Here is a 56849-nt window from a genome sequence, read left to right as displayed (position 1 = left end):
GCTGCCGATAGGAGGGAGATTTCCTTGATCCGTATGGGCTATGCGTGTATCAGTGTCAAGACGAAAAACAATCCAAACAAGAAAACAACCGTCGCCCAAGTAAATAAATTGGACCCACAAGCCCGGTTAAAAAAGCTGCGTCAAGTCATGCAAGCTAACTTCTTCAATTTAATGGATCTGCTCGCTTACAACGTTGAGAATCACATCTTTTTGTATCGTCTTCCGTCCGAATTTGTTCCGTTGGCTACTCATCCAGTGGCCGCTGAATGGGATTGGGGAAAAGAATTCGCTTGGGATTTCCAGAAAGCTGGTACCTTTATCCGCAACAATGGCATTCGCCTGACTGCACATCCTGGGCACTACAGCATTCTTAACAGTGACAAGCCTTCTGTGCTGGAAACGACGATCGCCGATTTTTCCTACCATGCGAAAGTATTTGATTTACTTGGACTCGACGATAATTCCGTGCTGGTGACTCATGTAGGAGGCGTATACGAGGACAAAGCTTCTTCGCTTGATCGATTTGCATCCAATTTCGAGCTGCTACCTGAGAACGTAAAAAGGCGATTAGTTGTAGAAAATGATGACATGTCTTTTACGATGCGGGAGGTATTGGAATTATGCGAGCGGATCGGTGTGCCCATGGTTCTTGATATTCATCACCATTCTTGTCATTCTGACGGTGAAGACTGGACGGAATACCTTCCACGCATTATTCAAACCTGGGGATATCGTACTCCGAAGATGCATATGTCCTCTCCTAAATCGGAAAAAGAGTTCCGCTCTCATGCAGACGATATTGATCCAGATGCTTTCCTTACATTTGTCAGTGCGCTTACCGACTACAATGTAGACATTGTATTGGAATGCAAAAATAAAGATGATGCCCTACTGACATTAAGACGCGAGCTGAAGAAAAAAGGAGTCGCTGTCGAAGCATTTACCAAGTGAGCATGGAGATAAGGACGCCGCTTAGTTAGCTGGCGTCCTCGCTCGTGCGCTTCAAAATGAACATCCGCAGTCACACCCGTGTCTATCTCTAGAACCCCGTCTATACCTATAATCGTACCCGCCGGAAGAGGAGCCTCTGCCACTTGAAGATGATGAAGAACCTCGCCCGAAGGAACTGCTTCCATCATTCCATAATTGGCAACGGTCATGATAATGCCGCATTCTTCGTTCATGATGCCTGTAGTGTCTGCGGTAATCCATGAATTTACGGCGATTTTCACGATGCTCTTCGCATTTGTGGCGGAAATATTGCATCCGGTCCATATGGAATTGGAATTTGAACAGGTACAGCTCCAGATCCTTTGCTATGTTATCATTTGGTCGCACATTCGGCATAATGTTTGGTCTGATATTTGGCCGTATATTTGGTCTTAAATTTGGCCTCATGTTTGGGCTCTCGTTCGGTCGTACATTTGGTCCGACATTCGGTCTCATGTTTGGTCTCATGTTTGGCGGCATGTTTGGACTTTCATTCGGCCTTACGTTCGGTCTGACATTTGGTCTCATATTTGGGCTCTCATTCGGTCTGACATTTGGTCTGACATTTGGTCGAACATTTGGTCTCAAGTTCGGGCTCTCATTTGGCCTGACATTAGGGAAAGGATTTGGCATCGGGTTCGCAGGCATCCGATTCGGGGGCATTGGATTAGGCGGCATTGGATTGGCTGGCATCCGATTGGGTGGCATCACATTTGGTACATTCGGATTCGCCAGATTGGGAGCTGGCATGATCGGTTTTTGTGGCATCGGGCGGGCAGGAATGGAATGATTGGGATTGAGTGGACTTTCCGAACTCGGTTTTTCAGTTGATGGCTTCATTGGTGAAGGCATCGATGGAGATGGCAATGGCATCGCTGAAGAAGGCGGTTTCGGCATTTCTTTAGGACGCCTTGGGAGTGCGGTAGGCATTGGCGGCATCTTACGTCGCTTTTCCACGGAATCTACACGTCCTTTCGGATGAACTAACACAGTACATGGTATGACATTTATCCCACTCGAGAGACGACTCTCGCCCAGTTCGAAAAAATGGACTAAGCCCGTTTTTTCTTCTCTAGGGAAGCCGCCGTGACAAGATCGCCTTGACTACACGTTCACATTTGATACAATAACAACAATAAATAAAATAATCAGACAGTTGCACATGGACGAAAGTGAGGAAGAACGTATGCCGCCAAAAAGCAGGCTTACAAGAAGTTCATCCAATCACATATACACTCTCGAGCGAGGGGTTAGGATATGATATCCTAACCCCTCGCTCTTTTCGTTCTCTGCTCTGCTAAAGGAGGAAATTACAGATGAATCAACAACAAGCAAACGTATTGAAAATGAATGGGGACCAGCTACAAATCAACGACGTTGTTTCCATCGCACGAAACGGCGTCCACATCCAATTAACCGAAGAAGCACTTGAAAATGTTCGTACGTCCCGTGCCATGGTCGAGAGAATGGTCTCCCAACAGCAGGTCGTATATGGAATCACAACCGGCTTTGGGAAATTCTCCGACGTCATGATCCACGATGAGGATGTAAGCAAGCTGCAAGAAAACTTGATTATGAGTCATGCTTGCGGTATGGGTGAGCCTTATGCTGTCGAAGTTGTCCGTGCCATGATGGCATTACGTATTAATGCTTTGGCAAAAGGCTTTTCCGGAATTCGTGAAGAAACCTTGCTTCATCTCGTAGAACTGTGCAACCGCGGTGTTCACCCGCTCATTCCACAACAAGGCTCTCTTGGGGCCAGCGGCGATCTAGCCCCTCTCGCTCATATGGTATTGGTCATGCTCGGCAAAGGTGAAGCACTCGTCAATGGAAAACGTCTATCTGGCAAAGAAGCGCTGCGTGAAGTGGGGCTCTCTCCTATTCGACTGGAGGCAAAAGAGGGTCTGGCTCTGATTAATGGCACACAGGCCATGACTGCACAGCTCTGCCTCGCCTTGTACGATTCGCGAATTCTGCTGGAAAGCGCTGAATTAATTGCTGCCATGACGATCGAGGCGCTTCGCGGCATTCCAAAAGCCTTTGATCCACAGCTACATCTCGTCAGACCGCATCCAGGACAGCAAGAATCAGCGAAACGCTTGCTTCAGCACTTGGCCGGCAGCAAACGAACGACCCAGCAGGGTGAGCTGCGCGTACAGGATCCGTACAGTCTGCGTTGCCTCCCGCAAGTGCACGGCGCAACTCGTGATACACTGGAGTATGTCTGGACCACAGTGACTCGTGAGTGCAATAGCGTCACGGATAATCCCATTCTTTTCACAGAAACAGGCGATGTCATTTCCGGCGGTAATTTTCACGGTCAGCCGATGGCGTTCGCGGCTGATTTCCTTGCAATCGCGATGGCTGAGCTGGCAAACATTTCAGAGCGCCGCACAGAACGTCTCGTCAATCCACAGCTAAGTGGTCTACCCGGGTTTTTAACGGAAAATGGCGGACTTCATTCCGGTTTTATGATTACGCAATATGTAGCCGCTTCCATCGTTTCGGAAAACAAGGTGCTATGTCATCCTGCATCGGTCGATTCGATCCCATCGTCTGCCAATCAGGAAGACCATGTCAGCATGGGAACAACATCGGCTCGCAAGCTTCGCACGATCGTATCGAATGTCACCAAGGTGCTTGCCATTGAGTATTTGGCAGCAGCACAAGCCATTGATTTTGGCTCCGGAGATCTGGGAGTAGGGACAGCGAGAGCCTATGAAGAATTGCGCCGTGCCATTCCTCGCCTCCACGAAGACCGCGAAATGCATCCTGATTTGGTAAAGACAGAAGAGCTGATCCAGCGAGGGACTCTGGCCTTCACTCCGAATTGATCGTTCGTGTATAGGAACCATCGTCATTCTCTGCTATGATGGAGCTAAGGATAAGCAAGTTTGGAGGGCTGTCTCGTGAATGCAAGCAGAGAACTAGATCATCCTGAATACTTGTTGCTGTTTGATGGGGTTTGTCATTTGTGCCATGGTGCTGTTCAATTTATTTTAAAGCGCGATCCGCATGGACATATCCATTTTGCTTCCTTGCAGTCACAAAAGGCACAGGAGCTTTTGGCTCATTACAAGTATGTAGGAAAAGACATGTCTTCCGTGGTCTTTATCGCCCATGGACAGCTATATACGAAGTCAGATGCAATCTTGCAGGTCGGGAGAAAGCTTCATGGCGGATGGCCGTTTCTCTCTACTCTGGCCCGGGTCATTCCTAGACCGATCCGCGATCGCATCTATGATTGGGTTGCAAAAAATCGCTATCGGTGGATGGGAAAAGCAGAGCAATGCATGCTGCCTACTCCCCAGATCAGATCCCGCTTCATTGATTAAACAAAGGAGAAGCCGCTGTCATCAAGCGGCTTCTCCTTTTTATTGGCTATGCGGACTCATTTCCTTTTAAATGACAACCCATTTTCCTCCAAAGCTGTCCGAAGCTTCGGCATTGATGCTGGCCCCATTCCGTGAAACTTCAAGATTTCTTTTTCGCTATAGTTCGAAAGCTGTTGCAATGAAGTGATTCCGTTGTGCTCCAAAGCTCTTCTTGCTGGTGCCGAGAGAAGTGACAGGAAACCTGAGTCCGGTTTGTGTTCCTGCTCACACTTCGGACATGTTGGACAATCGCTACTCTTCTCGTATTGATGTCCATGCTCGCATGTTCGTAGCGTCTTATTGGAAGATGTCATTTCTGAAGTATCCTTTTTATTTCGACGTCGCTTGTGGATGCTCGTTGCTCACATAATCAGCGGCTTTGGCATTTGCCTCTACTTGAGCTGGGCTCTTGCTGCCTGGAATCACTGTGGTGACAGCCGGATGCTTGAGGCACCATGCCAATGCCCACTGCGCCATATCCATTCCTTCAGGGACTTCATTTTTCTTGATTTCTTCTACTTGAACCAACAGCTTGTTGACATGCTCCTGATCGTGTCGATGCCGTACATCATTTCCTTCGAAGACAGAACCTGGTTTGTACTTCCCGCTTAAATAACCACTTGCCAACGGAACGCGGGCCAACACACCCAGGTCCTGCTGTTGGCATGAAGCAAATACACCCTCCTCCGGCTTTTGATCCAGACGATTGTACACGACTTGGATTGCCTTTGCATTTACCGAAGTAGCTGCCGCAGTTTGATGCATATTGTCATTTTTCGCAATCGAGAGGCCGAGATGAAGAATCGTCCCTGCCTGCACCTGCTTGTCGAGGTAGGTCCACAAGTCATCATTGTCAAAAGCCTCGTCCGGCCCAGAATGGAATTGGTACAAGTCAATGTAATCCGTTTGCAAGGCTTTCAGCGATTTTTCTAACTGCTGCTGAACTTCACTTGCTCCGTAATGATTGGTTCGAGAAAATTTGTCGTGAAAATGATGGCCGAATTTCGTCGCGACAATCCAGTCTTCTCGGCGATTTTTTTGCAAATATCCGCCGATAAGCTGTTCGGACAGATGATCTCCGTAGCATTCTGCCGTATCAATCAAGTTGATGCCGAGCTCTTTTGCTTTGTCGAGAATCTGGTCAACAGCTCCTTGGGAGAAATCCATTCCCCACTCCCCGCCAAACTGCCAGGTACCTACTCCGATCACAGATACGTTCAGATCGGTTTTTCCTAATCTCCGGTACTTCATTGCCCGATTCCTCCCCATCCTATATAAACGAGAATTCCCTGAACGAATGTTCGCTCAGGGTGAAGACTAAAAAAAATTATATGCTTTTCTCGATGTTCAATTGGCTCACAAAATCTTGCAGATTCCCTTTTCGTTCCTTGCGCATTTTCTTACGCTCATCCGCAGTTGCCATCAGTCTCTCTTCTTCCTCTGTTTCCGGGACAATCGCAGGCACATCCGTCGGATTCCCTTCCTCATCTAGCGCCACAAAGGTGAGAAACGATGTCGCAGTCAAAATGCGCTTACCCGTCTGGAGATTTTCCGAGATGACTTTCACGAATACCTCCATGGACGTTCTGCCTGTAGACGAAACAAACGCTTCCAGGCAGATCGAATGTCCCATTTTGACGGGCGCAAGAAAGTCGATGGAGTCAATCGACGCTGTCACGACAGGACGACGTGAATGTCGCATCGCAGCGATTGCAGCTACCTCATCTATATAAGCCATCATCGTACCACCAAAAATAGTCCCATGGTAATTCGTATCAGATGGCTGAACCAGTGATGCCTGAATTGTACGAGATTCTTGAGTTGTCTTGACGTTCATCGCTGTTGCTCCTTTATAAATCTACTTGATGCATACACCATCATAACACAAGGCATTCAACGTTCCAATTGGTAGCTGCTCGCAAGCATCCCTTCCACTCTTTCTGCATCCTCTTTTAAAAGATAGCGCAACAATGGGAGATTCCACTCATAAGCTGGCCGATAGCCTTCTAAAGCAAAAAGCTTCTCGTCGATATGCGTGGCAAGCTTTCTACGCACTGGACTGGCACAGTAAAACTGCTCCAAATAATCCGTGCCCCATCTGGAAAAGGCAGACGTCTCATTGGTAACCGCCGTTAACAGTATATCCTCCCCTGTATCAATCAAATCGATCGGATACAGCTGACAGCTAAATGGCTTCATAGGCTCAATTTCTCGACCGGCTTGCTCCGCATAGGCATGAATCGCACAGCCGTACCGCCCATTGTTTTCTTGATAAAAAAGACAATTGCCATGCCGCATGCGAATGGTACCAGGGCGTTCATTGCGGTCCCATACTCCATCCGCCAGCCAATGCTTGCGTTCAGACTCGTCCTTCAAACCAGCAGAGATAGAGGGGATTTCCCCCTCCATGATCGGTATTTGCCATTCTTCAACCGCGTAGGGTTGTCCACCTTCGCAACAAGTCTCTCGATGAACAGTCCTGCAATTCCAACAGTCCAAGTGAAACAAGGCATGGAGTGCAGTCACATCAACCAAATACCGTCCTGCCCTCACGAAGGAATGCTTGTTTTTCTTTATATATTTTTCGCAGTGGTACGCCTCTTTATCAGACATCGGATCGGGCGTACCTACATAACGAAAAGCTCGCTTCGTTTTCATTTTTGCAAAACGATCTCCGCTTCTGTTCCAAAAATACGCAGACTGTCTTCCTCAATGCTAGCCAAATCCACTTCATCACCCGGAATCTCCATCAGGATTTCCATTTCTTCGCCTTCTTCTGTCGTAAACACAAGCAGGAGATCTTTTTCTTCAAATTCATTGTCAGTCAGTTTGATTTCGAGGAGCTCGGCTTGAAACTGTGTTACCTCTTCCTCTTCTTCACTATCTGTATCCCATTGGGTAAAAGTCACGGAAGCCTTTTGATTTTTATACTCCGCCAACAGTTGAATCAATTGTTCGTGTTGCTGAATGTCCATCTTGTAATCCCTCCGAAATTGTTCATACATACAGCCCATCATAACAAAGTAGCTCTTAAAAAGCCAAAAAGAAATACCGCTTCGCCAAAGGAAGCGGCTATTTCTCTTCTGCCTGCTAGCTTACCTTGCTGATTGTCTGGGCTAACGCAAAATCTTTGCCGGTTAAACCTTTTGCCTCGCGGGTTGCTAGCGTAAACGTGACCGTTCCACCTGTCAGATGAATTTCGACATGCTGATTGTCATGCTCAAGCATCTCTGCCACACGGTTTACGAAACTGATTGCGGTCGAAAAGTCTCGACAGTGGTACGTGCGTGATAGTGCCATCCGGTCTTCTACCAGCTTCCAGCCAGGTACCTTGCTCAGATACAATTTGACCTGTTCCAAAGACAGCTTGCTCATTTTAGCAATGCCCCCTTTTTACCCGATGAACGGTTGTAAGACCATCATATTCACGAGACGTACAGGTTAGTCACGCTTATCCTCACCCTATTGCTTCACTGCGTAAAAAATCATTCGTGGTGATTCGTGCGCCACATATTCTTCAAATTGATAATTCCCAAATACTTGAATTTGTCCGAATCCCGCTTCTTTTAGCATCGCCATCATTTGCTCTACAGAAAATAACCGAACCTGCTCCATATACTCACGTGGCTCATTTGACGACTCGTCGGTAATCTGTATCCGCTTTTTGACAAATCCATCCTGTATCCAGCGCTCTTCCTGAATCAACATCCCACTGACTTCCTTCGTGGAATGCGGCACGAGATTTTCTATAACGAACGCTGCATTCAAAAAATCAATGATCACTTCACCTTTTGTTTTGAGCGCTTGCGCCATGTTACGGATAACCGTTGCATTTTCTTCATCTGTGGTGAAATAGCCAAAGCTGGTAAACAAATTTACAACGATATCAAACTCTTCGTGAAACGGAATGTCACGCATGTCACAGCGGGCAAAACTTAGCTGTGGAAAGGTGTTTTGTTCCTCTGCCAACTGCAAAAGAACAGGCGACAAATCCACACCAACTACTTCATACCCCCGGCGAGCCAGCGCACGCGAATGACGCCCGCTCCCGCAGCAAAGATCAAGAACCCGTCCTGTGTCTTTCACCGGCAATTGTTCCAACAGATTAGCGATCTCTCCATCTGCTGCCGAATCGTCCCTATGACGATACACAAGCACGTAATCTTCGCGAAAGCTGCGTTCAAACCATTCTTCTGCCATGTCTGAGCTCCTTTAATTCTAAGATGTTCTTATTATACCACAGTGGGGTTTATCCGTAGGCGATTTGCGTGCCGCAAAGTGTACGAAAGCATGTCGAAAAAAAATACGCGACAACCACTTCACATACATACTGTATGTATGTTAAATTTAACTCATCCATTCGTGAAGGAGAGATCGTTATGAAGGTAAACAGCTTTTATCCTGTCATTCTGACAGAACAAGTGGGGGCCAGCGCCAAGTTTTATCGTGAACACTTCGGATTTGAAGTTGTTTTCGAAGCAGACTGGTATGTGAGCCTGCAAAATCAGAGCAGCACGCAGACATTTGAGCTAGCCATCTTAGATCCTACGCACAACACGATTTCACAAGGCTTCCGCAAGCCTATTGCAGGTGGTCTTATCCTTAATTTCGAAGTCGATGATGTTGATGCTGAGTACGAGAGACTCATCGTGAAAGAAGGTCTCCCCCTCCATCTCGACATTCGAGACGAGGATTTCGGTCAGCGTCATTTCATTACATCCGATCCGAACGGCATTTTGCTCGATATAATCAAAGTGATTCCACCTTCCGAATCGTTTGCTGACAATTATGTAGATAATGCTTAAACTAGCGTGCAATCTCCTTTCATCTATGATAAAACGGGTTTATACGAAAGAGTCTGACGGGAGATAAGTGTAAGATGAAGATGTCCAAAGCAGAGCAAAAACAGCAGACGATTCAAAATCTGATGGAAGTTGCCAGAGAGATGTTCTCCACGCAAGGCTACGCGGATGCCGCCATGGAAGAGATCGTTAAACGGGCTGGCGTAACTCGTGGCGCACTATACCATCATTTTGGAAGCAAAGAGGGCTTGTTTCAGGCAGTATTGGCTTCTGTGCAAAAAGAAATCGGTGACCAGGTGGAAGCAGAAGCTGCGAAAAGCGATGACCCTTGGCAGCAATTGATCTTGGGTTGTCTTGCTTTCGTCTCTTCGGCCGTTGAACATCGCAACAGACGAATATTGCTTATCGATGGTCCATCTGTCATTGGGTGGGAGACTTGGCGACGAATGGACGAGGAAAACTCCATGCGACATCTTAGAGAACAGCTCCACATCATGCAGGAGCAAGGATATCTGCTTCCTGTTTCCATCGATGCACTGACGCATTTGCTGTCTGGTGCCATGAATGAAGCCGTACTCTGGATTTCAGAAACAACTGATCATAAGCAATCCCTAGCAGAAATTTCAACTGCGATCTCACTTCTATTGGAAGGATATCGCGCTAAATAAAGGCAAAGCACCCCTGCCATTCGCCACTTATGGGCAAATACAGGGGTGCTTTTTAAGTTGGACATATTTTTATGAAGAGAATCGCGTAGCTCGTCCAATGCGAATCTTTTCAGCAGCCCGCGCAATAATGCTCTCTACGGAAGATGGGTCCTCTACAACGTCGTATTCGTTAATATTGACCCGCAAAATCGGACAAGAAGTAAAGGAAGAAATCCAGCTGTCATAGCGTCCAAACAGATCCTGCCAGTAATCCACAGGAGTCTGTTGCTCCATCGGACGCCCGCGCTCTTTCACGCGGCCGATAATATCATCGAAGCTTCCTTCCAAATAGATCAAAATATCCGGGTGCGGGAAGTAAGGCGTCATGACCATCGCTTCAAAAAGTTCTGTATAAGTGCGGTAATCTTCTTCTGTCATGTTGCCTTGCTCGTACAGCATGCGGGCAAAAATCCCGGTATCCTCATAGATGGAACGATCTTGGACAAAACCGCCGCCATAATCGAACATCCGTTTTTGCTCCTTAAAGCGCTCTGCCAAAAAGAATATTTGCAAATGAAAGCCCCAACGCGATAAATCATTATAGTAACGGCCCAAATACGGGTTATTGTCCACTTTCTCAACGGAAACACGAAATCCGAGCTGATCTGCCAGCGCATGTGTAAAGGTGGATTTTCCTACCCCTACCGTTCCTCCGATCGTAATCACTGCGTTGCTTGGTATTCCGTATTTCTCACGAAGCTGGCTGTTTTGAAACCTAGACATGTACGCAACTCCTTATCCCCATGCTTACTTTTCCTTCGTTCCCTATACCTCTTGCGCCATCAACTCTTGAATCCGTGGCGTAATTCGATCCAGTACAACCTTTAAATCCTCTGGTCTATGTACGAAATCCAAATGGTCACAATCGAGTTTGATGACTGGTGTATCTGGATGATGCTTTTCAAACGCTTCCATAAAATCATTGTAATCAGCAATCAGGTTCTCCATATAGGTGATATCCATACTGCGCTCCATTTCGCGATCTCGCATTGCAATCCGTTTCATAACGGTCTCAATCGAAGCCGTCATGTAGATCACCAAATGTGCCTGTGGCAAATCCTCTGTCAGGATATCATAAATTTTGAGGTACTTCGGCAGGTTATCTCCTGTTAACGTTCGTTTGGCAAAAATCGTATTTTTGAAAATATTGTAATCAGAAACGACGGAAACACCCTGATTCAGAAACTTGGAATGAATATCCTGCAGCTGCTTGTAACGATTGCAGAGGAAAAACATCTCAAGCTGAAAGCTCCATTCTGCAATATTTTCATAAAATTTTCCTAAGAATGGGTTTTCGTAGACGATTTCTTCCAGCAGCTGCAAATTACAAGCACGGCTTAGTTCCCGTGATAAAGAGGTTTTCCCAATACCAATAGGTCCCTCAACGGTAATCAATATGGACTTCATGTATGCTTCGATTCCTTTCAAGAAAATGAGAGCACTCCATATTGTAGCATGTGTGTAAGCGTTTGTCGAAAATATTCGCAATGTGTCGTTTGGTAGATGATGGAATGATTTGCTCACTAAAAAACTGCCCTTCGTAAAGAGCAGTAGCATTCTTACGTAAAATATTCAACTCGTGCATGCGGGAACAATCGGCCAATTTCCCTTTCCAAATGAGCCTGCAACGCTTTTGCTTGGAGGTCAGGATAGACGTACTTCCCTTTCCCGTACTTCCCCCACTTGTACTTGCGCTCTTCTTCTTTCATCTCCAGCTTCGTTTTCGGGTAGCGTTGCAAAATAAGGCTTTTGGCGATCTTGGTGAAACGATGCTGAATCAGCTCGAAGGTCAAATCCTCCATCGCTTCGGGAACCAATTGCGCACGCAGTCTTTCCAGCAAATCGGTATACCCCTCTTCCCAGCCGTCAAACCAATACAAAGGAGCCAAAATAAAGCCGAGCGGATAACCGGCTTTCGCTACCTTCCCAGCTGCCTCCAGTCGCTGGTGAAAGCTGGAGGTGCCTGGCTCAAAGTTTTTGATGACATAGTCAGCATTCATGCTGAATCGAAATCGCGTATGCTTATTGTGCTTGGCATCCAGCAAGGAATCTACGTGGTGAAATTTGGTCACGAAACGCAACCGTCCAAACTCCTGCTGGCCCATAAACTCAATCGCTCGCTTCAGATTGCCCGTAATATGCTCGATGCTGACAGGATCGGATGTACAGGCTGCCTCAAATCGCGTAATTTCTCCCGGGCGTTCCTGAATGTACTTCTCGGCCTGTGCGAGAATCTCATCCGTATTGACATACACCCGAACATAAGGCTTCGTACCGATATTGGTGTTCAAATAACAATAATGACAGTGGGCAGCGCATCCCGTAGCGAGTGGAATGGCGTATTCTGCGGAAGGCTTGGAGGGCTCGAACTTCAGCGTTTTGCGTACACCGATGACCAGCGTTCGCTTTGCATTTCGGTATTTCTCCACTTCTGTGTCTCCGGGGATACCGCGTACCTGATTATGGCTGGTCGTCATCTGCATCGGAATTCCTTCCTTTTGAAAACGACGATACAGCTCTTGACCGAGTGGATAGTTCAGTGCGTTTGGCTCGACGAAAATGTAATCTGGAACAAATAGCTTGCTGCCTTTCTGCTCCTTCTTCTCAGGTCTTTCCAATAGTGTAGTCCCCATGTCCATCGCCCCCTCAAGCTAGTATGCCCGTGCAAATCCACTAGCGAAAAGGAGAAGTATGGCTGGACAAGTTCGTTAAATAAGGGTGTTTTTAAAATCCCGCAACAACGCCTTTGCTTGCTCCTCTTGATCTAGAGGCACTTGCAGTGTATAGACATGCCCTGCTTTTTTCGTTTGCCTGGACAAAAGCCTGACACGAATCCCTTTCATCTCTAAATAACGCCGGCATTCCTGCGCAATCCGCGGGAGGCCATACGATTCATGAATCGTAACCCATTTGATCCACATGCACCTGCACCCCACCCTTACACACTTCTTTCTTTTACAGTAAGCAGTGGACAGGCGATTGGTTCAACAAAAAAGAGAGCTGCTGACATTTTATGAAAACCGTTTTAGCATCTGCGCCGTCTAATAATGTAGGAGGGGGGAAAAGTGAATCTGGAACAGCTAGTCTCACGCGCAAAAGCTGGGGATGATGAAGCCTTTTTTCAGCTCGTCAGCCTTCATAAAGAACAACTGTATAAAGTAGCCTACGCCTTTCTCCGCAATGAGACGGATGCATTAGAGGCCATTCAGGAAGCGACGTGCCGTTCTTATCTCAAGCTGGCACGGTTGAAACAGCCTGCGTATTTTCGTACATGGCTGACACGTATCCTCATTCATGTTTGTCTCGATGAACAAAAACGTCGAAAACGGATCATTTTGGACCCAATGGACGAAGACTCCCTTGAACGTACAACGACTCCTATGGACGAACAAAATGTCGAGCGCATCCAAATTGAAGAAGCTCTCGCTCGACTAAGCCCGGAATATCGCCACATCATTATTTTGAAATATTTCGAAGATCGGACCATACGCGAAATAGCAAAGGCACTCGGTCATCCGGAAGGTACGATCAAAACTTGGTTACACAAGGCTTTAGGTGCACTTCGTAAAGATCTCGGGAAAGGCTGGTGAGTCTCATGTGTGAAAATGATAATGCGAGTCCATCCATGGCTCCTCCTGAGATCGATTCATACATTCGAAAAGGGATGGAGCAAGCAAAAGAACTGAGACAAAAACGGAACCGTAATCGATGGATACGCATTAGTTCGAGTCTGGTTGCCTGTTCGTTGGTTCTTGTTTTGATTTTTTCCATTCGTCATTCTCCCGCGATTGCGGCTTATGTCAGCACGATTCCCGGGATGGAAAAGATTGTGGAGTTCCTTCGTGATGACAAAGGCTTGCAATTGGCCGCTGAAAACAATCTCGTCCAACATATTGGTGCCAGTGGTTCACTAGAGGGTGTGACTTTTACCATCGATCAAGTTCTTGCAGATGAAAAACGGATGCTCCTCTTCTATACACTGAAGAATACACTCAACGATAAAGAAGTAGCACTGCACAAGATCGAGTTGTTTGATCAGACAGGAAAAGAATGGGAGCATGGCGCTTCCTGGTCTAGTTTGGGAAGTGAAGATTCCGTCATTCAAGATCGTATTGATATCCTGATCGACGAAGAAACTGAAATCCCAGACGCGATGACAGCAAAAATCACACTGGAAATTGATAACATCAAACAAGACACTCCACTGATGGTTGACTTTGCTGTCGACAAAAACAAGTACAAGACACTTGAGAAAAAAGTGTATCCGGTAATGAAGGAAGTCACAGTTGACGGACAGCGTTTTACGATTGAGCAAATTACGGTATTTCCCACACAAACAGAAGTAAGTATCCGCTTTGATCCTGCTAACAAAAAACATGTGTTTGATTTTGATAAGCTACGAGTCGTGAATGAAAAAGGGCAAACATTCGCTTTCTGGGGGAATGGGGTTCCTGTTCGAGACAACGGAGAGAATGGGAAGGTATACCATTTGGAGAGCATTTACTTTGTGGAGTCCGAAAAGCTGTACCTCAAAGCGAATGGCATTCGTGCCTTGGACAAAGATCAATTGCAAGTCGTTATCGACGCGAAGAATGGCACACTGACAAAAGTACCGAATGATCGCCTGCAATTAAAGGCGTTGCGTCAAGTCGATGATGTTGTTGGCATGGATTTCTCTTTGAAGGTGCCGTCTCAAGATTACCATTCTCACATCTCGCTTGGAAATGGCCTGATTGACGACCTGGGCAATGAGTATGATTACGTGCAAGGCACCTCTTCTTCTGCATCTGATGATGAATCGATTCAGAACTATTCGCTTCTGTACAAGCGGAAGACAAACAAGGGCACGCCAAGTCACTACTCTTTTATTTTGTCCAGCTATCCCGAACGACTTCAAGGTACTTTCTCTGTTGAAATCAAATAATCAATGCCCCGCAGCGATTGCACGTATTTGCATCACTGTGGGGCATTTGTATGTTGTATAGCTTAGTCGACAACTGCCCAGTGGTTGGTCGGTCCGTGCCCGCCACCTAATTGCGGTGCTGTCTTAATTGCTTCGAAGATAAACCGATTCGCTTTTTCAACAGCAGTGATTAGCGGTGTATTTTTGGCCAGCTCTGCTGTAAGAGCCGCTGAAAATGTGCAGCCTGTGCCGTGCGTATGACGTGTATGAATACGCTCATGGGCAATCTCATGAAAAGCAGTGCCGTCGAACAAAATATCCACGACTACATCCCCATGCATATGTCCACCCTTCATCAAGACATTGCGAGCGCCTAACGCATGAATCGCTTTTGCCCCTTCACGCATCTCTTCTGTCGTCTCGATTCTCATACCGGTCAAGCATTCTGCTTCCGGTAAATTAGGTGTGACGACCTCAGCCAATGGCAACAACTCTTTTTTCAATGCAACGATCGCCTCATCCAGAAGTAGTTTTGACCCTCCCTTGGCAATCATCACCGGGTCTACCACCAGCTTTTTCAGGCCAAATGCTTTTACCTCTACCGCAACAGCACGAATGATATCAGCGTTAAACAGCATTCCCGTCTTCGCTGCGTCAGCGCCAAGATCACGCAGCACCTCATGCATTTGCTGTGCAACCGCTTCTGTCGGCAACGGATAAACGCCTGCTACGCCCAATGTATTTTGCGCCGTGATCGCCGTGATCGCACTCATTCCATACACACCGAGCTGGTGAAAGGTTTTCAGATCTGCCTGAATCCCTGCTCCCCCACCGCTATCTGAACCTGCTATTGTCAATGCTTTCGCAATCGTGCTCATGTTATTCCCTCCTGCTTTCCACCTTTTCTCATCTGAGTATACCATCCGCTTGTCCCATTCGGTATACTTAAGGAATGTTTGTAATAAAGGGGACTACTCCATGTCATATCGTATCTTTTATTGGTTGACCTTTCTCATCCCGACGATCATCATCGGGGGCTTCGAGTTCATCCGTCACGACTTTTTGCTTCCCTATATGTCTATGGAAGCTGGAAATGTGTACATTACGCTATTGACGCTATTTCTCTCTTTTTTATTCGCTACCTGGATGTTTCACACCCTAAAACAAATGAACGAACGAATTATCGAGGAACAAGCTCGCCGCGCTGTTTATGAAGAACGGGAACGTCTTGCCCGCGAATTGCACGACGGGATTGCCCAATCGTTGTTCTTCCTTAACGTGAAGCTGAAGCAGGGGCACCTTGACGATGCACGCGTCGCTGTTTCTGCTATCGACAATCATGTGCGGCAAGCGATCTTTAATTTGCGATCCTTGCCTGAGGAAGGCAGTCTGGATCAACGACTTGAGAAGTGGCTGACTCAATGGAGTGCTTTGTCGGGAATCGACGTTGTCTGTGAGCTGCATGTCAAAGACAGCTTCTTTACTCCCACAGCGGAAGTCCAGCTGTTCGGGATTATCCAGGAAGCATTTGCAAACATTCGCAAGCATTCGCAGGCCAAGCATACATGGATTCGCCTCGCGACAGATGAAGAATCTGGCTGGGTACTCTCCATTGAGGATGATGGTGTTGGGATTTCCAACCCTTCTCCTGATACGAAAAAATACGGTTTGTCGATGATGCGCGAGCGGGCACGTCAGCTGAACGCTTCCATTGACATTCAATTACGCCCTGAAGGCGGTACGATCATCCGCTTATCTTCTCATGCAGGAGGAACAACTCTATGAACGCTTACCGTGTATTGATCGCGGACGACCACCCCATGGCACGTATGGCGATTCGCAGTCTGCTTGATCCCGATCCCTCTTTTGAAGTCATCGGAGAAGCACAAAATGGCGAGGAAGCCTTTCTTCTATGCGGGCAAATCCAACCGGACCTTGTACTCATGGACATCAACATGCCGAAATGGAGCGGACTCGAAGCAACCCGCGAGGTAAAAAAAGCGTACCCGCATATCAAGGTTGTCATTCTCAGTGTCTCTGATGACGTTGCTGACCTGATCACGGCCATTCAGTTTGGCGCTCAAGGGTATTTGCTGAAAAACCTGGAGCCTGACGACTGGATCAACTACTTGCATGCCCTGCTCGGGGAGGACAGTGAGCTGACTCGCGAAATGGCAAATCGGCTGATGTACCGCTTCCGTCAAGAAGAAGTAACGGATGATATGGTTCCAGATGTTCTGACCCCGCGCGAACGGGAAATTGTCATGTATGTCGGTGCTGGAAAAACGAATCGGGAAATAAGCGAAGCGCTGATCATCGCAGAAAACACGGTGAAAAACCACCTAAAAAACATACTCGAAAAGCTACAGTTGGCCAATCGTGTCCAGCTCGCTGCTTATGCTGTTCGCCATCATTTGGTCATAAAATAATACGAAAAACATTGCTTTCCTCTCGATCAACTGTCATCCTAAGAAAGATACGTTTTCCACAGACATAAGAAATGCAGGTGATCCGCATGATTGAAGTCAAGACCTCCAAGCTAAGCAATGGAGAATTAAATAGAGGTGTGTTTGCCACGCAGGATATCCGAAAAGGCGACCTGATTCATGAAGCTCCCGTGCTTCCCTACCTGAACGAAGAGCATGAGCATATTGAGAAAACATTGCTCGCAGATTATGCTTTTGAGTACGGTGCCAATCATACAGCCTTCTTATTAGGATATGGCATGCTTTTTAATCACTCCTACACGCCAAATGCCACGTATGAGATTAATTTCGATAACCACACGTTTGATTTTTATGCGTATACGGACATTCAAGCGGGTGAAGAAATTTTAATCAACTACAATGGTGATGAGGACTGCGATGATCCGCTCTGGTTTTATGAGGACCAAGAGAAAGACGAGTCCAAATAGGTTACTTCACTTCACCAATAGCAAAAAACCCGGAGGCAGGCACTTGAAAAAGTGACCGTCATCCGGTTTTTTTGTGTAGATTGATAGGTCATAAACGCGGTACCACGCCTAAAAAATTTCGCTAATCAAATGGCCTTCTCGAAAAAAGATAGCCACAGACCAGGCTTTACTTCTTTTTTGCTTATCAACGTATAGCCATGTCTTTCATACAGACGAACAGCCGGTTCATTCAACGAACCAGTTGCTACAACGATTTTGCTGCAAGCGTGCTCGTGGACGGATGCAAGTAATTGACTCGCGATTCCCTTGCGAAAATGAGCGGGATCGACAATCATCCGATGAATATCCAACGTATCCCCCTCTATCAAGAAAGAAACAGCCCCTGCCAGCTCGTCTTCCACCAGATAACCGTAAAACGTTTCTCCACATGCCTTCAATTGTTCGATTGATTCGCGCAAGGGAGGAATATCCTCTGTACCAATCAGCTCAGCCTCTACTCGATAAGCCCTTTGCTGGATGTTCCAAAGCTTTTGCACAGTTTGTTCATCTTGCAAATCTAGACGCACGATCATTTCGTTTTCCCCCACTTCTAACTTCCCGGTGCTGATTCAAAACTGTAGTATACATATGGATCTTTTGGTGCGGGGACGGCTTCTACCTGTGTTGCTTTGAGGACAAGCATATCGTAACCGTCCACCTGACGCAGCTCCAGCTTACCGCGCACTTTTACCCAGCTATCTTTTGCCCATTTGCTCGCATCTTCCTTTTCTACCAAAACGCCATACACGCTGGAGTCTGCTGTGCAGCAAGTAACGGAAAAACGCGCCACAACAAATTGCTGCTTGGTAAAATCCGGCTGTCGGTAGACAAACCCCATTGTTTCCAGCTCTTTTCCGGCAAACTCCTTGGCGTATAGTTCCATCGTGGTAAGTCCATCCAGGAACACCTTGTCATCCAGTTGAATCACTGGCTGTTTGTGTAAAAAGACGGCGATATCGGTGTAAAAGTCACCAAATCCCCCATTCGAAAATCGTTGGCGTAATTCTTCGTCGTTCGTCGCTTGCACTGGGGGTGTTGCTACCTGATTTGTAGCCTCTGACTTTGGTTTTACGTTTGACTTGGCAGCTTCTATCGTCTCTGTTGTCTTTTTCGCATTTTCTGTTGCGTTCGCATTTGCAGTAACATCCGCCAGCTTGCGTACATCATTGCTGAGAAGCGTAATTCCCCGCTTTTCAGCTACGTCACTGCCTAGAATTTTATCCGGCATGACAAATCCCATGGCAATCGGCAACAAAAACAAACCATAAACCAAAATGGAGCCCATGCGTGTGCGCGGAACCTTATGCTGCTCCTCACAATCGCATTCATAAACACTACTGCCCACAAAGATTTGCCGTACGCTGACAATCGTCAGTCCTACCAAAATGACGAGAGTGACATAGCTGAACATATGTAATCGCGGTGCGAGATAGTGACTGAGCGTCTCAGACAGGATCAAATAAGCCAGCAGCAAAGTAATGCCTGCCAGTATCAGGCTACGCATGACATGATGGCGCTTCAGAATGTTCTGATCCATGTTTTCCTCCTTAGATCGGCATGAGCATAGTGACTACAATCACCAAGAGTGTAATGGCCACGACCAGCTTGACCACAAAGCCAAATCGAAATGTACCCAGAAGCATCAACGTCGTTTTCAGATCGAGCATGGGACCAAATACAAGAAACGCGAGCAGTGAGCTACTTGAAAACGTATTGGCAAAAGAAGCGGCGATAAACGCATCTGCCTCCGAGCAAAGCGAAAACAAGTACGCCATTCCCATCATGACCAGATTGGAGCTGAGTGGCGTTTGGCCGATCTCCATGAGCGTATCCCGACTGATGTACACCTGTAAAACGGCACTGATAAACGCACCAAACAACAAATATTTCCCCATGTCAAAAAACTCATCCACCGCGTGGGCAAACGTCGCAGACAGCTTTCCACTAGTCGCTTTGACGTGGTCTGCTTCATGACTGATTTGGGATTCCAGACCGAATCGTATCGGATTTTTTTTGACAAACAGCAGGACCAGCATGCCCACGAGGATGGCAACGACGAATCCCGCGATTCCCCGGTAGAGAGCCATTTCCGGCTGACGGGCAAAAGCGACATAGGTCGATGACAGAACAACAGGATTCACGATGGGGCCCGCCAGTAAAAAGACAATTCCGACTGACAGCGGCATCCCTTTTTGAATCAAGCGACGAACCACCGGGATAATCGCACACTCGCACACCGGAAACAAAAACCCGAGCAACCCGGCGAATGGCAGTGCCACGAGAGGATGCTTCGGTGTCCAACGCCTCACCTGTTCTTCTGTCACGAACGTCTGGATAAACGCAGAAAAAAATACACCCAAAAGGACAAACGGGATTGCTTCCAGCCAGATACTAAGGAAGAAGGTTTTCACATCGAGCCACAACGGGGACCACTCTATCCTCCAACCAGAAAACAAGCTGCTTCCTCCGCCCGTTGTTAACCAGACAACACCGAGACCAAGCAGGAGCGCCCCTATTATTTCAACAAGGAATTGGCGAATTTTCAGATGCAAACGGGTGACCTCTCCTCTCTACACACAAATAGGTATGATTCTTATTTAGATAGAGGCACCTGTTTTTCCTTCTGGTCTTTTTACTTTTTTTACAAGATCAACAGGTTGTACCTCCTTCCCTTTTCCCTTGAATCCGTCTTATAATAATGAAAATTGCACGGTTCGGGGTGAATGATGTGAGCGAAGAAATTCAACGCATTCCCACAGATTTAGATGTTTGTGAGGTACAGACAATCGATGAAGCCAAAGTAAACAGGCTTCGACCCAGAATGATTGAGACGGAAGGCGTCGCGTCCCTCTTCAAAGCTCTAGCGGACGATACCCGAGCAAAAATCATCTACGCTCTTGCACTCGAAGGTGAGTTATGTGTTTGTGATGTAGCGGCAACCATCAATAGCTCGATCCCCAATACCTCTCATCATCTGCGATTGCTAAAAAACATGGGCCTCGCCAAATATCGCAAAAATGGCAAGCTCGTCTATTACTCGCTCGATGATGATCATGTCCGGCATTTAATCCTATGCGGAATTGAACATGCGGCAGAATTGAAACAATCAAAAGCGTAAATCAGCGCGTTATGATGCAGGTCCGTCACTACAGTGGCGGATTTTTTTTTGCTGAATATAAAATAACATTCAAATAATTACTTGAATATAATAATGAATATGGTATGATTTAGTTAATCCTTATTTGAAAGAAGGCTCCGAACATGAACGACTATGATGTCATCGTAATTGGAGGAGGGCAGGCAGGACTCGCTCTCGGCTATGCACTCAAGCGCAAAAATCGCCGTTTTGTCATCGTGGAGCAAAATCAACGGATCGGGGATAGTTGGCGGCAACGCTACGATTCGCTCGTGCTGTTTACTCCACGTAAATATAATCATTTACCTGGTCTCCCGTTTCCAGGGGAGCCGAATACACTCCCTAACAAGGATGATGCGGCAGACTACCTGGAATTGTACGCCAAACATTTTGAATTGCCTGTCATGTTGGGGGCGACTGTTACAGAGCTTAGCCAAGTCGGTTCCCGGTTCCAGGTACGGACACAAGACAGTCTGCTCTTTGCGAAACAAGTCGTCATTGCTACAGGGCCATTTCATACCCCCTATATCCCGGCTATCGCAAATGGCTTAGACCAGACGATGAATCAGCTGCATACATCTCAGTACAAGAATGAAAGCCAGCTCATCGACGGCCCGGTCCTTGTAGTTGGCAGCGGCAATTCCGGTGCACAAATTGCTGTTGAGCTTGCCGCTCATCGACCCGTTATTTTTTCACAAGGAGAATCACGTTCTTACTTGCCCCTCTTCATTTTTGGAAAACCTATATTTGATTACATGAAGACGATTGGGTTACTCGATGTTGCCCACTCCACCTGGCTGGGCAAGAAATTGAGTAACTCACCCGATCCGATATTCGGCTACAAAAAGCAGGTGCGTGAGCTCTCCCGTACTGGAGCACTACGTTTGGTTTCCAGAACAGTACAGATGAATGGTAACACGGTTTCTTTTGCAGATGGCAAGCAAGCAGCGGTCAATAACATCTTGTGGGCCACAGGTTTTCGACCTAACTACGATTGGTTACACCTTCCAGATGTGATTGATGCGAAGGGTCGCCCGATTCATCAGCGGGGTATAACAAAAGTAACTGGCCTCTACTTTCTCGGGCTGCCCTGGCAGTATACACGAGGATCAGCGCTCATGGGCGGTGTAGGTAATGACGCCCTCTATCTAGCAGAACATCTATAAATTTCCACTTCCTTAAGGAGGACACAATCATGGGCTTTCACAATCACGATCATGGTGATGGACACGATCACCATCACCATGGAAAAGGAGCCAGCAAACGAGCTCTACTCACTGCTTTCATCATCATTGCTGTTTTTTTAGTGGTAGAAACCATAGGGGGCTTCCTCACCAATAGCTTGGCATTGCTATCCGATGCTGGACATATGTTAAGCGATGCACTAGCACTTTTATTGAGCTTGATTGCTGTACATTTTGCAGCACGTCCCCCTTCTGCCAAGAGAACGTTCGGGATGAAGCGCTTTGAAATCTTGGCTGCACTGACCAATGGCGTCACACTCGTACTGATTTCCCTGTTCATTTTCTGGGAAGGATTCCAACGCATGTGGGATCCACCTGAGGTAGCCAGCGGCTCGATGATCATCATCGCCACTGTAGGGCTCTTCGCCAATATTGCTGCAGCCATGGTACTCATGCGTGGCGATACCAAAAATAACGTCAATGTACGCAGCGCATATCTTCATGTACTCGGCGATCTCCTCGGTTCTGTTGGTGCCATCCTAGGTGGTATACTGATGTGGGCATTTGGGTGGTATATTGCCGACCCGATCATCAGTATTGTCGTCGCCGTTCTGATTATGCTGAGCGCGTGGCGCGTAACTAAGGAATCCGTCAATATATTGCTGGAAGGAGCGCCTTCTCGGCTGGATACGACAAAAGTAGAGGAAAGACTCGGCCAGTTAGCAGGCGTTATCAAGGTGCATGATCTCCATATTTGGACAGTTACATCCGGCTTTGATTCCCTGACATGCCACCTCGTTGTCGAGGACGATTTGCCCAGCTACCCTGTGCTAAATGATGCTCTTGCCGTTTTGGAAAAGGAATTCGGCATTACACACGCCACGATCCAGATTGAGAACTCGTCTACTACGCATGGCGACTTACATTGCCAGGCAACAGCCGATTCACATTCGCACAGCCATGATCATGACCATGACCACGACCACAATCACGACCATGGGCATGATCACAAACAACATAGCCATTCCTAAAAAGAAAACCATCTCCCGACATTTCGAGAGATGGTTTTTGCTATCGGATTAGTCTTCCATGGTAGACAGATCGCCAGTCGGCAAGCCCAGCTCCCACGCTTTCAAGACGCGGCGCATGATTTTACCGGAGCGTGTTTTTGGCAGCTTGTCGCGGAATTCGATTTCACGAGGAGCAGCATGTGCAGCCAGTCCTTCTTTGACAAACTTGCGGATTTCGTCCATCAACGCCTCACTCGGCTCATAGCCCGCTCGCAGAGAAATGAACGCCTTGATAATTTCACCACGTACCGGATCTGGTTTGCCGATGACACCTGCTTCCGCTACTGCTGGATGCTCCACGAGCTTGCTCTCTACTTCAAATGGGCCAACGCGCTCACCAGATGTATTGATGACATCATCGATCCGCCCTTGGAACCAGAAGTAGCCTTCTTCATCCTTGTATGCAGAATCCCCGGATACATACCATCCTGGGATACTGAAGTATTCTTCGTATTTCGCTGGGTTATTCCAGATTTGTCGCATCATGGATGGCCAGCCTGTACGGATTGCCAGGTTCCCCATTCGATTCGGCGGCAGCTCATTTCCACGGTCGTCGATAATCGCTGCATAAATGCCAGGGAACGGCTTACCCATCGATCCCGGCTTGATTGCCATACAGCGATAGTTGGAAATCAGCTGAGCACCTGTTTCTGTCATCCACCAGTTGTCGTGAATGCGTTGATTAAACACGCGCATTCCCCAGTGAACGACTTCAGGATTGAGCGGTTCGCCAACACTCAGGACGTGACGCAGACTGGATAAGTCAAACTGCTTGACGAGTTCGTCCCCTGCTCCCATGAACATGCGGAACGTTGTCGGAGCACTGAACCAGATTGTCACTTTGTTTTTCTCAATGACTTTGTACCAGTCTTCGGGGGTGAAACGTCCACCACGTACGACAATAGTCGCTCCATTCAACCAAGGAGAAAAAATACCATATGAAGTACCCGTTACCCAGCCCGGGTCTGCCGTGCACCAATAAATATCATCCTCTTGCAAGTCGAGGATCCATTTCCCTGTCTGGTAATGCTGGACCATGGCGTTGTGAACATGCAAAACGCCCTTTGGTTTGCCCGTCGAGCCTGAGGTGTAGTGGAGGATCATTCCATCCTCACGATCCACCCATTCGATTTCCAGCTCGGAGGAGGCTTCTTCCATCACTTTTTCAAAGCTGATTTGTCCTTCTTTCAGCTCCTCTTCTGCTCCCACGACAATCACGTGTTTTAGTGCAGGCAGGTCATTTACAGGAATGCGTGGCAAGAGTGCAGGTGTAGTGACAATCGCGACTGCTTCGCTATTTTCCAGGCGATCACGCACAGCTGCTTCCATGAACGCTTCGAACAGTGGCCCTACGATTGCGCCAACCTTGATCGTCCCTAAAACGCTTACATAAAGCTCTGGAGATCGCGGCATAAACACAAAAACGCGGTCCCCTTTTACAATGCCCAAATCCCGCAACACATTTCCGAATTTATTGGATAGCTCACTTAATTGCGCAAAGGTATACGTTTCGTCTCTGGTCGCATTGCTGTACATCAAAGCGATTTTGTCTTTGCGATCAGTAGCGAGATGTCGATCAATGGCTTCATACACCATGTTCACTTTCCCGGTCTCGTACCAGGAGAACTGCTTCTCCACATCCGCCCAATCAAAATTCGCATATGCTTCGTCATAATTTTCCAGATTATAAGGGCCTTCCGTTGCCGGAATTTTCTCCACGTTCATGTCCTCACTCTCCCACTCTACATCATTTTACTCACTACGCAACATTCATAATATTTCTACATTTTTTGCGTAATTCCTCCTGCCAGAACCTACTTATTCGTTTTCGAAAATTTTCTTGTATAATGACGGTACTCTTATCGTAAAGGAGATGGCTGACCATGATGATCTGGCTTATTTTGCTTGGGGCTATCGCCTTGCTGCTTCTTCGAGCCTATCGCAATACCTTTGACGTTCAAATCATGGATGTATCCATTTCGATACAAGAATCTTTGCGCATTCAAAATCCTCATGATTTTGAGCCAGTTTCGATCTTGCATTTGTCTGATTTACACATGGAAAACTTGTCGGTACGACCCGAGCGCATTGTCGCTGATTTTTCGGAGCGTCAGGTGGACTTGATTGCGATTACAGGTGACTTGCTGGATCGCGAACGAAACATTCCGAAGGCTGTTTCTTTTGTGCAGTCCCTTATGCAATTGAAGCCAGCTCTAGGAACTTTTGTTGTGTTTGGCAACCATGATTACGTTCTATCGCCCCTCAAGCTCGCGCAGCTGAAATCAGAGCTGGAACGAATTGGCTGTCGCGTTCTCATCAACCAAAATGAAACGGTCTATCACAAGGGGCAACCGTTACATGTTATTGGTGTCGATGATTTCAGCACCCGCCATAGCAACCTGGACAAATCCTTTCTGGGTGTACCAGAAACCGGAGCTAGGCTCGTCTTAACCCATGATCCTAATATAGTTTTGCATATGAAAGAGTATGCTTACGATTATTTGCTGTCTGGACATTTTCACGGAGGACAGATTCATTGGCCACGACCTTTTCATCTCGCAACGATGGGCAAGCTGCCTAAGCTGAATATCGTAAAAGGATTGCACGAAATGGATGGGCGTCCCTTTTACATCAGTGAAGGTTTGGGGCAAACTGGGGTAAACATCCGATTGCGTTCCCGTCCAGAGATGACTTTGCATGTAATAGGAAACGAGGCCCAGCATAAGACACCATCGGCCGAGATCACCGCTCCAGCACCTGTCATTCAGGAAACAGCTGCCACGCTCGCGCTCGATTAAGGTATAATAGCCTTACTTTCGTGTCGAGATGGGGGTCACCTTGTGGAAAAATGGAAGAGAGATGTCGAGCACATCCGACAAGCGACAAATTTGCCTATTGTATATGTACAAGTCACGCAAGCAGAAGCTGCACAAGTCCAGCAGGATTGGGAACAAAAAGGCTGGGAGCTAGTTGCATTCCATTCGAGTACCAACGTGATGACACTCATTCTTATTGAAACTTCCACTTGGCATACTTCTGCCCGCGCGTTGTTGGATCTGATTTTTCCTCGAGTGGATGATCCGGCGACGCTCCCCCTTTCCCAACAGATTTCCGATTGGTTGCAGGGCATTGTCTCTGGTTCCCCTGTTGCAAGCCCAGCACAGCTGGAAGCAAAATGGCCGTGGAAAGAAGCACGCGTCTCCTTTTTATTAGAACGATGCAGACCGGATCGCACAGGTGGTTGGGACTCCTTGCAGCCCTTGTTGCATGATTTTTTTGAAGGAGCCCCCGATTTTTTATCAGTAAGTCATACGCATGCGCTTCTACTCGTCCCCGTCTCCATGCTTGATCATCAAAAAGCACCTTCAGAGCTTTTGGAATGGGCATCTGGCCTGCATGACCTGATCACTATGGAATGGATGGAGCCCGTTCGCATTATTGTCGGGACGCCAATTACGACTCCAGTCGCATTGGGTGATACTTTCTCCTGGCATTTATCCCTTGCCCGCGCACTCCAATATTATCGACCTCAAATGATGGTAGCTGGCGACTGGTCCTATCCACTGGAAAGATGGGCTGCTTCCCTGCCCAAAGAAATAGCAGCTGCGATCGCAAAGGAGCTATCCGCCGTCATTGCCGTTCCACACTTGACAGATGAACAGCTCGAAACGTTGGATACGTTGTTCGCCAGACAACTAAACGTAAGTGATACAGCGCGGCAGCTTTTTCTTCACCGAAATACGCTTTTGTATCGATTGGACAAGCTGACGGAACAAACCGGTTTGGACCCGCGATTGTTTCCCGATGCGGTTATGCTGCAGCTCTACCTTCTCTTTCGTCAAAATTAACAAAACATTTTGTATATGATGTCCGTATCCTTCTATCAATAGAATTGGTACCCTTACGATACAGTCAACCAAGAATATGCTCTCTTCACAAAATCGAGGAGGTGCCTTTTCCATGGCAAAGGTAAGTCTTTCCCACATTTATAAACGATATGGTAATAACGTGACAGCAGTAGACGATTTTCACCTGGAGATTCAAGATCGGGAATTCCTTGTTCTCGTCGGACCATCCGGTTGCGGTAAATCTACCACCCTTCGTATGATTGCGGGTCTGGAAGAAATTTCAGATGGTGATTTATACATAGGCGATCGCCGTGTCAACGATGTGGCTCCCAAAGATCGGGACATCGCCATGGTTTTCCAAAGCTACGCACTCTATCCGCATATGAATGTATACGAAAACATGGCATTCGGTCTGAAACTGCGCAAATTCTCCAAATCCGATATCGATAAACGGATACAAGACGCAGCACGAATTCTCGATATTTCCCATTTGCTAGACCGCAAGCCAAAAGCCCTGTCAGGGGGCCAAAGACAGCGTGTCGCATTGGGGCGTGCGATCGTCCGTGAGCCGCAAGTATTTTTGATGGATGAACCATTGTCCAACCTCGATGCCAAGCTGCGTGTACAAATGCGCACGGAAATTTTGAAGCTGCATCAACGCTTGAATACAACCATCATTTATGTAACGCACGATCAAACAGAAGCCATGACAATGGGCGACCGGATCGTTGTCATGAAGGACGGTCTTATTCAACAGGTGGCAACTCCTACAGAAATTTACAACCATCCAGTCAATCTGTTTGTAGCGAGCTTCATTGGTTCACCTGCAATGAACTTTGTCAAAGGGAATCTTTCTGAGAAAGACGGAGCACTCTTTTTCGATGCGCAAGATATTCATGTGCGTTTCCCTGAAGACAAAGCGAAGACTTTACGGGAAAAAGGTTATGTAAATAAGCCGGTTATTTTTGGAATTCGTCCTGAGGACATTTATAGTGACGCCTCATTTATGGAAGCAAATCCGTTTGAGAGCGCTCTGGAGGCAGAAATTGAAGTCGTGGAAAATATGGGCTCCGAGCTGTACGTCTATTTCCACAATATCGGGGATACACAGATGGTTGCACGCGTTGATTCCCGCGAGGCACTCAAGCCAAAAATGAAGGTAAAACTTGCTATGGATCTTGCAAAATGTCATGTATTTGACAGCGAGGCAGAAGTAGCGGTATTCTAATAGCGCAATGAGAAGGAGTGTCCACATCCGGCATTCCTTTTTCTATTTTTTTGCACAAAATGGAGTACAGATCACACCTAGAGAGATAGCGTGGAGAGGAGCGGAACAAAAATGGCGTATCAAATCGTCTTTTTTGACATTGACGGAACCTTACTGAACACCGATCACTTGATTCCACAAACAACTGTTGACGCCGTAGAAAAACTAAAACAAAACGGAGTCCACGTCGCGATCGCAACAGGACGATCTCCTTATCATTTGAGGCCAATCGCTGAGCAGCTGGGTATTGACACATTCGTAGGCTTTAACGGGTCGTACGTAATGAGCGGCGGGAAGATTATCCATCATACACCGATTGATACGGGCACTTTGGCAAAGCTTGAGCATATGGCAGAGGGACATTCTCATCCGATGGTATTTTTGAGTGCGGACAGCTGTTATGCAAATGCCAGTGATCACCCGCATATTATCGAGTCTTTTGATTCGTTACGACTGGAAGCTCCGGCGTATCGCCATCGTTACTGGGAGGAAACGCCGATTTATCAAGCTTTTCTCTATTGTGGCGCAGAAGAATCGATGTATACAGGGGAATTCCGAGACGTCTCCTACATTCGTTGGCACCCGCACTGTATGGATATTTTGCCCCCTAACGGCTCGAAGGCGAAAGGGATTGAAGCTGTATTAAAGCATATGGGACTAACACCTGCGGATGCCGTTGCGTTTGGAGACGGATTGAATGACAAAGAAATGCTCTCCTTTGTAGGCATGGGTGTAGCTATGGGCAATGCGCATGAAGATCTGAAGCCATTCGCCAACATGATTACTCGCCACGTTAACGATAGTGGCATCCAACACGGCTTAGAGAAGCTCGGTTTAATCTAGTCCCTCTAAAATGTAAGCTATTTCCTTCATAATCACTCTCTCCATGTGCACGCTATAGACAACAGCACTGGAGGGAGTGAGTTTTTTTGCGCGTCTGGCCTATCGTCGCCGCCATTGCCTTGGTCGGTCTCGTAGTTGTTCCGTATCGGATGAATCAAAATGCAGAGCAAGAAATGCGCGAACCTCATCCCCGCGTGACCTCTGTTCAAGCGAGAATTCCACGGATCAACTACATTGAACAAGTGAAAGACATTCGTCGTGATTTGGAGAAAAAAAGCCATATTCAAACGCTTCGTCATAACCAGCGTGACCGCAGTCATTATGTAGAAAATGAAGTTGTTGTACGTTTTTCTCCCCGTCCACCGCAAGAGAAAATTGATAAGCTCGTTGCCTCTTTGGATGCCAAGATCAAACGTGATTTTGACAAGTTTCTCATTATCAAATCAAAGAGCATGACTACCAAGCAGCTCATGAAGAAACTGGCTGAGCATCCTGACTCCGTCTATGCTGAGCCGAATTATCTCCTGCTCCCGAATGTGAAGCCGAACGATACTTACTATAATGAGTACCAGTGGAATCTTTCTCTGATCGGCATGGAACAAAGCTGGGACGTCAGCGAAGGCAGCAGCGATGTCATTGTCGCTGTCGTCGATACAGGGGTCGACATGAGCCATCCAGAATTCGCTGGCAAGCTCGTTAAAGGCTACAACGTCCTGGATGGCAGTAATAAGCCGCAGGACGATAACGGCCACGGAACCCACGTGTCCGGGGTCATTGCCGCGAAAACGAACAACGCAGATGGAATAGCCGGGATATCTTGGAATAGTAAGCTCATGCCGATCAAAGCGATTGGCGCAGATGGTTCAGGCTCAGCTGTGGACATTGCACAAGGCATTTATTGGGCGACGGATAACGGAGCAGATGTCATCAACTTGAGTGTGGGTAACTACACCTCCTCCGCGGCGCTTAAAGAAGCTTGCCGTTATGCCTTTGATAAAAATGTCGTTTTGGTCGCAGCTTCTGGAAACGATGCGAGTGATCAGCCTAGCTATCCTGCTGCGTATGAAGAGGTCATTGCTGTTGCCGCTGTCGATCACCGCAAAGAACGCGCCGATTTTTCCAATTTTGGTGATTATGTCGATGTATCAGCTCCCGGAGTGGATATCCCGAGCACTTACATTTATAGCGATTATGCCTCGCTATCCGGTACTTCGATGGCGTGTCCTCATGTCGCTGCATTAGCTTCGCTCGTCCGTTCCATCCATCCCGATATGAACACGCGGGACGTGATGAATCTCATCAGGCAATCTGCCACTGATCTCGGTGCTCCCGGCCATGACAAGTTGTACGGCTACGGCATGATCAATGTGAATCAAACACTTCGCCAAGCTCAACCGGCCAAGCCGGCCCAAACGGAACAACCACAACCGACAAGAACAGTGGGCGGCTTGATCAATAAATTCTTCCAACGCTTACGGTTTGGCGGTCAATAGACCAAACGAAAAAAAAGCGTACGAGCTTATCATTCGTACGCTTTTTTTATATAAACCTGTAGCAGGAGGTCGACGTTCTGTTCACGAACCTCTGTTTATCGCTTGCTAGCTGGCATGGGACCACTCCCCCACTTCCTTGTTCTTCGGTGCGCAATCTGGTAACGAGCTCTTTTTCGAAAAATTGGGCTACACCAAATCGATGCAATCCTATCACAAACGCAAACCGAGAAAAGGGGCGAGACAATAAGAAAAAAGGTGGTCCATTCCACCTTTTTCTGTTTGACGTATTCTATTGATGCAGGAAGGCAAATTATGCCCGTGCTTTTTCTTGTTCCATACGCTTTTTCGCGATATAGTCTGTTTCGTAATATTGCAGATCATTACGCATCGGCTCGAACACTCTGGACAAGGACAAGGTCAATTGCTGCAGTTCAGGGACAACCTGCTTGCGGAAAATGATACAATCCTGACCAGTATAGGCCAATCGCCCATCTTCCTCGTAAACCTCACCTTTGGGATAGTAGAAGTTATTAATACAGGTATGGTACACCTGATACAATACTTCCTCGGCAAACTCCTCATGAAATCGCGCGCGACGGAGGGATACTCCCAGCCTTTCGTATGCATTTTCGCAGTAGACCAAAAGGTGTCGCAAGTCGGAAAGATAATGACGGTAATACGTTTCAAATTCTTCCGGATCACCTGACGCGGATACAAGACCAGATAAGGTAACCTGATTCAAAAAACGCTCCACTTCCATGCTTACCCTTTTCAACTTGGTGTACGTCTCCTCGCACAATTGCTTTAGATGAGTCGCTGACATAAAGTCCCCCTAGTGTTGAAGAATCTGCCTTTTTTATAATAAGTATAAAGGAAAGATTATTTATTACACAAGGGTAATTTTTATACGATGAGATAGCTTTAGAAGATGATATAGAGGATCGTATAAACAAAAATAAGGCTACGCCATAACTCTGACGCAGCCAAGTTTCTACATGAAATTGCAATTTATACTGCCGTTTGCTCTCTAACTTTTCCCTTAATTTTCCTTATCTGTAACAAATAAATGATATAGGCTGCGAACAATCCGATGAGCGTCATGAAACCGAGAACGACAAAGTCTTGTGTCACAGATGACAGCCCATGTCCCTTCGTCAAAATCTCTCTGACACCGTCCAAGAAATAGGTCAGCGGCAATGATTTTGCAATCGCAACAATCCCCGTTGGCATCGACATGAGTGGCCATGTATAACCGGATAGCATGAACGAAGGTACCGCAATCATCATACCGATCTGTGTGGCTTGAAGCTGACTGTTAGAAATAAAGGAAATCGCGTATCCAATCGCCAACACCGCCAAGTTAAACACAGAAGCCAATAACATCAGGTCGAAGGTGCTTCCGTTATACGGGATAGCAAAAACTTTTAACATCAGCGTAAACGCTATGAACATGTTGAGTGTTCCTGCCAGGAAGTACGGCAACAGTTTGCTCGCGGTTATCGCAAAGAAGCTATGGCGAGATAATGTATCCCTCCAGGTTCCCGCTTCTTTTTGTTGGGCAACTGACAAGACAATTCCGAGGAACAACACCTGCTGGAGTACAGTACCTGCGAGTCCGAACACCATAAAGGACATATAGCTGAAGGCCGGGTTATACAGCACTCTGTATCGATAATCGATACCGGTAAACATGTTTTTCCCTTCTTCTCCCCAACCACCAAGTGCTTCCATCTTTTTCAGAGTGGTTCCCGCCGAAACCGATTTAATTGCTGTACTCGCTGCGCGAACGGCTGTATTCGAAATCATGATGTTACTACCGTCAATGACCGTCAGTACCTGTGCCTCTCGTCCAGCCTTTACATCCTTTTCTAAGCCAGCAGGTATGATCAGGGCGATATTTGCTTCGCCCTTATCTACTATTTTCATTGCTTCTTCTTCTGTTCCTACGATGGACGTGATCCGAAATGTATGATCAACCTCAAAAGCCCGGTAGAGCTCACGACTCAGCTCCGTTTGGTCCGCATCCACCATTACTGTAGGAATCTCCATCACCTTTTTCTCGCTGTACAGAAATCCGAACATCGTCAAATAAATGAGTGGAACGATGAAGAGAATATTACGGATCGTTTTGTTAGCAAAAAGATTTTTCCATTCACTCCAAAACAGGTGAGAAAAATTATTCACCATTACCAGCTCCTTCAAGCTGCCACTCAACCGTCAGGCCTGGACGCAGTTCCGGATCAGACACGAGCAGCTTCACTTGGAAGGATCGAATGTCACGATCTCCGAGTTCCTGTGTCGCTTTTTTCACAGCGAAGTCAGCAGCAGGAGCTACCGTAACCACTTTCGCATCCACTTCTTTATTCAGAGCAGGGACGAACAATTTCACATTGTCTCCTGTTTTCACATTTGCGAGAACATATTCATTCACATAAAATTTCACGTAGTTGTCTGCCTTAGTTTGAATCGTCAAAACGGTGAAGCCTTGCGAAACCAGCTCTCCTTTTTGAACCGCAACCGATTTGACAATGCCGTCCACTGGAGCTGTCAGCTTGGTATTGTTCACGTAGGCTTCCACTTCCGCCAATGCACCTTTTGCTTGCAGGACGTTTGCCTCTGCGGATTTAACATCCAGCTCCTTCAAGCCTACTTGACCTCTTCCTGCTACTGCTTGGTTATAAGCCGCTTTTGCTTGGTCCAGCTGTGCTTGAGCAGCATCGATCTGCTCCTTGCGAGATCCAGTTTGAGCCATTTTCAACTGTTCTTCTGCAGCCTTCAGTTCTGCCTGAGCTTTATCGGCTTGCATTTGCGCCTCTTCCACTTTCACTTGTGGAACGGCACCTTCCGCCATCAGATTTTTCATGCGTTCCAGGTTCGTTGCCGCAATTTGATTGGCGGTTTGCGCTGCTTGCAGTTTTGCTTTAAGCTGTGTAATTTCTTCTGAACGCGCTCCATTTTTGTTCGCGTCAAGCTGAGCTTGAGCTGAGCTGACTGCTGCTTTCGCTTGATCCACTTGCGCATTGCTGGAATTATCGGTCACTGATACTCCTTTTTTCGCCTGATCAAGCTTTACGAGGGAGAGCTTGTAAGCAGCCTCTGCCTGTTCTTTCTTCGCAAGAAGCTCCTCACTGTTAAGAGTAGCAACAACCTGCCCAGCTTTTACTTCGTCTCCTTCTTTTAACGCAAGCTGTTCGATTGACCCGCCCATTTTAAAAGAGAGGTCTACTTCTGTTCCTTCGATGACACCTGCTAATTTCGTTGTATTTTGGCCACCCATGCTACTTACATTCGAACCAAACAGTACAGTTCCTAGTACTGCAATGCTGACTACAAAGCTACCTACGCCTATCCATGCACGTTTGTTCATCTGTCTTCTCCTCTTGTTTACGTATCTCTAGATTTAATTTGTTTGAAACATTCCTGAGAGCATATAACGCAGTGTCTGTTTATCTGTCGCACTGTTTACTGGCTCTTTGCGAAACTGTTTGCGAAGCACAGTAAAGCCAACCATACCAAACAACGCGGATGCGAGTGTGCGAATTTCTATATCTGCCCGGATATAGCCTTGCTGCTGCAGTTCCAACATGTGTGTCTCCATCGTATGGAAATAGCCACCTAACAGATTGCCAACCATTCTGTCGCGCTGTCCATCTCCTGAGAATGCACTCAGCAATAGGAAACACAAGTCCTGATTTTCGGAAAAGAAGCGAAGATGCTCATCCAGCACATTCAGAATGCGATCCTCCAAGGAAAGCTCTTCATTTTGCATGACACTATCTACATGGTAAATCAGCATCTTCACGCCTTTTTCTATCACGTACAAAAACAGCTCTTCCTTTGTGGAAAAGTGATAATACAGTGTTCCTTTTGCTACCTGCGCCATTTCCGCGATTGCATCCATCGTTGTTTCGCTATATCCCAATTGGGCAAATGCGGTTAGGGCTCCATTCGCAATTTGATCTTTTTTTGATGGTGCCATCACTCCTGTCCCCCTTTTAATTTTTTTGAACTGACTGGTCAGTATAAAAATTATATTACTGATCCTTCCTAGTTTTGTCAAGCGAGCATTGCTTTAATTAAAAAAAGATCGCATTGTGTGCGATCTTTTATTTCTCCATGATTCTAAAATATGTTTCTGTGGTTGCAGGCATTGGTGCAACACCAAGATGATCCCTCAGCTTTGCAACACATTTTTCGTACCAGCGGATGGCCTGTGTCCGATTATTTTGTTGATAATAGGCAGTCATCAGTAAACGGTAGGACTCCTCCCAGCAATCGTCTACCCGCAAGATTGCCTCACACCAGCGAATTGTTTTTTCCAATTTACCATCCTCTAGCATGATCTTGGCCAAACGCTCTGCTCCGCGCAGAAACAGCGCCTGCATTCTCTCCCTTTCTTCTACACACCAATCCTCATAGCGGCATTCCGGCAAGTAATCACCCAAGTAGTACGCTAGACCTTTTTCCAAAAGTGTCGCACCCTGACGTCTGTCTGGTTCAGCCAACCCCAGCGTCACGAGCTTCTCGAACTCCTCTACGTCCATATGATAGCCGGAAGCCAGATTGAAACCATAAGAGCTGCCGTGGCGTTGAATGAAAAAGGTATCCGTTCTTGCAGCACGATCTGGCTCTAACGCTTTATTCAATGCATTCAGCGATACTTTAAAATCGCGGATCGCCGCCTCCTCGATACTGTCTGGCCAGAGTCGGTTCATGATTTCTTCCCGCGCTAATAAATGATGTCGCTTCGTCAATAAAAGCTGAAATAACAGCTTGGCTGTCCCACGCTGCCATGCCTTTTCGCTCAGCTCCCGCTCTCCCAGCCACACGCGAAATGTGCCCAGCGTCTGAATGCGAAGGGTATATCCAGGATGGAACGTTACGTTCTGCAGGCCCAAATCATTTAATAGCTGGGAGACATAATCCGGCGATACCTTTCGGCGCTCTGCCTCAATCAAAATCGGCATTAGCTGCTGCACATCATGCGGCGTCAGCAAGGTAGGACGCTGCAGAAGGAAGTGGTATTCCCCAGACTGCATCAGCGACAGCGCCTGTGTCACCGCAGGAACGAACAATTCCCATTGCTTTTTACGGTAGGCCAAAAAGCTAAGCCACAATTGGCAAATCACGACATTGTAGCTGTCGCCGCAGTGGCTGAGCCTGTCGGCACAATCGATAAAGGTAGCCCACGCTTCTTCTTCTTTTCCGTACTTGGCGTAAGCAATCCCGATGGCCATGCGTACCAGACTGCCTAACCAGTCGTCGCGCATCGCCTCCGTTTCCTGAATGCCCCTGTTGCCATACAGCAGGGCTTGGTCGAGTGCCTTTTCTCTTGCGTACAGCAACGTCAGTCCGAGAAGCGTTTCTGACTTTCCGCGTGTCGACTGGAGTTCCTCCATGATCTGCAATCCTTTTTCGTAAAGCTGACGAATCTCATCAGTCGGCAATGCTTGACTGATCAGCGCAGCATGGGCTTTTCGGACGTAGCCATTCGCCTCTACAAAAGGGGAATGCGCAGCGCGCCCCAATTGAATGGCTGTTTCCGCAGATTCCCACCCCCGCTCCCATTCACCATTCAATGCATACGCAAAAGAGAGCAGCAACGAGGTTTCCCGATACGATCTGGTAAGTGGAGGATGCTTCATCTGCTCTACCTGCCACTTGCTCTCTAAAAGCTGAATGGAGGACTGTAGGCGGCCAGTCCGAAATAACAGACGTGATTCCAGCTCCACCTCCGTCTGCTGCTCCAGCTCTTGACTGCGCCCATACCATGCTGCTGCCTGTTTGGCATCCCCACGATTCGTATAAATTTCTGCTAGCAGACGGTATAGTCGCGGGGCCATTTCACTCTCTTGCTCGGACGGAGGAAGAAGTTGAATCGCCTTCTTAAGCAGCTCTTCTGCTCGGACGCCCTGTACACTGTCCAAATGGACGCGTGCTTGTCCCTCCAACCCACGGCATAATCCCATTTGGTCTTGTTTTTGTTCACATTGTTTTAAAAATTGCTCATAGGATAAAAATGCCTTCGCATAAAGACAGCGGTAACGCTCCACCTCTCCTTGGTAAAACCATAACCAATGCTGTTCGTTCTTGATATTCTCAGGTAACAGCGTCATCCATTCATATAAAAAGTCCAGCTTCCCTGCTTGCAATAGTCGTTCAGATGCTTGGCACAACCATTCACCCAGTACATCCCATTGTTCAAAGAGACGCAGACGCCAAAAAGCCTGGGCCTCGTCTCCTTTTCGTCTATACCAACCGGCAGCCTTTTGATTCACTTGTACATACGTCTCTTGATTCACAGCTAGCTTGCTCGACAAGAGACGTTGGAATAGTGGATGAAAGGAATAGACACCAGTATGGACGTGAAGAAAAAGATTGCAGCGCTGTGCTTCCCGTAGCTTTTCGATACACGCTTCCCCGAGGGTCTGTTTGCAATCCTCCAGATCGAATTGCTCGAGAACCGCAGCCTCGATCAAGAACTGCTGCATGTCTGTATCTAGCTTTGTCCAGACCTCTACCTCCAGCAAATGCAGCAATCGCGACAGCTCACGCAAACTATCGGACACCGTCTGGCCCCTCGTTACCATTTCACCAATAGAACGAAGTGCCATCACCCAGCCTCGTGTAACCTCTTCCACGCGACCCCAATCCTCTTTAGATAACGCTATGTCGTATTGATCGGAATAAAATGCTTCACTCTCCTCAAGCGTGAAGGCAAGATCATTTGTCGTTAGTTCCAAACATTCTCCTCTTGCTGATAATAGCTCGAGATTGGACCATGTCGGTCGTGAGCGCGTCAATATAACCAGCTTGACCTTTTGTGGGAGTACCTCCACTACCTGTTGAATAAATCGATCGACGGCGCTGTTAGCTTCAATCCGTTGGTAATGGTCCAAAACAATCAGATGCTCTGCTTGGAGCTGTACACATGCCCCGATGAACCAGTCGACCAGTACCTGATTATCTATGGATGGTACGGGATTCTGCTCCTTGAGGTGTAGTAGCTGCTCTCGCAAATGCTGTCCAAAACCAGATTGAATCTGACGAACACTTTCCACTAGACAGATGACAAACGCAAAAAGATCATCGTCTCCATCATGGATGGTATACCAGGATGCTGTGAGTGCTTCATCATGTATAAATGTAGCCAGAGACGTCGTTTTGCCATAGCCTGTACCTGCATGAATGAGACAAAGCTGCGTATATTGCAAGAGTCTCAGCTTTTTTGCCAATGCAGGCCGCCGCAAGACATACGGTTTCTGCCCTGGAGGAGTTATTTTGGAAATAGGAATGTGGAATGGAATCATGAAATGTGCACTCCTTGCCGTTCTCCTGTTGACCGTTTCTTTGACTATTTCCCCATTTCTAACTATTCTCCTGCCATTTGACCTTCAATCGCCAAAAAGCCCACCCGGGAAGTCCAGGTGGTGCTTTTTCAGTCGACCAAGTTAATGCCTTTGACCGTATATCCGATGTCATTTAACAAGACTTGGAATTCTTCATCGCTGATATGCTCTCCGTTCGAAATACGCAAATGGATATCTGCAACCCGATCATAAATGGCTCGATTCGTAGACACATATAAAATGTTGAAGCGTGTTTCGGCCTGCAAACGTGTTCTCATCCGGTCCACGACACGTTTTTGCAGCGCATCCGGGTGTCCATTATCGACTCGCACAATTTTCCCAGGTGTATAAGGGATAGAAGGTCGCGGATTTACTTCGTCAGGCTTTGGCGTGTCGGTCGGCAATACACCTACAATCAAGTTATCTTTGTAGGCTAACACTTTGATATCGACTATGCCCGGCAGATTTTCGGCATGTCCTTCCAAGTGTGTCACGAGTTGTGGCTCTCGCTGATGAACCATCTTTTGGCTGATCATCGCTGCCGGTCCTTTGTCCCTACCGGCGTTGTCATTCTTGAAGTTAATGCCAAGCGCATCAAACTTGGCCTGACTACCGTTCTTATCTTCGGTGCCCTGTTCTTTGTTAGGCGAACACCCTGTCATTAAACTGGCAAACAGGAGCACAGCCATGATACCCCCACACATTCGTCTCACAACAAAAACACCTCCTTGCACTTAGTGTGATGTGCAGGAGGTGTTCTTACTCAGGAAGTAGCTTCCTTAATTTGACTTATCGAAGTCGCCTTCAAACGTATCTTTTTTGCCATCTTTTTCAGCATTCAGTGTGTAATTTCTGACTCCATCATTTGATTCTGTATAAAACTCAAAAGTCCCCTCTGCTGTAATCTCAACTTCGTACGTTTTGTCCTCCATTGAGACGGTAACCTCTGTACCCGGTTCTACTTTACCGGTAATTCGATACAGCCCCAAATTCCCTAATCGAAAGATTTTACCCTCAACACTTTCCTTATCAATAATTGCTGCCTGCTCTGGCTTCTTCTCGCCCGTAGTTGGTTTCGCTGGGTCTTTTGGCTTTTCCTGTTGACCCACTTGATTTGCGTTGACCTTATCCGCAATCAAAACGGTTTGTGTATTCCCATCCCAACCTACTTCGTAGTTCAAGGCCTCTGCAATAAAACGAACAGGGACAACGGTACGCTTGTTCACGATTTGTGCAGGCACGTCCAAGTTGATAGTCTGTCCATTTTTCTTGGCGATTTTTTGGGTGACAACGAGTCTGATGTTATCTTTCCCTTTGTTGATGGTCACCGTACGGGTTTCTTCATTCCATTGCACTTCAAAGCCAAGGCTTTCTGCAATTGGTCGAATCGGTACTAGCGTACGTCCCTGGCTGATAATAGGTGCTTGGTCAGGAAACGCAATTTGTTTTTTATTGTACTCAACTTTAACAGCAGTCTGCGCAGCTTTCGGTGCAGTTACAGGTGCAGGTGCTGCCGCTGCAGAAAATGCTGCCATTGGTACTAAGGCGATTGCTAGTAACAATGAGGTTACTTTTTTTAGCAAAACGTTCACTCCATTTCCAAAAAGGTTTACACGATTCTTAATCTACTATAGGTTGGAGGCTGTTTCAAGAATTTCCTGCAACATCCATTTCAAAAGATCGTTCTTTCCTATGTAACTCTCCTCCTTCAAGATACTTTTTCCTCCTCCTTTTGGCCTAATTTCAAATTGTTACAAAAATGCAACCATCTTGCTTTCCAAAACCGTTACAATAGACAAGAAGCGACAGCATTATATCTTGAAAGAGGCAATGTGCAATGAACAAATTTCTTCCTTTCCTCATCCTGGCACTAATCTTAACCTTAATTCCTCCAGTAGGAAGCTCCGCGAACACAACCGCCATCCAATTAGGAAGTGAGGTACTGTTCAATCAGTTCCACCATCTCATTGAAGGAAAACAAGTGGGACTGATTACGAATCAAACAGGGCTGAACAGTCAGAGAGTCAGCACAATCGACATGTTACGACGTGATCGTTCCGTCAATTTAACGGCTCTATATGCACCTGAACACGGCCTAGACGGCAAAACCGAAGCAGGTAAACAAGTAACGAGCTTCATTCATCCCGTCTACGCTATACCGGTATACGGCTTGTCTGGATCGACTCGCAAGCCAACACCAGAGATGCTCAAAGACATCGATATACTCCTCGTAGATTTGCAAGATATCGGATCGCGAACCTACACCTACATATCTACTTTGCATTACGCCATGACAGCTGCAAAGGAACAAGGAAAAGAAGTCATAATACTGGATCGACCGAATCCTCTCGGAGGAAAGATTGTAGAGGGTCCTGTATTGGAGATGCCTTACCGCTCTTTCATTGGTATTGATGCCCTCCCGATGGCACATGGAATGACCATAGGAGAGCTGGCGCTATTTTTCAACCGTACCATCGGCGCAGATCTTACTGTCATTCCGATGCAAGGATACACAAGAAGCATGATTTATCAAGAGACCAATTTAGCCTGGATTCAGAGTTCTCCCCACATCCCGAATCTGACCTCTGTATTCGGATATATGGCAACTGGCTTGGGTGAAGGTACACCCATCCGCCAAGGTGATAATTTCACCTGGATCGGAGCAGAAGGCTTAGATTCTCATAAGTACGCCGATATGTTAAATGGAAGCATGTTGCCTGGTGTTATTTTTATTCCGGAGAGCAAGGGAACAGCAGGCGGCGTACGACTTCAAATCTACGATCCAAAACTGTTTAACCCAGCTAAAACAGGTATTTACGCGTTGGCTTATGCCCGACAGCTACAGCCTTTCCCTGTACCGAAAAGCACGAGCAAACAAATCGTCATGTTTGACAAGGTAATGGGTACCAACAAAATCGGTTTGCTTCTCGAACAAGGCAAATCCCCTCAGGAAATCGTTTCTTCCTATGCGGCTGATCTAAAGAAATTTGAAGAGCTACGTCAAAAATACTTAATTTACGGTGACGAACCATTTATACCGATGCAGCCCGTTGAGCAGAAGCAACCCAAACCTTCCAAGCCAGTGACGCCACCAGCCGGGAAGCCAAATACGCCTAAGCCGCCACAGCCTGAGAACAATGGAGAGACCACTCAACCGAAGAGTCCTGAACCACCTAAACAGCCTACTCCTAAGACTCCTGTGTCTTCCGAGAAGATCGCTTATTTAACCTTTGACGATGGACCTTCGCCCGTGACTCCACGCGTTTTGGATACGTTGAAAGAGCATCAGGTCAAAGCCACCTTCTTTATTGTCGGCCGTGAGGTACCTGGTCATGAGGCCATTCTCAAAAGGATCGTAGCTGAGGGACATGCGCTGGGAGGACATTCGTATTCCCATAATTATCAGCTTGTTTACAAGAACGTGGATGCCTTTTTTGCAGACTTGGAAAAAGGCAGTCAAATGATTGAAAAAGCAACAGGAGTGAAGCCGACTGTGTTCCGTTATCCCGGAGGCAGCACCAATACTGTCAGCTTGAAGTATCAAGATCCCAAACATTATAACAAGCAAAATACCGTGATGAATGCCATCAAGACAGAAGCAAAAGAACGCGGCTACACGTTCATCGACTGGAATGTAACGAACGGCGATGCAAGAAGCAACAAGTATACAGCCGCACAAACTGTTGCGAATATTAAGCAGCAGGTAAAGTCACAAAAAGAAATTGTCGTCTTAATGCATGATTCGAGTACCAAGTCACCAACAGCTGAAGCGCTACCTGAAATCATTACCCACTTGAAAGAAAAAGGATATCGTTTCGATGTTATTCATGCCGATCATCCAACAGTTTCCAACGTAAAATAATCACAGAAGGAAAAGCCCGCTTCGTCAAAGAGCGGGCTTTTCTATACAAGACTTGGACAATCAATTAAGTAGTCAATGTTTCGTAACGGATGCGCAGCTCTCTTTTCAATATTTTTCCGCTAGGGTTTCTTGGGAGATTATCCGTAATCACGACATATTTAGGTGCCTTGAATGAGGAGAGATGATCTTTGCAAAAAGCAAGAACCTCGTCGGAAGTCAGCGTCTCTCCTGCTTTCGGTACGATAACAGCCGTCACAGCTTCGATCCAGTATGGATGGGGAACCCCAATTACAGCGATCTCTGATACTTTTGGATGCTGATAAATCAGCTCCTCCACTTCCCTGCTTGCTACATTCTCTCCTCCCGATTTAATCATGTCCTTTTTGCGATCAACCACCGTAATATATCCTTCGTCGTCCATGATGCCCAAATCACCACTGTGAAACCACCCTCCATGAAAGGCTGCCTGTGTCTTTTCCTCGTCACGGAAATAGCCGAGCATCGCATGGCTGGTCCTGTGCACAATTTCACCAACGCTTCCACGAGGAACTTCATTGCCTTCATCATCAATGATTTTTGTTTCCACATTTAACGCAGGCTTACCTGCGGAACCTGCTTTTCGTATTTGATCCTTTGGTTGTAAAACTGTGGCCAATGGCGCCACTTCCGTCTGCCCGTAAAAGTTGTAAAACTGTGCATTGGGGAGGCGTTGTCCGAGTTCTTTTAAAACTTCTACCGGCATGATCGCTGCACCGTAGTAGCATTTTTGCAGAGAACTCAAATTACGTGAGGCAAAGTCAGGAGAACGAAGCAATGCGATCCACACTGTCGGTGGGCAAAACAGCTGGGTAGCCTTGTAGGTCTCTACGGTTTGAAGCATTAACGCAGGGGTTGCCAGTTCTAAAATAATCCCGCTTCCCCCAAGGTACACGTACGGCCCCAGGAAGCAATGGAGCTGCGCACTATGGAACAAGGGCAGCGCGTGAACAGCCACATCATCTGACGACATCCCGCCCTCGATAATCGTACTGACATACTCGGAAATGATACTCTTATGAGTGAGCATGACACCCTTTGGTTTTGATTCCGTACCGCTGGTATACAAAATATGTACAACGTCTTCGTCCACAATGTCTACGTCAGGCTCATCGTCGTCTGCCGCTTCAATCAGAGCGCGAAAAGGAACCCATTCCCCTTCTTGCTTCGCTGGTTTGGAAATGAGTGAAAGAAGCTTGGGTGAAATGCCTGCCAGCTCGAGCCCTTCTTGTGCGAGCTGCTGGAATTCCGGAGCTGCGAAGCAAGCGCTCACTTCAGAATGCCCCAAAATATAAGCGACATCCTCCTTATTCAACATGAAGTTGATCGGAACCATGATGACTCCGGCCTTTGCTAGTCCAAAGTTCAGAATCGCAAAATCCATGGAGTTGCGAGATAATACTGCTACCCGCTCCCCTTTCTTCAAACCTTTTGAAATGAGGGTATGAGCTGCCTTGTTTGCGAGTTGATCAAGCTGCGTGTAGGTCAATACTTCTTCCTCAAAGTACAGGGCAGGCTTATCTGGATTTCGCCCACGACTTCTTCGCAAAATATCGCCAAGTGTATTTCTCCGAACTCTTTGCGCTTCGAGCATGCAGATTCCCCCATCATTTATAGTCTCTCCTCCATTATATAATAGTTTTCTTTATTTTCTGATATTTTTATCGAGAAATAAAAAAGACCCCAGCTTTACATCTGGAGTCGGTTCGTTTGTATATATGGCGGAGGGAGCAGGATTCGAACCCGCGTGAGCTTGCACTCTAACGGTTTTCAAGACCGCCCCGTTATGACCACTTCGGTATCCCTCCGTATTACGACAATACTTACTATAGCATAGGTCTACTCTATTTTGCAATAGCCCGTCTTCTTTTCATTTTCATTTTCATTTATCGCTTGATGACGACGAGCTTTAACTCCGTCAGTTCTTCTATAGCATATTTGACCCCTTCCCGACCGATTCCGCTTTCCTTGACACCGCCGTATGGCATATGGTCGACGCGAAACGTAGGAATGTCATTCACCATCACACCGCCCACACGAAGGTCTTCTGCGGCCTCCAGAGCCAATGACAGGTTGTTGGTATACACACCAGCCTGTAATCCGTAGCGTGAATCATTGACCAGCGCAATGCCTTGCTGGACGGACTCGATTGGATTGATGAGGACGACAGGTCCGAATACTTCCTGACAAGAGACTTTTGCATCTGCTGGAACTCCCGTCAACACCGTAGGCTGGAGCATCCGGTCAACGATTTGCCCCCCGCACGCCAAACGCGCCCCTTGCTCGATCGCCTCCCGAATCCACTCCATCGCACGTTCGGTTTCACGCGGATTGATCATGGCGGAATAGTCCGCATCTTCGGAGAGAGAATCGCCACCTCGCAGCGCTACTGTTTGTTCGATAAAACGGTGGACGAAATCGTGATAGATCTCTTTTGCCACATAAATTCTTTGCACAGATATGCACACTTGCCCAGAATAGGCGAAGGCACCAAAAACGCATCTGGGTACGACTTCGTTCAATTGCACATCACGGTCCACGATGACAGCCGAGTTCGATCCTAGCTCAAGTGTGACTCTTTTCATACCTGCCCGGTTCCGTATATCCAGCCCGACACTTGGGCTCCCTGTAAACGTCACAGCACGAACTCTCGGGTCAGACACGATTCTATCGCCAACGATCGCTCCACTGCCTGTGATCACATTTAAGACACCTGCTGGCACACCCGCTTGCTCTGCAAGCTCTGCGAGAAATAAAGCACTGAGCGGTGTCTGCGATGCTGGCTTGAGGACAACAGTATTGCCAGCAGCGAGAGCAGGCCCAACCTTATGGGCAACGAGATTCATCGGAAAGTTAAAGGGTGTAATGGCTCCGATTACTCCCAGAGGTTCTCGCACGGTATAAGCCAAACGCCCCTCTCCCCCGATAGCTGCATCCATTGGCACGGTTTCTCCGTGGAGACGTTTGGCTTCTTCCGCTGCAAATTTATACGTCTGAATCGTTCGAATCACTTCTCCGCGGGCAGTTTTGATCGGTTTTCCCGCTTCGATAGCAATGATCCGCGCTGCTTCCTCCAAACGCTCATTCATTAGAATCGAGATTTTTTCTAGCATGAAGGCACGCTGATAGGCAGGAATGCACCGCATGACAGCTGTCGCTTCGTGGGCAGCAGCAATTGCTTTTTCAACCAATGATGAGTCTGCTTGCGAAATTTGTGCGATCTCTTGACCCGTATAAGGAGAATATAGCGGTGCATACGCAGTAGCTGGCACCCACTCTCCCCCGATAAAGCACGTTTTTTTCATCGGCATATCCCCACCCTTATTGATTGGTGTACATGCATTACTCCTTCCAATCATTCTCTCCGAGACGCTTGCCTTCCTGTCCCACATTAGAAATTTTTGGATTTTTGTTTACTCTTTTGCACCTTCAGCAACACCGCACCATTCCATTAACGTGAGCGCAAAAATCTCTGCACATTGGAATACCTCATCTAAAACAATGTATTCATTCGGATAGTGCGCTACCTGTGTAACACCTGGTCCGACAACAATCGCAGGAGTATTTGCCAAAGCCGTGAGCAAACCGCCATCTGTTCCCCAAGGCGATGCCTCCACAATGGCACGTTCTCCTGTTACAACTTCAAATTGACTTTGCAGAATCTCCATGAGCGGGTGATCCTGATCAACTGCACCTGGAACCCAACGAGCGCCGAACCACTCCAGCTCGACCGGCTGTTCTGCAAACCACGGATCGATCTCTGCCAGCTTTTTGAGCGCGGCTGCCATCTCTCTCTTGGCATCGTCCATCTGCTCCCCTGGTGCAACCCCCATTCTACCTTCCAGCTTGACGAGATCAGCTACAGACGATGGCCACTTTCCGCCCTCAATCACCCCCAGATTAATCGGAATCGGGATAGGCAATTTGGCGTAAAGTGGATCGTCCAGTCGATCGTTACGCTCTTTTTCGAGTTGGCCAATTGCTTGAACAACCAGCATGCCCTTCTCGATGGCACTGACACCCTCGTAGCGAGTCCCTCCGTGAGCAGAGCGCCCTTTAACAGTCAATCTGAACCACATGGAGCCCTGCTGCTTCGGGAAAATCTTCATATTCGTCGGCTCTGGAATCAGGGCAGCATCGGCCTTATAGCCGCGAATGATCGTCGCCAAAGTTCCTGCACCGCCGCTCTCTTCTTCTACGACGCTTTGAAAAATAACGTCGCCTTTTAGTTGAACACCCAGTTTCTGCAGAACCTGAATCGCCAACAGCGAAGACAGATTTCCACCCTTCATGTCAGTAGCTCCACGTCCGTAAAGCTTGCCGTCTTCAACCTTCCCGCTAAACGGATCATCACTCCACTGTGCCAAATCGCCAGCAGGTACTACATCAACGTGTCCGTTTAAAATGATGGAACGCCCATCCCCTTGTCCCTTCCACACTCCAACGACATTCGGACTGCTTTCAAACGTAGTGCGCGGCGAGACAAAATACGGATGTGACACCAGCTCTTCGCCTTCCATGACCCATAAATCGACGGCCAGCCCCATCTGCGTCAAAAGGTCTGCAATGCTTTGCTGGATGGATTGTTCTTCTCCTTGTACGCTCGGGCTCTTTACCCATTGCTGCAGCAGTTGAACCGCTACTTCTCGATCCTTTTCCAATTGCTCCCGTATAAGCGCCTGCCAGTTTTCCATGTTTTTCCCCCGTTCCATGGTATTGTCTCAGCTTAGCGGAAAACGCCAACCTCTCCGTCCACCTTGAGCTCCGCTTCCGTTGCTCCAATTACGTCGGCAACGCTATATGGATACATGACCTCACGTAAATACAAGCCGTCTGGCATGACCTCCATCACTGCCATATCCGTAATGATCAAATCCGCAGCCTTTGTCGCTGTTAAGGGCAACGAGCATTCCCGAACGATTTTGGACCGCCCGTTTTTATCTAAATGTGTAGTTACCACCATGACCTTCTTGGCCTTTTGTGCCAGCTCCATCGCGCCTCCCATTCCAGGTACGCGTTTGCCTGGTACAATCCAGTTGGCAATGTCACCATTTTGGCTTACTTCCAGGACTCCTAAAATCGTCATGTCCAACAATCCACGGCGGATGATGGCAAAAGCAGTCGCACTATCGAAAAAGGATGCGCCTGTGGCGAGCGTGACAGGAAAACCGCCCGCATTGCATAGCATGGCGTTCTCCTCGCCTTTCGCAGGGCTTGGTCCCGTTCCGAGGATGCCGTTCTCCGCATGAAACATGACTCGTTTGTCCGCTGGGATAAAATCTGCGACTAATGTAGGGATGCCGATCCCCAAATTAATAATCATGCCGTCTTCTACTTCTAATGCTGCTCGGCGTGCAATACGTTCACGATAGCTCTCTGATTCCTTTACTTCTCCCATGCCCACTGCCAGTTCACCCCTTCACTTTGGACGATAAAGTTAACGAAAACGCCCGGGGTGACGATTTCTTCCGGGTCGATCATGCCTATCTCTACAATCTCATCCGCTTCTACGATGGTTATGTCGCCAGCCATCGCGACTAACGGATTGAAATTGCGTGCACTTGTATCAAACACCAAATTGCCGAAGCGATCCGCTTTTTTCGCATGGATGATTGCCACTTCCGCAGTGAGCGGTGTTTCCAGCAAGTATTCCTTTCCTTCAAGAACTACCTTCTGCTTTCCTTTTTCCGCAATCGTCCCAATACCGATATCCGATAGAATGCCTCCCAGACCGACTCCACCTGCCCGTACACGCTCTGCAAGTATCCCCTGCGGGCAGAACTCTACTTCCAGTTCACCTGCCGTCATTTGGGCCCCTGCGTTCGGATTTGAGCCAATATGCGAAGCAATGACTTTTTTGACGCGCTTTTCGGTTACCAGCTTGCCAATTCCGATATGTGGGAAAGCAGTATCGTTACTGATCAGCGTCAGGTCACGCACGCCCATATCCAATATCCCTTGAATCAATGTAGGCGGGTTCCCCACCCCGCCGAAGCCCCCTGCCAAAAGCGTCATCCCATCACGAAAATGGGAGAGCGCTTCGGACAGGGAGACGACCTTGTCAAATCGGTTTGTCATCCTCGTTCCTCCTTCTCTATCCGATCAGTGCTTTGTCTTGGAGCTCTTGCTGGACAGCTACCACCGCTTCTTTCAGCAAGGAAATCAGCTCGTCGATTTGCTCCGTAGTAATGGTCAGTGGAGGTGAGATGATGACAGCGTCTCCTGCCACCCCATCGATTCCGCCCATCGCAGGATAAATAAGCAAGCCTTTTTCAAATGCCTTTTCAATCACCTTCCCGCCTACTCCCCCTGAAAGCGCAAACGGTTCCTTTGTCTGTTTGTTTTTCACAAATTCCAGCGCGCACAGCATACCTAGGCCACGTGCATCTCCAATGAGCGGGAGTTCGCTGGCCAGCTCTTGCAGGCGGGCAAGTAAATAGGCTCCTTGCTCTGCTGCTTTTTCGACCAGCTGATGCTTTTCCACATAGTTGAGCACAGCCAATGAAACGGCAGCGGATTGAGGATTCGCGCTATACGTATGTCCTGCCATAATCGAGCCGCTTCCTTTTGTAATGGTCTCAATGATTTCATCAGACACAATCGTAGCAGCCATCGGCGTGTAACCAGCGCTCATCCCTTTTCCCAATGCCATCAAGTCAGGTACGACGCCCCAGTGGTCGATCCCAAACGCTTTACCGGTACGACCTACTCCCGTCATCACCTCATCTGCGATAAACAGAACCTCATACTTGTCACAAATCTCGCGAATGCGTTGGAAGTAACCGTCTGGCGGTACAACTGCTCCCCCAGAAGCGCCGATAACTGGCTCAGCGATGAATGCCGCTACTTGCTCAGGTCCTACACGCAATATCGCGGTCTCAAGCTCGTTTGCACACGCGAGACCGTACGCTTCTAGCGACATCTCCTCTGGTTTGCGATACGGATATGGTCCTGTGATTGCTGGATAGTCAGCCAAGAGAGGGGTGAACCGCTTTCTGCGCAAAACGTGTCCGGACATGGACAGGGCACCCATGGTGATCCCGTGATAGCTCATCCAACGGGAGATAATCCGATTTTTCGTCGGTCTTCCTTTTTCCTGCCAGTACTGAATCGCGATTTTTTGTGCAGTTTCGGTCGCTTCCGAACCGCTGCTCACAAAAAACGTCCAGTTCAATGAGCCTGGTGCCCAGCGAGCGAGCTTTGTAGCCAGCTCCTCTACAGCATCGCTGCTAAAATGAGAGCGATATACGAAAGAAACATCCTTGGCTTGTGCATACATCGCTTCAGCCACTTCTTCTACTCCGTGACCAATGCTAGCCGTTACCGCTCCACTGGAGCCATCGATGTAACGATTCCCCTGTTTATCGTAAAGATAAATTCCTTTGCCGTGAGAAATTATTGGATACTCCTTGCCCAATTCAGGCTTGATTACATAGCTTTTCGTCATTTTCATCGCCACCTCGCTTTTTCTCTACCTCTATCGTAGCTGACCAGCAAGCAAGAGCCATCCGACGTGCTGGCAAAAAAACATGGCAAAGAGACAAAATCTTTTGTACATTTTGTATAAGAGACCATTAACCTAGGCTTACGGAGGGAATGCCTGATGACCATTACGATAAGAGAAGCACTGCAGCTGCCGGACATGGTTCAAACCAGGCTAATCGCAGGAGCTGGCGGACTGGACAATCCGATTCGTTGGGTGACGATTGTCGAGGTGCTGGAGGATACAAGTCGTTTGCAGGAAGGCGAATTTTTAATAACAACCGGCTTTGGGCTGGCTGAACATACCGAAAAGCTCGCTTCGTTTATCCCATCACTTGCCAAGCAAAAGCTGAGTGGCGTCGCGATTCATACGGGCTTCTACTTGCGAGAAATTCCCGAGACCTTTTTGACTTTGGCGGATCAATATCAACTGCCATTGATTGAAATTCCGACAGAGATTAACTTTTCAACCATAACCAAAGCCATCTTGCAGCCGATCATTAATCGGCAATTTGAGACGTTGGCCTATTCTTCGGCGATTCATAACCGCATGATTGACGCTGCCTTATCCAAAGGGGGACTTCCCGCGATCGCAGGCGAGCTCGCTGCACTTACTGGAGGCGTCGTGTCGCTCATCGATGCATTGGGCTTTGAAGTCACCCAGCATGGGAATGTGCAAGATCAGCCGCATGATCCATCCCAGGACATCGCTCATTGTGTACCAATTCGTGCCAATCGTGAGCATTTTGGTACGCTGTCGCTTGCCAAGCCCGAGGACGCATGGAAGGAGCTCGATGACGTCGCTCTCCAGCATGCCTCGACCTTGTGTGCGCTCGAATATGTGAAGGAAAGAGCGGTAGCCGCAACAGAATGGCGGTTAAAAGGGGATTTTGTGGAGGAGTTGCTTAACGGGCAGCAGATGACCACAGCAGAGCTGGAGAGTCGTTCTCGCATGCTCGGGTACCCGCTCGCTGGACATCATCTCTGTGTCGCAGTTCGTGTAGAGGTGGCCGATCACACGATGCTTCAAGAATTGCATCAAAGTGTCATTACGTTGATGCGCCGGCTTAGTGACCGTCATCAGCGCTCCTATTTGCTGCGCGAGCGCCCGCAATGCCTCTTATTTATTTTACCGGATGATCAGACGAGCCTGCGCTTGCTTGCGCAGCTTACTTCTCGTTGGAGGGGACTGCACCCTGCATACGACCTGCAGATCGCCATGAGCAATCCATGTGAGCAGTTGACAGACGTTGTCAGTGCCTCTGAAGAAGCGATGTTTGCTCTGCAAGCGTACCCGCTGTTAGCGCAATCTCCGCAAATCCTGCGGTACCGGGATATGCAGGGCTATCAGTTTTTGTTTCCGTACCATCGTGAAAAAGAAAGCTTATGCCGTCTGTGGAACCCATTGCTCGATCCATTGATTCGCTATGATACGAAATACAATCAACAGCTTCTTGAAACACTCGAGGTGTATTTGGCCCAGAACGGGAACGGTTTGCAGACTTCGCAAGCCTTGTATATCCATCGACATACGCTCAAGTACCGCTTGACCCAGATTGAAGAAAAAACAGGCTACCGCCTGGAGGACGCTCATCAGCGCTGGCAGCTTCAGTTGGCCTTGATGGCCCGTCGTCTGCAACAGCAGCTGTATCCCACAAACAAGTAGCCTGTTACTCCCTCGTCGGGCGAAGTGGCTTTACCCATATATTCATGTCTTCGTAGCCTGAAAAGATCGTACAGTTGTTAATAAGCCGTCCCCGGTATTCATAGCCCATTTTGGCAGCAGTCACATTCATTCCCGCAGATTGTGCCCGCGTCAATGTGTACAAAAAGTAAATACCCGCCTCCTCCATCCTTTGTTCCAACGCGATAAACAGCGGTTGGAGGAGACCTTTCCCCGCATGGTCTGGGTGGGTCGCGCAATCGGTCATTTCAGCTGAACCAAATCGTTCGGATACTTCTGCTGAAGCTGCGCATGCAATTTTCCCTTCAAAATCAACGACATAGTAGATTGTACCTTCTTGCATGGTTTTGTGAATGTAAGACGGATCGTTCATCGGTGCAGGGTACGTAGCGAAAACCAAGCCATACAAGCACGCCAATTCCTTCGTGTCCGCCTCCGTCGCTTCTCGCAGGCAGTATCCTGCGGGTAACGAACTCTCAACCGCACTTCCCGCACGTGACAAGCTTAGTGTGAGAATTTCCTCTGCAAGCTGATCTGCGCCAGAGGTAGCACGTTCCTTTGTCATATAGCAGGTCAGCATTTGGGCGTTTTGGCCTTGAAAAAACCCATCAATCGTTCCCTCCAGCTCGTAACCAAGGGAAAGCCATTTCGGAACATCCTGCTTTTTCCCGTACACAATGACTTTTGTTGCCTCTGACTCCCGAGCTAGTTCCTTCATGACTTGATCCCACTGCTCAATTTGTGATGGCTCATACACATGCAGCTTAACGCGGCGATTTTGTCGATCAATGATCAGGTCGCCATTGTCCTTCGCGCCTTCTACATTTATCACGGTCATCATCCTCCCCTACAGTGCAACTACTCTCATTGTAGCAAATCGTATAGGGTCGTCATCTGCCAATCTGTATAAAAAGGTGTTCGTCATGCACAAAAAAACGCAAGGTGGGCATTCTGTTGGGTCATCTTCATTCGTTTTTCATAACATGAAGGTAGATGCTTCATGTGCGAAAAGGAGGGTGTTTGTGTGAGCTGCAATAACAATTTTACCCTGATTCTTGTCCTCTTTGTCCTTTTGGTCATTGTACTTGTCGCAATTGGATAAACCTCTTGAGATGCCTCTCATGGCAGGTCGTATTGAGGGGCCTTTTACATATCATGGTAATAGGTGACATACGCTCGAGAAGGGAGGAAGCCCTCGTGCCCCCACTTATTTATGCCCATCGTGGCGCTTCCGGCCTGTTTCCGGAAAATACGATGGAATCCTTTCAGGCAGCCGTCCGAAGAAAAGCCAATGGGATCGAACTGGATGTCCAGCTTAGCAGTGATAATAAGCTGGTGGTTATTCATGACCACAGTCTGGAGCGCACGACCAGTGGAACTGGATTCGTGCGACAGTACACATTGCGTGAGCTGCGTCAGCTACGTGCGGATAAAGACTCCTCTATGCGATTACCAAAAGCCCATATTCCAACCTTGCAGGAGGTGTTCCAGACGTTTGTCGACACACCACTGCGCTTCATTATCGAGATGAAAAATTTCTTCCTGGAACAGCCTCACTTAGAAGAACTCGTTATCGAGCAAATCAGACGTTATCAGCTAACTGACCGAACCATCATCTCTACGTTCAATTTCGATAGTCTTTTACGAATCAAACAAATGGATGCCACACAAACGACTGGGCTTCTATATGTAGGACCACTAGCGAAGCCTTGGGAGATTGCCAGCAGCTATCGAGCCGATCAATTGCATGTACCTTTTGATCAATTGACGAAAGATCTGGTCACACAGGCAAAGCAACATCATTTTGAAGTGTTAAGCTGGACGGTGAACACCAGTCGTCAAATCCAATGGGCCATTGAATGTGGTGTAGACGGTCTTATCACCAATTACCCGAAGCGTGCAAGAAATCTGACTCGAAATCTTTAAAAAAAGTAAGGGAGCCTATAAAAGGCCCCCTTTTGTTGTTCGGTCACTATGTGCGAGGTACGAAAAACTTTCCTTGCCAACTATTCCGTGCTTTCAGTTCTGCGTCAATTCCATTCAGAACTTCCCACTTTTTACGACTCCACATCGGTCCAATCAGGAGATCTGGCGGTCCGTCCCCTGTGATTCGATGGACAATCATCTCTGGTGGTAAAATTTCCAATGTATCCACAACGAGCTTCGTGTATTCTTCCTGTGAGAGGAATTCCAAGAGACCTGCTTCGTACTGTTTCACCATCGGTGTTTTTCGCAGCAGATGCAACAAGTGTATCTTGATCCCTTGTACATCCAGATGTGCGACTGCATCTGCCGTCTGCATCATCTCTTCATGGCTCTCCCCGGGCAGGCCGTAGATGATATGAGAGCAAACGCGAATGTTGTGCTTGCGCAGCTTCTCTACGGCATCCACATAGCATTGATAATCGTGCGCGCGGTTAATCAACTGAGCCGTATGCTCATGGACTGTCTGGAGTCCTAGCTCCACCCACAAATACGTGCGCTCATTCAATTCAGCCAAATACTCCACGACATCATCTGGCAAACAGTCAGGACGAGTCGCGATGGAGAGCCCCACTACGCCTTCCTGCTTGAGGATGACTTCGTACATCTCGCGTAGCTCCTCCACAGGTGCGTACGTATTCGTATACGCCTGGAAAAAGCCCAAATATTTGGCTTGTGGCCATTTTTCGTGCATGCGATTTTTCACATCATGAAACTGTCTTTCCAAATCCATTCTGCGGTCGCCTGCAAAATCTCCCGAGCCTCTGGCACTGCAAAATGTGCAGCCGCCTGTCGCTACTTTACCATCTCGATTCGGACAACTAAATCCGCCATCCAACGGAACCTTGAAAATCTTTTCGTGAAAGGTCCCCCGTAAATGATAATTCCATGTATGGTATCGCTTATCGCCCCACAACAATGGGACGTCGTTATTGTGAATATCTGTCGCGAGCTTCATTGCTGTTTTCCTCCTAATGGCACCGCTGCGTCTTACTTGGTGCCTGAATCCCGTTGGCGAACGCTACTTGCATGATCACGTCATTATACCAAATTCATCAACGCTCTCGCTACTTTAAGATAATAGAAAAACCACAGGTGAATTTTCCCCCTGTGGTTTTTGGGTTCTGCGTTACTATTGCTGAATCTCCTCGATACGAATCGCGCGAGTGTGAGAGGTATGACTCCACTCTTGGTTTTTCTTCGTAAAGAACGCGTAAAACATAATCGGGAGCCAGGTCAGGAAAAAGAACGGTAACAAGAGGAGCCCGAAATAGCCCTTCCACGGAACTTTATCCAAATACAATGCCAGAAGCGGCAACAGGTAGAACACGGCTGTAGAACCGTATACGAGCCATGTAGGCAGAATCGTTGAGACCGTTGTCAGCGTACCGATATCAAAAAATCTTGCCAGGAACAATACCGACATCATCGTTACCATCAGCACGTACATCGGTTGGAAGAGGTAGAAGGCTGCGTCAAGCATGCCCAGCTTTCTTGACTTCAATCCATTAAACAATACAGCTCGAATGTAGCGCCCTGCCACATCGTAATGTCCTTGCATCCAACGAAGACGCTGGCGCATAGATGATTTTAAATCAATCGGTTTTTCATCCCAAACTTTTGTGTCATGTGCCCAAGTCGGATAAATCCCGCGTTCAATACAACGAGTTGCGAATTCCAGATCTTCCGTGAGGCTGGTTGCTCCCCAGCCCATCTCTTTGAGCAGGTTGCTCTCAATACACAAGCCAGTTCCACCCAATGTGTTTGGCAGTCCCAAATTGTGACGAGCCAGCTGCCACATACGGTTTGTGAACCAGTAGGTAACGGCATAGGAAAGCGTAATCCAGGAATCAAACGGGTTCTTGGAGTCGAGGTAACCTTGAATGACTCGCGCCCCTTTGCTGAGACGATCGTTCATGACCTTCAGGAAGTTTTTCTCTACCAGGTTGTCAGCATCAAACATAACGACAGCATCATACTGCTTCGGTCTTGCCCAGAGGTTCTCCAGCATCCATTCGATTCCATAACCTTTGCCTCGCTTGGATGTGTCAAAACGCTCACACGCAATAGCGCCATGTGCCCGACTAATTTCTGCCGTGTTATCTGTACAGTTGTCGCAAATGACGAAGATGTCGTACATTTCACGTGGATAGTCGAGTTTCTTCAGGTTTTCGATTAGCGGAGCAATTACGGCGCTCTCATTGTGAGCTGCTACGAGAACAGCAAACGTCTTTTGCGGCTCAGTTGTTACTTGCTCTTTTTTGCGGAACAGGCCTGCACAGGAAACCAGTGTTTGGTATGTGCCGATTACACCGACCGCAGAAGTAAATCCGATGAATAATCCCTCAATGATCTCTCTAATTACACTCATGGGTTCTTCTCCTCGACCTAAACCAAATTGGGTCTGATCTGATTTAGGTAGTGTTGTTTTTCCAACATTTCTCTATTGTTTTTCTCTCACTTGGCAGTTTACATCAAATGCGATTCATAAGCAATGACCCAAAAGTGGGAAAAAATATGGCACTGCTATCACCTTTCCCACCTTTTTCTCTTTCTATTCGACAGTGCTTGACAGTTGGCAGAAAAAAAAGCCCTTGTCGAAAAAGGCTCGGTTTATTAAGAAAATGCAAACACTTGCTTCCATTTCTTCCTGATGGTTTCCTGGATTGGTGCGGTCGGCGAGACTCGAACTCGCACGGGTCGCCCCGCCACCCCCTCAAGATGGTGTGTCTGCCAATTCCACCACGACCGCCTATAAATGCTTATTTTTCTGGTGTTTTTCTGTTGACACGAAGTACGTTTTTGAGTATACACAATCAATTTTGGCAAGTCAATAACGTTTTCGTCTCTACAAAGACCATATTTTACCTGTTAAACTATCATTTTTTTGCTCATTCTTCTATTATAATACGATCGTCGAATCAAGAAGTTTCATGTCTTCGAAAATTGGAAGAGATGGAAACGCCTCTCTACAAAAATATCATTGTTTCGTCACATTCTCCGAAGGACACGAGTGCCTTTTTCTCTGATTTTTTTACATGATTTTTCCCAAAAAAGACATAATATTTCCAGTTATAGATGGCTATTTTTTTCTATTTTTATTAAGATAGGCCTTTTGTCTTACCATTTGCTTCGGCTGGCTACCTGAGAAAACGCGTCTCTTATGAAAAAAACTCCTCCGGACGCCACAACGTCCAAAGGAGGCTATCTTTTAAAGAGCGTGGCGTCCCAGGAGAGATTCGAACTCCCGACCGACGGCTTAGAAGGCCGTTGCTCTATCCTGCTGAGCTACTGGGACTAAAATGGAGGGAGTACCCGGATTTGAACCGGGGATAAGGGTTTTGCAGACCCGTGCCTTACCCCTTGGCTATACTCCCATGTTCTATGGGGCGATCGATGGGACTTGAACCCACGAGTGCCGGAGCCACAATCCGGTGCGTTAACCCCTTCGCCACGACCGCCATGTTGTTATGTGTTGTTTGGTAGCGGTGGAGGGAATCGAACCCCCGACCTTTCGGGTATGAACCGAACGCTCTAACCAGCTGAGCTACGCCGCCAAAATAAAAATGGCGGAGAGTGAGGGATTCGAACCCTCGCTACGCTTGCGCATACTAACGGTTTAGCAAACCGTCCCCTTCGGCCTCTTGGGTAACTCTCCGTGATTATATGCACCTTCAAAACTAGATATGCATGATTTTGCTAAGTGTGTGTGGATAAGTCCTCGACCGATTAGTATTCGTCAGCTCCACGCGTTACCGCGCTTCCACACCGAACCTATCAACCTCATCGTCTATGAGGGGTCTTACCAGCTTGCGCTGTGGGAAGTCTCATCTTGGAGGGGGCTTCACGCTTAGATGCTTTCAGCGCTTATCCCGTCCGCACA

Annotated in this window: 55 protein-coding genes, 7 tRNA genes and 1 rRNA gene; 23 read left to right on the top strand and 40 right to left on the bottom strand. The window is 47.5% G+C overall.

Going from position 1 to position 56849, the window contains the following annotated elements:
* Positions 1 to 24: 24 nt before the first annotated feature.
* From uvsE to AB1L17_RS04015, 5 genes are all read left to right on the top strand, one after another.
* Complete coding sequence (gene uvsE, locus AB1L17_RS04035; RefSeq protein WP_412843352.1) at positions 25 to 951, top strand: UV DNA damage repair endonuclease UvsE; 927 nt, start codon at positions 25 to 27, stop codon at positions 949 to 951.
* A gap of 397 nt (positions 952 to 1348) precedes the next feature.
* Complete coding sequence (locus tag AB1L17_RS04030) at positions 1349 to 1780, top strand: hypothetical protein (RefSeq protein WP_412843351.1); 432 nt, start codon at positions 1349 to 1351, stop codon at positions 1778 to 1780.
* Positions 1781 to 1972, top strand: a complete 192-nt coding sequence (locus AB1L17_RS04025) for a hypothetical protein (protein ID WP_412843350.1) — start codon at positions 1781 to 1783, stop codon at positions 1970 to 1972.
* 334 nt (positions 1973 to 2306) lie between these two features.
* The gene (gene hutH / locus AB1L17_RS04020) at positions 2307 to 3824 is read left to right on the top strand and encodes a histidine ammonia-lyase (RefSeq protein WP_412843349.1); all 1518 of its coding nucleotides are present in this window, start codon (positions 2307 to 2309) and stop codon (positions 3822 to 3824) included.
* A 60-nt stretch (positions 3825 to 3884) separates the two neighbouring features.
* Positions 3885 to 4325, top strand: a complete 441-nt coding sequence (locus AB1L17_RS04015; RefSeq protein WP_412843348.1) for a thiol-disulfide oxidoreductase DCC family protein — start codon at positions 3885 to 3887, stop codon at positions 4323 to 4325.
* 56 nt (positions 4326 to 4381) lie between these two features.
* Here the strand turns inward: AB1L17_RS04015 and AB1L17_RS04010 are convergent, their stop codons facing one another.
* The 7 genes from AB1L17_RS04010 to AB1L17_RS03980 all read right to left on the bottom strand — a co-directional run bounded on the left by AB1L17_RS04010 (position 4382) and on the right by AB1L17_RS03980 (position 8564).
* Entirely contained in the window at positions 4382 to 4678 is a 297-nt protein-coding gene (locus AB1L17_RS04010; RefSeq protein ID WP_412843347.1) for an RNA polymerase alpha subunit C-terminal domain-containing protein, read from the bottom strand.
* A 16-nt stretch (positions 4679 to 4694) separates the two neighbouring features.
* Positions 4695 to 5615, bottom strand: coding sequence for an aldo/keto reductase (locus AB1L17_RS04005; RefSeq protein WP_412843346.1), 921 nt, complete (start codon positions 5613 to 5615; stop codon positions 4695 to 4697).
* Positions 5616 to 5691: 76 nt separating this feature from the next.
* A complete protein-coding gene (locus AB1L17_RS04000) occupies positions 5692 to 6201 on the bottom strand; it encodes an acyl-CoA thioesterase (RefSeq protein WP_412843345.1) in 510 nt (169 codons plus the stop codon).
* Positions 6202 to 6257: 56 nt separating this feature from the next.
* Entirely contained in the window at positions 6258 to 7022 is a 765-nt protein-coding gene (locus AB1L17_RS03995) for a DUF3109 family protein (protein ID WP_412843344.1), read from the bottom strand.
* Positions 7019 to 7339 carry a hypothetical protein gene (locus AB1L17_RS03990; RefSeq protein WP_412843343.1) on the bottom strand — a complete coding sequence of 107 codons (321 nt, stop codon included), beginning with the start codon at positions 7337 to 7339 and terminating at the stop codon, positions 7019 to 7021. The genes AB1L17_RS03995 and AB1L17_RS03990 overlap by 4 nt, the downstream gene beginning before the upstream one ends.
* Before the next feature lie 115 nt (positions 7340 to 7454).
* On the bottom strand, positions 7455 to 7739 hold the full coding sequence (locus AB1L17_RS03985) for a 4a-hydroxytetrahydrobiopterin dehydratase (protein WP_412843342.1): 285 nt from the start codon (positions 7737 to 7739) through the stop codon (positions 7455 to 7457).
* A gap of 87 nt (positions 7740 to 7826) precedes the next feature.
* Positions 7827 to 8564 (bottom strand): class I SAM-dependent methyltransferase, encoded by a 738-nt coding sequence (locus tag AB1L17_RS03980; protein WP_412843341.1) that lies wholly within the window; start codon positions 8562 to 8564, stop codon positions 7827 to 7829.
* A 179-nt stretch (positions 8565 to 8743) separates the two neighbouring features.
* Here AB1L17_RS03980 and AB1L17_RS03975 point away from each other — a divergent pair, with 179 nt between their 5' ends.
* The gene (locus AB1L17_RS03975) at positions 8744 to 9169 is read left to right on the top strand and encodes a VOC family protein (protein WP_412843340.1); all 426 of its coding nucleotides are present in this window, start codon (positions 8744 to 8746) and stop codon (positions 9167 to 9169) included.
* Between the two features lie 74 nt (positions 9170 to 9243).
* Complete coding sequence (locus AB1L17_RS03970; RefSeq protein WP_412843339.1) at positions 9244 to 9834, top strand: TetR/AcrR family transcriptional regulator; 591 nt, start codon at positions 9244 to 9246, stop codon at positions 9832 to 9834.
* A gap of 69 nt (positions 9835 to 9903) precedes the next feature.
* On the opposite strand, the gene AB1L17_RS03965 is transcribed toward AB1L17_RS03970, so the two are convergent.
* From AB1L17_RS03965 to AB1L17_RS03950, 4 genes are all read right to left on the bottom strand, one after another.
* Positions 9904 to 10596, bottom strand: a complete 693-nt coding sequence (locus AB1L17_RS03965; RefSeq protein WP_412843338.1) for a deoxynucleoside kinase — start codon at positions 10594 to 10596, stop codon at positions 9904 to 9906.
* 42 nt (positions 10597 to 10638) lie between these two features.
* The gene (locus AB1L17_RS03960) at positions 10639 to 11280 is read right to left on the bottom strand and encodes a deoxynucleoside kinase (RefSeq protein ID WP_412843337.1); all 642 of its coding nucleotides are present in this window, start codon (positions 11278 to 11280) and stop codon (positions 10639 to 10641) included.
* A gap of 152 nt (positions 11281 to 11432) precedes the next feature.
* Positions 11433 to 12506, bottom strand: coding sequence for a spore photoproduct lyase (splB, locus tag AB1L17_RS03955; protein ID WP_412843336.1), 1074 nt, complete (start codon positions 12504 to 12506; stop codon positions 11433 to 11435).
* A 75-nt stretch (positions 12507 to 12581) separates the two neighbouring features.
* The gene (locus AB1L17_RS03950) at positions 12582 to 12794 is read right to left on the bottom strand and encodes a hypothetical protein (protein ID WP_412843335.1); all 213 of its coding nucleotides are present in this window, start codon (positions 12792 to 12794) and stop codon (positions 12582 to 12584) included.
* A gap of 144 nt (positions 12795 to 12938) precedes the next feature.
* On the opposite strand from AB1L17_RS03950, the gene AB1L17_RS03945 reads away from it, so the two are divergent.
* Positions 12939 to 13463 carry a sigma-70 family RNA polymerase sigma factor gene (locus tag AB1L17_RS03945; RefSeq protein WP_412843334.1) on the top strand — a complete coding sequence of 175 codons (525 nt, stop codon included), beginning with the start codon at positions 12939 to 12941 and terminating at the stop codon, positions 13461 to 13463.
* 5 nt (positions 13464 to 13468) lie between these two features.
* Positions 13469 to 14797, top strand: coding sequence for a DUF4179 domain-containing protein (locus AB1L17_RS03940; protein ID WP_412843333.1), 1329 nt, complete (start codon positions 13469 to 13471; stop codon positions 14795 to 14797).
* A 62-nt stretch (positions 14798 to 14859) separates the two neighbouring features.
* Here AB1L17_RS03940 and thiD read toward each other — a convergent pair whose 3' ends face one another.
* A complete protein-coding gene (gene thiD, locus AB1L17_RS03935) occupies positions 14860 to 15654 on the bottom strand; it encodes a bifunctional hydroxymethylpyrimidine kinase/phosphomethylpyrimidine kinase (protein ID WP_412843332.1) in 795 nt (264 codons plus the stop codon).
* Between the two features lie 100 nt (positions 15655 to 15754).
* Here thiD and AB1L17_RS03930 point away from each other — a divergent pair, with 100 nt between their 5' ends.
* From AB1L17_RS03930 to AB1L17_RS03920, 3 genes are all read left to right on the top strand, one after another.
* A complete protein-coding gene (locus tag AB1L17_RS03930; protein WP_412843331.1) occupies positions 15755 to 16561 on the top strand; it encodes a sensor histidine kinase in 807 nt (268 codons plus the stop codon).
* Positions 16558 to 17205, top strand: coding sequence for a response regulator (locus AB1L17_RS03925; RefSeq protein ID WP_412843330.1), 648 nt, complete (start codon positions 16558 to 16560; stop codon positions 17203 to 17205). Before AB1L17_RS03930 ends, AB1L17_RS03925 begins: the two co-directional genes overlap by 4 nt.
* 86 nt (positions 17206 to 17291) lie before the next feature.
* On the top strand, positions 17292 to 17690 hold the full coding sequence (locus AB1L17_RS03920) for an SET domain-containing protein (protein ID WP_412843329.1): 399 nt from the start codon (positions 17292 to 17294) through the stop codon (positions 17688 to 17690).
* 125 nt (positions 17691 to 17815) lie between these two features.
* Here the strand turns inward: AB1L17_RS03920 and AB1L17_RS03915 are convergent, their stop codons facing one another.
* The 3 genes from AB1L17_RS03915 to AB1L17_RS03905 are packed head-to-tail and all read right to left on the bottom strand — an operon-like array spanning position 17816 to position 20167.
* Positions 17816 to 18262 (bottom strand): GNAT family N-acetyltransferase, encoded by a 447-nt coding sequence (locus tag AB1L17_RS03915; RefSeq protein WP_412843328.1) that lies wholly within the window; start codon positions 18260 to 18262, stop codon positions 17816 to 17818.
* 17 nt (positions 18263 to 18279) lie between these two features.
* Entirely contained in the window at positions 18280 to 19266 is a 987-nt protein-coding gene (locus AB1L17_RS03910; protein WP_412843327.1) for a TIGR03943 family putative permease subunit, read from the bottom strand.
* Positions 19267 to 19276: 10 nt separating this feature from the next.
* On the bottom strand, positions 19277 to 20167 hold the full coding sequence (locus AB1L17_RS03905; RefSeq protein ID WP_412843620.1) for a permease: 891 nt from the start codon (positions 20165 to 20167) through the stop codon (positions 19277 to 19279).
* Between the two features lie 290 nt (positions 20168 to 20457).
* On the opposite strand from AB1L17_RS03905, the gene AB1L17_RS03900 reads away from it, so the two are divergent.
* The 3 genes from AB1L17_RS03900 (at position 20458) to AB1L17_RS03890 (ending at position 23080) form a co-directional block, all read left to right on the top strand.
* On the top strand, positions 20458 to 20847 hold the full coding sequence (locus AB1L17_RS03900; protein WP_412843326.1) for an ArsR/SmtB family transcription factor: 390 nt from the start codon (positions 20458 to 20460) through the stop codon (positions 20845 to 20847).
* A 143-nt stretch (positions 20848 to 20990) separates the two neighbouring features.
* Positions 20991 to 22031 carry a flavin-containing monooxygenase gene (locus AB1L17_RS03895; RefSeq protein WP_412843325.1) on the top strand — a complete coding sequence of 347 codons (1041 nt, stop codon included), beginning with the start codon at positions 20991 to 20993 and terminating at the stop codon, positions 22029 to 22031.
* A gap of 29 nt (positions 22032 to 22060) precedes the next feature.
* A complete protein-coding gene (locus AB1L17_RS03890; RefSeq protein ID WP_412843324.1) occupies positions 22061 to 23080 on the top strand; it encodes a cation diffusion facilitator family transporter in 1020 nt (339 codons plus the stop codon).
* A gap of 48 nt (positions 23081 to 23128) precedes the next feature.
* Here AB1L17_RS03890 and acsA read toward each other — a convergent pair whose 3' ends face one another.
* Complete coding sequence (acsA, locus tag AB1L17_RS03885; protein WP_412843323.1) at positions 23129 to 24844, bottom strand: acetate--CoA ligase; 1716 nt, start codon at positions 24842 to 24844, stop codon at positions 23129 to 23131.
* A 161-nt stretch (positions 24845 to 25005) separates the two neighbouring features.
* Between acsA and AB1L17_RS03880 the strand changes: the two genes are divergently transcribed.
* From AB1L17_RS03880 to AB1L17_RS03860, 5 genes are all read left to right on the top strand, one after another.
* Entirely contained in the window at positions 25006 to 25917 is a 912-nt protein-coding gene (locus AB1L17_RS03880; RefSeq protein ID WP_412843619.1) for a metallophosphoesterase, read from the top strand.
* Positions 25918 to 25959: 42 nt separating this feature from the next.
* Positions 25960 to 26967, top strand: coding sequence for a PucR family transcriptional regulator (locus AB1L17_RS03875; RefSeq protein ID WP_412843322.1), 1008 nt, complete (start codon positions 25960 to 25962; stop codon positions 26965 to 26967).
* A gap of 112 nt (positions 26968 to 27079) precedes the next feature.
* Positions 27080 to 28195, top strand: a complete 1116-nt coding sequence (locus tag AB1L17_RS03870) for an ABC transporter ATP-binding protein (protein WP_412843321.1) — start codon at positions 27080 to 27082, stop codon at positions 28193 to 28195.
* Between the two features lie 111 nt (positions 28196 to 28306).
* Positions 28307 to 29077, top strand: coding sequence for a Cof-type HAD-IIB family hydrolase (locus AB1L17_RS03865; RefSeq protein WP_412843320.1), 771 nt, complete (start codon positions 28307 to 28309; stop codon positions 29075 to 29077).
* A gap of 86 nt (positions 29078 to 29163) precedes the next feature.
* Positions 29164 to 30570, top strand: a complete 1407-nt coding sequence (locus AB1L17_RS03860; RefSeq protein ID WP_412843319.1) for a S8 family peptidase — start codon at positions 29164 to 29166, stop codon at positions 30568 to 30570.
* A 310-nt stretch (positions 30571 to 30880) separates the two neighbouring features.
* Here the strand turns inward: AB1L17_RS03860 and AB1L17_RS03855 are convergent, their stop codons facing one another.
* The 7 genes from AB1L17_RS03855 to AB1L17_RS03825 all read right to left on the bottom strand — a co-directional run bounded on the left by AB1L17_RS03855 (position 30881) and on the right by AB1L17_RS03825 (position 39511).
* A complete protein-coding gene (locus AB1L17_RS03855; protein ID WP_412843318.1) occupies positions 30881 to 31393 on the bottom strand; it encodes a DUF3907 family protein in 513 nt (170 codons plus the stop codon).
* A gap of 185 nt (positions 31394 to 31578) precedes the next feature.
* A complete protein-coding gene (locus AB1L17_RS03850) occupies positions 31579 to 32757 on the bottom strand; it encodes an ABC transporter permease (RefSeq protein ID WP_412843317.1) in 1179 nt (392 codons plus the stop codon).
* Positions 32747 to 33937 carry an HlyD family secretion protein gene (locus tag AB1L17_RS03845; protein ID WP_412843316.1) on the bottom strand — a complete coding sequence of 397 codons (1191 nt, stop codon included), beginning with the start codon at positions 33935 to 33937 and terminating at the stop codon, positions 32747 to 32749. Before AB1L17_RS03845 ends, AB1L17_RS03850 begins: the two co-directional genes overlap by 11 nt.
* A 33-nt stretch (positions 33938 to 33970) precedes the next feature.
* A complete protein-coding gene (locus AB1L17_RS03840) occupies positions 33971 to 34549 on the bottom strand; it encodes a TetR/AcrR family transcriptional regulator (protein WP_412843315.1) in 579 nt (192 codons plus the stop codon).
* Positions 34550 to 34676: 127 nt separating this feature from the next.
* Positions 34677 to 37880 (bottom strand): AfsR/SARP family transcriptional regulator, encoded by a 3204-nt coding sequence (locus AB1L17_RS03835; protein ID WP_412843314.1) that lies wholly within the window; start codon positions 37878 to 37880, stop codon positions 34677 to 34679.
* 128 nt (positions 37881 to 38008) lie between these two features.
* Positions 38009 to 38623, bottom strand: a complete 615-nt coding sequence (locus AB1L17_RS03830) for a sporulation protein (RefSeq protein WP_412843618.1) — start codon at positions 38621 to 38623, stop codon at positions 38009 to 38011.
* Positions 38624 to 38698: 75 nt separating this feature from the next.
* On the bottom strand, positions 38699 to 39511 hold the full coding sequence (locus tag AB1L17_RS03825; protein WP_412843313.1) for a copper amine oxidase N-terminal domain-containing protein: 813 nt from the start codon (positions 39509 to 39511) through the stop codon (positions 38699 to 38701).
* Positions 39512 to 39756: 245 nt separating this feature from the next.
* Between AB1L17_RS03825 and AB1L17_RS03820 the strand changes: the two genes are divergently transcribed.
* Positions 39757 to 41781, top strand: a complete 2025-nt coding sequence (locus AB1L17_RS03820) for an exo-beta-N-acetylmuramidase NamZ domain-containing protein (RefSeq protein WP_412843312.1) — start codon at positions 39757 to 39759, stop codon at positions 41779 to 41781.
* 64 nt (positions 41782 to 41845) lie between these two features.
* On the opposite strand, the gene AB1L17_RS03815 is transcribed toward AB1L17_RS03820, so the two are convergent.
* The 7 genes from AB1L17_RS03815 to AB1L17_RS03785 form a co-directional block, all read right to left on the bottom strand.
* Entirely contained in the window at positions 41846 to 43411 is a 1566-nt protein-coding gene (locus AB1L17_RS03815; RefSeq protein WP_412843311.1) for an acyl-CoA synthetase, read from the bottom strand.
* 125 nt (positions 43412 to 43536) lie between these two features.
* A tRNA-Ser gene (locus tag AB1L17_RS03810) sits at positions 43537 to 43625 on the bottom strand.
* Between the two features lie 78 nt (positions 43626 to 43703).
* Positions 43704 to 45122 carry an aldehyde dehydrogenase family protein gene (locus AB1L17_RS03805; protein WP_412843310.1) on the bottom strand — a complete coding sequence of 473 codons (1419 nt, stop codon included), beginning with the start codon at positions 45120 to 45122 and terminating at the stop codon, positions 43704 to 43706.
* A 108-nt stretch (positions 45123 to 45230) separates the two neighbouring features.
* Entirely contained in the window at positions 45231 to 46511 is a 1281-nt protein-coding gene (locus tag AB1L17_RS03800; protein ID WP_412843309.1) for a peptidase, read from the bottom strand.
* A 32-nt stretch (positions 46512 to 46543) separates the two neighbouring features.
* Entirely contained in the window at positions 46544 to 47221 is a 678-nt protein-coding gene (locus tag AB1L17_RS03795) for a 3-oxoacid CoA-transferase subunit B (RefSeq protein ID WP_412843308.1), read from the bottom strand.
* On the bottom strand, positions 47203 to 47895 hold the full coding sequence (locus AB1L17_RS03790; RefSeq protein ID WP_412843307.1) for a 3-oxoacid CoA-transferase subunit A: 693 nt from the start codon (positions 47893 to 47895) through the stop codon (positions 47203 to 47205). The genes AB1L17_RS03795 and AB1L17_RS03790 overlap by 19 nt, the downstream gene beginning before the upstream one ends.
* 16 nt (positions 47896 to 47911) lie before the next feature.
* Positions 47912 to 49264 carry an aspartate aminotransferase family protein gene (locus tag AB1L17_RS03785; RefSeq protein ID WP_412843306.1) on the bottom strand — a complete coding sequence of 451 codons (1353 nt, stop codon included), beginning with the start codon at positions 49262 to 49264 and terminating at the stop codon, positions 47912 to 47914.
* 156 nt (positions 49265 to 49420) lie between these two features.
* Between AB1L17_RS03785 and AB1L17_RS03780 the strand changes: the two genes are divergently transcribed.
* Complete coding sequence (locus AB1L17_RS03780) at positions 49421 to 50965, top strand: PucR family transcriptional regulator (RefSeq protein ID WP_412843305.1); 1545 nt, start codon at positions 49421 to 49423, stop codon at positions 50963 to 50965.
* A gap of 4 nt (positions 50966 to 50969) precedes the next feature.
* On the opposite strand, the gene ablB is transcribed toward AB1L17_RS03780, so the two are convergent.
* A complete protein-coding gene (ablB, locus tag AB1L17_RS03775; protein WP_412843304.1) occupies positions 50970 to 51824 on the bottom strand; it encodes a putative beta-lysine N-acetyltransferase in 855 nt (284 codons plus the stop codon).
* Positions 51825 to 52180: 356 nt separating this feature from the next.
* On the opposite strand from ablB, the gene AB1L17_RS03770 reads away from it, so the two are divergent.
* Positions 52181 to 52909 carry a glycerophosphodiester phosphodiesterase gene (locus AB1L17_RS03770; RefSeq protein WP_412843303.1) on the top strand — a complete coding sequence of 243 codons (729 nt, stop codon included), beginning with the start codon at positions 52181 to 52183 and terminating at the stop codon, positions 52907 to 52909.
* 46 nt (positions 52910 to 52955) lie between these two features.
* Here AB1L17_RS03770 and mnmL read toward each other — a convergent pair whose 3' ends face one another.
* From mnmL to AB1L17_RS03725, 9 genes are all read right to left on the bottom strand, one after another.
* The gene (gene mnmL / locus AB1L17_RS03765; RefSeq protein ID WP_412843302.1) at positions 52956 to 53924 is read right to left on the bottom strand and encodes a tRNA modification radical SAM protein MnmL/YtqA; all 969 of its coding nucleotides are present in this window, start codon (positions 53922 to 53924) and stop codon (positions 52956 to 52958) included.
* Between the two features lie 174 nt (positions 53925 to 54098).
* Complete coding sequence (locus tag AB1L17_RS03760; RefSeq protein WP_412843301.1) at positions 54099 to 55337, bottom strand: glycosyltransferase family 2 protein; 1239 nt, start codon at positions 55335 to 55337, stop codon at positions 54099 to 54101.
* Positions 55338 to 55633: 296 nt separating this feature from the next.
* Positions 55634 to 55718, bottom strand: a tRNA-Leu gene (locus AB1L17_RS03755).
* Between the two features lie 469 nt (positions 55719 to 56187).
* Positions 56188 to 56264: transfer RNA gene (locus tag AB1L17_RS03750), tRNA-Arg, on the bottom strand.
* 5 nt (positions 56265 to 56269) lie between these two features.
* Positions 56270 to 56343, bottom strand: a tRNA-Cys gene (locus AB1L17_RS03745).
* 8 nt (positions 56344 to 56351) lie between these two features.
* Positions 56352 to 56427 (bottom strand) — tRNA-His (locus AB1L17_RS03740).
* A 19-nt stretch (positions 56428 to 56446) separates the two neighbouring features.
* Positions 56447 to 56523: transfer RNA gene (locus AB1L17_RS03735), tRNA-Met, on the bottom strand.
* 10 nt (positions 56524 to 56533) lie between these two features.
* Positions 56534 to 56624, bottom strand: a tRNA-Ser gene (locus AB1L17_RS03730).
* A gap of 51 nt (positions 56625 to 56675) precedes the next feature.
* Positions 56676 to 56849 (bottom strand): 23S ribosomal RNA (locus tag AB1L17_RS03725); the annotation flags it as partial.

It is taken from the genome of Brevibacillus jepli, from assembly GCF_047229145.1.
GTDB lineage: Bacteria > Bacillota > Bacilli > Brevibacillales > Brevibacillaceae > Brevibacillus.
This window is presented reverse-complemented; position numbering and strand designations above follow the sequence as displayed.

What these genes read in the sequence shown, in the direction of transcription:
- AB1L17_RS04030 (WP_412843351.1), top strand. Translation starts at nt 1,349, where the DNA reads ATGTTTGGTCTGATATTTGGCCGTATATTTGGTCTTAAATTTGGCCTC.
- hutH (WP_412843349.1), top strand. Translation starts at nt 2,307, where the DNA reads ATGAATCAACAACAAGCAAACGTATTGAAAATGAATGGGGACCAGCTA.
- AB1L17_RS04010 (WP_412843347.1), bottom strand. Translation starts at nt 4,678, where the DNA reads ATGACATCTTCCAATAAGACGCTACGAACATGCGAGCATGGACATCAA.
- AB1L17_RS04005 (WP_412843346.1), bottom strand. Translation starts at nt 5,615, where the DNA reads ATGAAGTACCGGAGATTAGGAAAAACCGATCTGAACGTATCTGTGATC.
- AB1L17_RS04000 (WP_412843345.1), bottom strand. Translation starts at nt 6,201, where the DNA reads ATGAACGTCAAGACAACTCAAGAATCTCGTACAATTCAGGCATCACTG.
- AB1L17_RS03995 (WP_412843344.1), bottom strand. Translation starts at nt 7,022, where the DNA reads ATGAAAACGAAGCGAGCTTTTCGTTATGTAGGTACGCCCGATCCGATG.
- AB1L17_RS03990 (WP_412843343.1), bottom strand. Translation starts at nt 7,339, where the DNA reads ATGGACATTCAGCAACACGAACAATTGATTCAACTGTTGGCGGAGTAT.
- AB1L17_RS03985 (WP_412843342.1), bottom strand. Translation starts at nt 7,739, where the DNA reads ATGAGCAAGCTGTCTTTGGAACAGGTCAAATTGTATCTGAGCAAGGTA.
- AB1L17_RS03980 (WP_412843341.1), bottom strand. Translation starts at nt 8,564, where the DNA reads ATGGCAGAAGAATGGTTTGAACGCAGCTTTCGCGAAGATTACGTGCTT.
- AB1L17_RS03975 (WP_412843340.1), top strand. Translation starts at nt 8,744, where the DNA reads ATGAAGGTAAACAGCTTTTATCCTGTCATTCTGACAGAACAAGTGGGG.
- AB1L17_RS03970 (WP_412843339.1), top strand. Translation starts at nt 9,244, where the DNA reads ATGAAGATGTCCAAAGCAGAGCAAAAACAGCAGACGATTCAAAATCTG.
- AB1L17_RS03965 (WP_412843338.1), bottom strand. Translation starts at nt 10,596, where the DNA reads ATGTCTAGGTTTCAAAACAGCCAGCTTCGTGAGAAATACGGAATACCA.
- AB1L17_RS03960 (WP_412843337.1), bottom strand. Translation starts at nt 11,280, where the DNA reads ATGAAGTCCATATTGATTACCGTTGAGGGACCTATTGGTATTGGGAAA.
- splB (WP_412843336.1), bottom strand. Translation starts at nt 12,506, where the DNA reads ATGGGGACTACACTATTGGAAAGACCTGAGAAGAAGGAGCAGAAAGGC.
- AB1L17_RS03950 (WP_412843335.1), bottom strand. Translation starts at nt 12,794, where the DNA reads ATGTGGATCAAATGGGTTACGATTCATGAATCGTATGGCCTCCCGCGG.
- AB1L17_RS03940 (WP_412843333.1), top strand. Translation starts at nt 13,469, where the DNA reads ATGTGTGAAAATGATAATGCGAGTCCATCCATGGCTCCTCCTGAGATC.
- thiD (WP_412843332.1), bottom strand. Translation starts at nt 15,654, where the DNA reads ATGAGCACGATTGCGAAAGCATTGACAATAGCAGGTTCAGATAGCGGT.
- AB1L17_RS03930 (WP_412843331.1), top strand. Translation starts at nt 15,755, where the DNA reads ATGTCATATCGTATCTTTTATTGGTTGACCTTTCTCATCCCGACGATC.
- AB1L17_RS03925 (WP_412843330.1), top strand. Translation starts at nt 16,558, where the DNA reads ATGAACGCTTACCGTGTATTGATCGCGGACGACCACCCCATGGCACGT.
- AB1L17_RS03920 (WP_412843329.1), top strand. Translation starts at nt 17,292, where the DNA reads ATGATTGAAGTCAAGACCTCCAAGCTAAGCAATGGAGAATTAAATAGA.
- AB1L17_RS03915 (WP_412843328.1), bottom strand. Translation starts at nt 18,262, where the DNA reads ATGATCGTGCGTCTAGATTTGCAAGATGAACAAACTGTGCAAAAGCTT.
- AB1L17_RS03910 (WP_412843327.1), bottom strand. Translation starts at nt 19,266, where the DNA reads ATGGATCAGAACATTCTGAAGCGCCATCATGTCATGCGTAGCCTGATA.
- AB1L17_RS03895 (WP_412843325.1), top strand. Translation starts at nt 20,991, where the DNA reads ATGAACGACTATGATGTCATCGTAATTGGAGGAGGGCAGGCAGGACTC.
- AB1L17_RS03890 (WP_412843324.1), top strand. Translation starts at nt 22,061, where the DNA reads ATGGGCTTTCACAATCACGATCATGGTGATGGACACGATCACCATCAC.
- acsA (WP_412843323.1), bottom strand. Translation starts at nt 24,844, where the DNA reads ATGAACGTGGAGAAAATTCCGGCAACGGAAGGCCCTTATAATCTGGAA.
- AB1L17_RS03880 (WP_412843619.1), top strand. Translation starts at nt 25,006, where the DNA reads ATGATCTGGCTTATTTTGCTTGGGGCTATCGCCTTGCTGCTTCTTCGA.
- AB1L17_RS03870 (WP_412843321.1), top strand. Translation starts at nt 27,080, where the DNA reads ATGGCAAAGGTAAGTCTTTCCCACATTTATAAACGATATGGTAATAAC.
- AB1L17_RS03865 (WP_412843320.1), top strand. Translation starts at nt 28,307, where the DNA reads ATGGCGTATCAAATCGTCTTTTTTGACATTGACGGAACCTTACTGAAC.
- AB1L17_RS03855 (WP_412843318.1), bottom strand. Translation starts at nt 31,393, where the DNA reads ATGTCAGCGACTCATCTAAAGCAATTGTGCGAGGAGACGTACACCAAG.
- AB1L17_RS03850 (WP_412843317.1), bottom strand. Translation starts at nt 32,757, where the DNA reads ATGGTGAATAATTTTTCTCACCTGTTTTGGAGTGAATGGAAAAATCTT.
- AB1L17_RS03845 (WP_412843316.1), bottom strand. Translation starts at nt 33,937, where the DNA reads ATGAACAAACGTGCATGGATAGGCGTAGGTAGCTTTGTAGTCAGCATT.
- AB1L17_RS03840 (WP_412843315.1), bottom strand. Translation starts at nt 34,549, where the DNA reads ATGGCACCATCAAAAAAAGATCAAATTGCGAATGGAGCCCTAACCGCA.
- AB1L17_RS03835 (WP_412843314.1), bottom strand. Translation starts at nt 37,880, where the DNA reads ATGATTCCATTCCACATTCCTATTTCCAAAATAACTCCTCCAGGGCAG.
- AB1L17_RS03830 (WP_412843618.1), bottom strand. Translation starts at nt 38,623, where the DNA reads ATGTGTGGGGGTATCATGGCTGTGCTCCTGTTTGCCAGTTTAATGACA.
- AB1L17_RS03820 (WP_412843312.1), top strand. Translation starts at nt 39,757, where the DNA reads ATGAACAAATTTCTTCCTTTCCTCATCCTGGCACTAATCTTAACCTTA.
- AB1L17_RS03815 (WP_412843311.1), bottom strand. Translation starts at nt 43,411, where the DNA reads ATGCTCGAAGCGCAAAGAGTTCGGAGAAATACACTTGGCGATATTTTG.
- AB1L17_RS03805 (WP_412843310.1), bottom strand. Translation starts at nt 45,122, where the DNA reads ATGAAAAAAACGTGCTTTATCGGGGGAGAGTGGGTGCCAGCTACTGCG.
- AB1L17_RS03800 (WP_412843309.1), bottom strand. Translation starts at nt 46,511, where the DNA reads ATGGAAAACTGGCAGGCGCTTATACGGGAGCAATTGGAAAAGGATCGA.
- AB1L17_RS03790 (WP_412843307.1), bottom strand. Translation starts at nt 47,895, where the DNA reads ATGACAAACCGATTTGACAAGGTCGTCTCCCTGTCCGAAGCGCTCTCC.
- AB1L17_RS03785 (WP_412843306.1), bottom strand. Translation starts at nt 49,264, where the DNA reads ATGACGAAAAGCTATGTAATCAAGCCTGAATTGGGCAAGGAGTATCCA.
- AB1L17_RS03780 (WP_412843305.1), top strand. Translation starts at nt 49,421, where the DNA reads ATGACCATTACGATAAGAGAAGCACTGCAGCTGCCGGACATGGTTCAA.
- ablB (WP_412843304.1), bottom strand. Translation starts at nt 51,824, where the DNA reads ATGATGACCGTGATAAATGTAGAAGGCGCGAAGGACAATGGCGACCTG.
- mnmL (WP_412843302.1), bottom strand. Translation starts at nt 53,924, where the DNA reads ATGAAGCTCGCGACAGATATTCACAATAACGACGTCCCATTGTTGTGG.
- AB1L17_RS03760 (WP_412843301.1), bottom strand. Translation starts at nt 55,337, where the DNA reads ATGAGTGTAATTAGAGAGATCATTGAGGGATTATTCATCGGATTTACT.